Annotated in this window: 54 protein-coding genes and 3 riboswitches (2 of these 57 only partly in view); of the genes, 31 read left to right on the forward strand and 23 right to left on the reverse strand. The window is 63.7% G+C overall.

The genetic code is table 11. The features are described 5' to 3' along the window. Positions 1-277, forward strand: the 3' portion of a protein-coding gene (locus tag HF916_RS19110; protein ID WP_168790421.1) for an AI-2E family transporter. Its footprint begins 1,754 nt before the window's first position; 277 of the gene's 2,031 nt are visible here — the last part of the coding sequence; the start codon falls outside the window, past its left edge; the stop codon is at positions 275-277. A gap of 157 nt (positions 278-434) precedes the next feature. On the opposite strand, the gene HF916_RS19115 is transcribed toward HF916_RS19110, so the two are convergent. Continuing rightward, positions 435-617: a hypothetical protein gene (locus HF916_RS19115; protein ID WP_168790422.1), complete on the reverse strand. Its 183-nt coding sequence runs from the start codon at positions 615-617 to the stop codon at positions 435-437. Positions 618-648: 31 nt separating this feature from the next. Then, entirely contained in the window at positions 649-2,214 is a 1,566-nt protein-coding gene (locus tag HF916_RS19120; RefSeq protein WP_168790423.1) for an FAD-dependent oxidoreductase, read from the reverse strand. A gap of 280 nt (positions 2,215-2,494) precedes the next feature. Here HF916_RS19120 and HF916_RS19125 point away from each other — a divergent pair, with 280 nt between their 5' ends. From HF916_RS19125 to HF916_RS19135, 3 genes are all read left to right on the forward strand, one after another. After that, positions 2,495-4,663 carry a hybrid sensor histidine kinase/response regulator gene (locus HF916_RS19125; RefSeq protein ID WP_168790424.1) on the forward strand — a complete coding sequence of 723 codons (2,169 nt, stop codon included), beginning with the start codon at positions 2,495-2,497 and terminating at the stop codon, positions 4,661-4,663. 143 nt (positions 4,664-4,806) lie between these two features. Beyond that, complete coding sequence (locus HF916_RS19130) at positions 4,807-5,103, forward strand: hypothetical protein (RefSeq protein ID WP_168790425.1); 297 nt, start codon at positions 4,807-4,809, stop codon at positions 5,101-5,103. A gap of 135 nt (positions 5,104-5,238) precedes the next feature. Then, positions 5,239-6,261: an alpha/beta hydrolase gene (locus HF916_RS19135; protein ID WP_168790426.1), complete on the forward strand. Its 1,023-nt coding sequence runs from the start codon at positions 5,239-5,241 to the stop codon at positions 6,259-6,261. A gap of 55 nt (positions 6,262-6,316) precedes the next feature. Here the strand turns inward: HF916_RS19135 and HF916_RS19140 are convergent, their stop codons facing one another. Continuing rightward, entirely contained in the window at positions 6,317-6,736 is a 420-nt protein-coding gene (locus HF916_RS19140) for a secondary thiamine-phosphate synthase enzyme YjbQ (protein WP_168790427.1), read from the reverse strand. A 57-nt stretch (positions 6,737-6,793) separates the two neighbouring features. Further along, entirely contained in the window at positions 6,794-7,114 is a 321-nt protein-coding gene (locus HF916_RS19145) for a thioredoxin family protein (RefSeq protein ID WP_168790428.1), read from the reverse strand. A 253-nt stretch (positions 7,115-7,367) separates the two neighbouring features. Between HF916_RS19145 and HF916_RS19150 the strand changes: the two genes are divergently transcribed. The 5 genes from HF916_RS19150 to HF916_RS19170 all read left to right on the forward strand — a co-directional run bounded on the left by HF916_RS19150 (position 7,368) and on the right by HF916_RS19170 (position 11,936). Beyond that, positions 7,368-7,664 (forward strand): DUF2628 domain-containing protein, encoded by a 297-nt coding sequence (locus HF916_RS19150; protein ID WP_168790429.1) that lies wholly within the window; start codon positions 7,368-7,370, stop codon positions 7,662-7,664. Positions 7,665-7,801: 137 nt separating this feature from the next. After that, positions 7,802-8,314 carry a hypothetical protein gene (locus HF916_RS19155; RefSeq protein ID WP_168790430.1) on the forward strand — a complete coding sequence of 171 codons (513 nt, stop codon included), beginning with the start codon at positions 7,802-7,804 and terminating at the stop codon, positions 8,312-8,314. 173 nt (positions 8,315-8,487) lie between these two features. Next, positions 8,488-9,816: a sugar efflux transporter gene (locus HF916_RS19160; protein ID WP_168790431.1), complete on the forward strand. Its 1,329-nt coding sequence runs from the start codon at positions 8,488-8,490 to the stop codon at positions 9,814-9,816. 374 nt (positions 9,817-10,190) lie between these two features. Then, positions 10,191-11,228, forward strand: a complete 1,038-nt coding sequence (gene gnd / locus HF916_RS19165) for a phosphogluconate dehydrogenase (NAD(+)-dependent, decarboxylating) (RefSeq protein ID WP_168790432.1) — start codon at positions 10,191-10,193, stop codon at positions 11,226-11,228. A gap of 15 nt (positions 11,229-11,243) precedes the next feature. Next, complete coding sequence (locus tag HF916_RS19170) at positions 11,244-11,936, forward strand: HAD family hydrolase (protein WP_168790433.1); 693 nt, start codon at positions 11,244-11,246, stop codon at positions 11,934-11,936. A gap of 82 nt (positions 11,937-12,018) precedes the next feature. On the opposite strand, the gene HF916_RS19175 is transcribed toward HF916_RS19170, so the two are convergent. Then, positions 12,019-12,555, reverse strand: a complete 537-nt coding sequence (locus HF916_RS19175; protein WP_168790434.1) for an ankyrin repeat domain-containing protein — start codon at positions 12,553-12,555, stop codon at positions 12,019-12,021. Positions 12,556-12,679: 124 nt separating this feature from the next. Further along, positions 12,680-12,805, reverse strand: a complete 126-nt coding sequence (locus HF916_RS51520) for a hypothetical protein (protein WP_277352290.1) — start codon at positions 12,803-12,805, stop codon at positions 12,680-12,682. 397 nt (positions 12,806-13,202) lie between these two features. Here HF916_RS51520 and HF916_RS19180 point away from each other — a divergent pair, with 397 nt between their 5' ends. Together HF916_RS19180 and HF916_RS19185 are read left to right on the forward strand one after the other, a co-directional pair. Further along, complete coding sequence (locus tag HF916_RS19180; RefSeq protein WP_168790435.1) at positions 13,203-15,596, forward strand: phosphoketolase family protein; 2,394 nt, start codon at positions 13,203-13,205, stop codon at positions 15,594-15,596. A 13-nt stretch (positions 15,597-15,609) separates the two neighbouring features. After that, positions 15,610-16,770 carry an acetate/propionate family kinase gene (locus tag HF916_RS19185; protein WP_168792069.1) on the forward strand — a complete coding sequence of 387 codons (1,161 nt, stop codon included), beginning with the start codon at positions 15,610-15,612 and terminating at the stop codon, positions 16,768-16,770. A gap of 3 nt (positions 16,771-16,773) precedes the next feature. Here the strand turns inward: HF916_RS19185 and HF916_RS19190 are convergent, their stop codons facing one another. Continuing rightward, the gene (locus HF916_RS19190) at positions 16,774-17,034 is read right to left on the reverse strand and encodes a BON domain-containing protein (RefSeq protein ID WP_168790436.1); all 261 of its coding nucleotides are present in this window, start codon (positions 17,032-17,034) and stop codon (positions 16,774-16,776) included. Between the two features lie 121 nt (positions 17,035-17,155). Next, the gene (locus tag HF916_RS19195; RefSeq protein ID WP_168790437.1) at positions 17,156-18,367 is read right to left on the reverse strand and encodes a D-amino acid dehydrogenase; all 1,212 of its coding nucleotides are present in this window, start codon (positions 18,365-18,367) and stop codon (positions 17,156-17,158) included. A 185-nt stretch (positions 18,368-18,552) separates the two neighbouring features. Beyond that, positions 18,553-18,646: riboswitch (glycine riboswitch) on the reverse strand. A 220-nt stretch (positions 18,647-18,866) separates the two neighbouring features. On the opposite strand from HF916_RS19195, the gene HF916_RS19200 reads away from it, so the two are divergent. Both HF916_RS19200 and HF916_RS19205 read left to right on the forward strand, forming a co-directional pair. Continuing rightward, entirely contained in the window at positions 18,867-19,499 is a 633-nt protein-coding gene (locus tag HF916_RS19200; protein WP_168790438.1) for a LysE family translocator, read from the forward strand. 144 nt (positions 19,500-19,643) lie between these two features. After that, positions 19,644-20,039 (forward strand): PaaI family thioesterase, encoded by a 396-nt coding sequence (locus HF916_RS19205; protein ID WP_168790439.1) that lies wholly within the window; start codon positions 19,644-19,646, stop codon positions 20,037-20,039. Between the two features lie 26 nt (positions 20,040-20,065). On the opposite strand, the gene HF916_RS19210 is transcribed toward HF916_RS19205, so the two are convergent. Both HF916_RS19210 and HF916_RS19215 read right to left on the reverse strand, forming a co-directional pair. Beyond that, positions 20,066-20,593: a GNAT family N-acetyltransferase gene (locus HF916_RS19210; RefSeq protein ID WP_168790440.1), complete on the reverse strand. Its 528-nt coding sequence runs from the start codon at positions 20,591-20,593 to the stop codon at positions 20,066-20,068. Positions 20,594-20,601: 8 nt separating this feature from the next. After that, entirely contained in the window at positions 20,602-21,174 is a 573-nt protein-coding gene (locus tag HF916_RS19215) for a helix-turn-helix domain-containing protein (protein ID WP_168790441.1), read from the reverse strand. Between the two features lie 382 nt (positions 21,175-21,556). Here HF916_RS19215 and HF916_RS19220 point away from each other — a divergent pair, with 382 nt between their 5' ends. Then, complete coding sequence (locus HF916_RS19220) at positions 21,557-22,261, forward strand: YceH family protein (protein WP_168790442.1); 705 nt, start codon at positions 21,557-21,559, stop codon at positions 22,259-22,261. A 57-nt stretch (positions 22,262-22,318) separates the two neighbouring features. Here the strand turns inward: HF916_RS19220 and HF916_RS19225 are convergent, their stop codons facing one another. The 9 genes from HF916_RS19225 to HF916_RS19265 all read right to left on the reverse strand — a co-directional run bounded on the left by HF916_RS19225 (position 22,319) and on the right by HF916_RS19265 (position 31,628). Then, positions 22,319-23,149: a MipA/OmpV family protein gene (locus tag HF916_RS19225; RefSeq protein ID WP_206001913.1), complete on the reverse strand. Its 831-nt coding sequence runs from the start codon at positions 23,147-23,149 to the stop codon at positions 22,319-22,321. Beyond that, entirely contained in the window at positions 23,146-24,045 is a 900-nt protein-coding gene (locus tag HF916_RS19230; RefSeq protein ID WP_168790443.1) for an alpha/beta hydrolase, read from the reverse strand. The genes HF916_RS19225 and HF916_RS19230 overlap by 4 nt, the downstream gene beginning before the upstream one ends. A gap of 3 nt (positions 24,046-24,048) precedes the next feature. Then, positions 24,049-24,819: a DUF4118 domain-containing protein gene (locus HF916_RS19235; protein ID WP_168790444.1), complete on the reverse strand. Its 771-nt coding sequence runs from the start codon at positions 24,817-24,819 to the stop codon at positions 24,049-24,051. A gap of 428 nt (positions 24,820-25,247) precedes the next feature. Further along, positions 25,248-25,766 carry an SLATT domain-containing protein gene (locus tag HF916_RS19240; RefSeq protein ID WP_168790445.1) on the reverse strand — a complete coding sequence of 173 codons (519 nt, stop codon included), beginning with the start codon at positions 25,764-25,766 and terminating at the stop codon, positions 25,248-25,250. Between the two features lie 93 nt (positions 25,767-25,859). Then, complete coding sequence (locus HF916_RS19245) at positions 25,860-27,137, reverse strand: acyl-CoA dehydrogenase family protein (protein ID WP_168790446.1); 1,278 nt, start codon at positions 27,135-27,137, stop codon at positions 25,860-25,862. A 140-nt stretch (positions 27,138-27,277) separates the two neighbouring features. Continuing rightward, on the reverse strand, positions 27,278-28,183 hold the full coding sequence (locus tag HF916_RS19250) for an ABC transporter permease (RefSeq protein ID WP_168790447.1): 906 nt from the start codon (positions 28,181-28,183) through the stop codon (positions 27,278-27,280). Positions 28,184-28,185: 2 nt separating this feature from the next. Further along, positions 28,186-29,100 (reverse strand): ABC transporter permease, encoded by a 915-nt coding sequence (locus HF916_RS19255; RefSeq protein WP_168790448.1) that lies wholly within the window; start codon positions 29,098-29,100, stop codon positions 28,186-28,188. 94 nt (positions 29,101-29,194) lie between these two features. Continuing rightward, positions 29,195-30,490, reverse strand: coding sequence for an ABC transporter substrate-binding protein (locus HF916_RS19260; protein ID WP_168790449.1), 1,296 nt, complete (start codon positions 30,488-30,490; stop codon positions 29,195-29,197). A gap of 79 nt (positions 30,491-30,569) precedes the next feature. Next, positions 30,570-31,628 (reverse strand): ABC transporter ATP-binding protein, encoded by a 1,059-nt coding sequence (locus HF916_RS19265; protein WP_168790450.1) that lies wholly within the window; start codon positions 31,626-31,628, stop codon positions 30,570-30,572. Between the two features lie 317 nt (positions 31,629-31,945). On the opposite strand from HF916_RS19265, the gene HF916_RS19270 reads away from it, so the two are divergent. The 3 genes from HF916_RS19270 to HF916_RS19280 are packed head-to-tail and all read left to right on the forward strand — an operon-like array spanning position 31,946 to position 34,241. Further along, complete coding sequence (locus tag HF916_RS19270) at positions 31,946-32,911, forward strand: polysaccharide deacetylase family protein (protein ID WP_168790451.1); 966 nt, start codon at positions 31,946-31,948, stop codon at positions 32,909-32,911. Next, positions 32,908-33,699 (forward strand): GntR family transcriptional regulator, encoded by a 792-nt coding sequence (locus tag HF916_RS19275; protein ID WP_168790452.1) that lies wholly within the window; start codon positions 32,908-32,910, stop codon positions 33,697-33,699. Before HF916_RS19270 ends, HF916_RS19275 begins: the two co-directional genes overlap by 4 nt. Further along, complete coding sequence (locus tag HF916_RS19280) at positions 33,651-34,241, forward strand: flavin reductase family protein (protein WP_168790453.1); 591 nt, start codon at positions 33,651-33,653, stop codon at positions 34,239-34,241. Before HF916_RS19275 ends, HF916_RS19280 begins: the two co-directional genes overlap by 49 nt. A 29-nt stretch (positions 34,242-34,270) precedes the next feature. Here HF916_RS19280 and HF916_RS19285 read toward each other — a convergent pair whose 3' ends face one another. Continuing rightward, entirely contained in the window at positions 34,271-35,857 is a 1,587-nt protein-coding gene (locus HF916_RS19285; RefSeq protein WP_168790454.1) for a gamma-glutamyltransferase family protein, read from the reverse strand. 550 nt (positions 35,858-36,407) lie between these two features. On the opposite strand from HF916_RS19285, the gene atzF reads away from it, so the two are divergent. The 9 genes from atzF (at position 36,408) to HF916_RS19330 (ending at position 45,697) form a co-directional block, all read left to right on the forward strand. Further along, complete coding sequence (gene atzF / locus HF916_RS19290; RefSeq protein ID WP_168792071.1) at positions 36,408-38,255, forward strand: allophanate hydrolase; 1,848 nt, start codon at positions 36,408-36,410, stop codon at positions 38,253-38,255. 23 nt (positions 38,256-38,278) lie between these two features. Further along, positions 38,279-39,376, forward strand: coding sequence for a BMP family ABC transporter substrate-binding protein (locus HF916_RS19295; protein WP_168790455.1), 1,098 nt, complete (start codon positions 38,279-38,281; stop codon positions 39,374-39,376). Positions 39,377-39,450: 74 nt separating this feature from the next. Beyond that, the gene (locus HF916_RS19300) at positions 39,451-40,566 is read left to right on the forward strand and encodes an ABC transporter permease (RefSeq protein WP_168790456.1); all 1,116 of its coding nucleotides are present in this window, start codon (positions 39,451-39,453) and stop codon (positions 40,564-40,566) included. Then, on the forward strand, positions 40,559-41,485 hold the full coding sequence (locus tag HF916_RS19305) for an ABC transporter permease (RefSeq protein WP_168790457.1): 927 nt from the start codon (positions 40,559-40,561) through the stop codon (positions 41,483-41,485). Before HF916_RS19300 ends, HF916_RS19305 begins: the two co-directional genes overlap by 8 nt. 61 nt (positions 41,486-41,546) lie before the next feature. Next, positions 41,547-42,239, forward strand: a complete 693-nt coding sequence (gene biuH / locus HF916_RS19310; RefSeq protein WP_168790458.1) for a biuret amidohydrolase — start codon at positions 41,547-41,549, stop codon at positions 42,237-42,239. A 2-nt stretch (positions 42,240-42,241) separates the two neighbouring features. Then, the gene (locus tag HF916_RS19315) at positions 42,242-43,852 is read left to right on the forward strand and encodes an ABC transporter ATP-binding protein (RefSeq protein WP_206001914.1); all 1,611 of its coding nucleotides are present in this window, start codon (positions 42,242-42,244) and stop codon (positions 43,850-43,852) included. After that, a complete protein-coding gene (locus HF916_RS19320) occupies positions 43,849-44,544 on the forward strand; it encodes a cysteine hydrolase family protein (protein WP_168790459.1) in 696 nt (231 codons plus the stop codon). The genes HF916_RS19315 and HF916_RS19320 overlap by 4 nt, the downstream gene beginning before the upstream one ends. Continuing rightward, positions 44,535-44,930 carry an oxalurate catabolism protein HpxZ gene (hpxZ, locus tag HF916_RS19325; protein WP_168790460.1) on the forward strand — a complete coding sequence of 132 codons (396 nt, stop codon included), beginning with the start codon at positions 44,535-44,537 and terminating at the stop codon, positions 44,928-44,930. Before HF916_RS19320 ends, hpxZ begins: the two co-directional genes overlap by 10 nt. Before the next feature lie 35 nt (positions 44,931-44,965). Next, on the forward strand, positions 44,966-45,697 hold the full coding sequence (locus HF916_RS19330; RefSeq protein ID WP_168790461.1) for a GntR family transcriptional regulator: 732 nt from the start codon (positions 44,966-44,968) through the stop codon (positions 45,695-45,697). Positions 45,698-45,727: 30 nt separating this feature from the next. Here HF916_RS19330 and HF916_RS19335 read toward each other — a convergent pair whose 3' ends face one another. The 3 genes from HF916_RS19335 to HF916_RS19345 all read right to left on the reverse strand — a co-directional run bounded on the left by HF916_RS19335 (position 45,728) and on the right by HF916_RS19345 (position 48,773). Beyond that, a complete protein-coding gene (locus HF916_RS19335) occupies positions 45,728-46,771 on the reverse strand; it encodes a rod shape-determining protein (protein ID WP_168790462.1) in 1,044 nt (347 codons plus the stop codon). A gap of 157 nt (positions 46,772-46,928) precedes the next feature. Beyond that, entirely contained in the window at positions 46,929-47,996 is a 1,068-nt protein-coding gene (locus tag HF916_RS19340) for an ABC transporter substrate-binding protein (protein WP_168790463.1), read from the reverse strand. Positions 47,997-48,159: 163 nt separating this feature from the next. After that, positions 48,160-48,297: riboswitch (guanidine-I (ykkC/yxkD leader) on the reverse strand. A 107-nt stretch (positions 48,298-48,404) separates the two neighbouring features. Further along, positions 48,405-48,773 carry a MarR family transcriptional regulator gene (locus HF916_RS19345; RefSeq protein ID WP_168790464.1) on the reverse strand — a complete coding sequence of 123 codons (369 nt, stop codon included), beginning with the start codon at positions 48,771-48,773 and terminating at the stop codon, positions 48,405-48,407. 156 nt (positions 48,774-48,929) lie between these two features. Between HF916_RS19345 and HF916_RS19350 the strand changes: the two genes are divergently transcribed. From HF916_RS19350 to uca, 5 genes are all read left to right on the forward strand, one after another. After that, entirely contained in the window at positions 48,930-49,850 is a 921-nt protein-coding gene (locus tag HF916_RS19350; protein ID WP_168790465.1) for a sugar phosphate isomerase/epimerase family protein, read from the forward strand. Between the two features lie 9 nt (positions 49,851-49,859). Next, complete coding sequence (locus HF916_RS19355) at positions 49,860-50,903, forward strand: isopenicillin N synthase family dioxygenase (protein ID WP_168790466.1); 1,044 nt, start codon at positions 49,860-49,862, stop codon at positions 50,901-50,903. Positions 50,904-51,376: 473 nt separating this feature from the next. Beyond that, a riboswitch (guanidine-I (ykkC/yxkD leader) is annotated at positions 51,377-51,509 on the forward strand. A gap of 57 nt (positions 51,510-51,566) precedes the next feature. Then, positions 51,567-52,322, forward strand: coding sequence for an urea amidolyase associated protein UAAP1 (locus tag HF916_RS19360; protein WP_168790467.1), 756 nt, complete (start codon positions 51,567-51,569; stop codon positions 52,320-52,322). 11 nt (positions 52,323-52,333) lie between these two features. Further along, on the forward strand, positions 52,334-52,990 hold the full coding sequence (locus tag HF916_RS19365) for an urea amidolyase associated protein UAAP2 (RefSeq protein ID WP_168790468.1): 657 nt from the start codon (positions 52,334-52,336) through the stop codon (positions 52,988-52,990). Beyond that, positions 52,987-56,278, forward strand: partial view of an urea carboxylase gene (gene uca / locus HF916_RS19370; protein ID WP_168790469.1) — the 5' portion only. 305 nt of this gene lie beyond the right edge of the window; only the first 3,292 of its 3,597 coding nucleotides appear in the window; its start codon is at positions 52,987-52,989; its stop codon lies off the right edge, out of view. The genes HF916_RS19365 and uca overlap by 4 nt, the downstream gene beginning before the upstream one ends.

A 56,278-nucleotide genomic window follows, 5' to 3' on the forward strand; every position in this document is an offset into this window, starting at 1 on the left:
TGTCGGCATTGTCTGTATTCTCTACTTGCAGATCGACGGCATTCCGTCGCATTTGCGCTATCTGGTCAGGCGCATTCGTGCACGATTGCCGAAGGTGTCGATCGTGGTCGGCTTGTGGGCGGCGGAGGATACGGAGAAGTGGAGTGCGGATCTGCAAAGCGCGATGGGGGCGGAGTGCTATGCGAGCACGCTGCAGGAAATTCTCGCAGCTTGCCGGCGTGTCGAGACGGCGAGAACCGAGACCGTGGAAGAACTACCCATCTTGGTCAACGGTTAAGTCGCCGCGTTTCCACTGAAAGTCGTCCTCTTTGTTCGGCGACGCCTTTGCGCCGCAAATACCAGCGCGCCTGATCGGTGCGATACATCACGAGAAAACAGTAGAAAAACCGCCCGCCGGCAGCGCGGCCGGGCGGTTTACCTCCACTTAGCGCGGCCTAGTGCCCAGCGGGTTTTTTGGCGGCCGACTTGTCTTTCGAAGCGGCATCCTTGTCGGGGACGATCTTCGTGGTGCCGCCCGTCGAAGGCGGATCGCTCGCGGGAAAGCTGTCTTCGACCTGCTTGTCGATCTGCTTTTCGCTCTTGTTCGAGTGCGGGTGCTTTTCCTTGTGTTCTGTCATGGCGTTTTCTCCTTCAGGGGTTACGAGGTGTTCATTGGGTGACGCACGATGCGCCGCCGATGATTGCCATTGCATCCGCACGCGACATGCCACATCTCATCGCATCGATCAACCGCGCGGTCTGCGCTTCGCGTTCGCAGGCGAGCACAGCGACCACCTTGTCGTTCTTCACGTACAGCGAGACAAATTGCTGGCGATCGAGGTCGCCATCGGTCACGATCTCGTCCCACTCGCTGGCATGGCCGAGATATTCGAAGTTCTTGCCGAAGTGATAGGTCCAGAAATAGGGCACGCCGACGTAGCGATGACGCGCGCCGCACATGTTTTGCGCGGCAATGCGCGCATGCTGCTGCGCGACGCGCCAATGTTCGATGCGCACCGGTTCCTGATCTTCATGCAACGGAAACACGGCGATATCGCCTGCCGCGTAGAGACCGCACGCAGCCTGCATGCCCGCGTTGACGAGCACGCCGCCGTCTTTTTGCAGCGGCAGGCCTTCGATAAAACCCGTGGCAGGCGTAACGCCCGTGCCTAACAGCACGATGTCGGCGGAGACATGCTCGCCGTTTTCGAGCATCACCTGATGCACGTTGCCTTCTTCGCCTTCGAGCGAAGTGACCTTCGCTTCAAGCCGGAACACCACGCCATTGCTCTCGTGAAGCGCGCGGAACATTGCGCCCGCGCGCTCGCCGAACTGCCTGGCGAACGGCACTTTCTCCGGCGAAATGACGGTCACTTGCGTGCCGCGTTTGCGCAGCGCGGAAGCCGTTTCCAGTCCGATGAAGCTGCTGCCGAGAATGGCGACCTGGATCTGCCTGACGTCGTCACCGATGGCGTCGACGAGCGCGGCGGCATCGTCGAGACTGCGCAGCACGTGTACGCCGCCAAGTTCCACGCCGGGAATGGGGGGCAACTTCGGCACACTGCCGGTGGCGAGCAAGGCGGTGTCGTAAGTCAGTTCGCCACCGCTTTCGAAATGAATCGTGCGGCTGGGCACATCGAGCCGCGCAACCTTCCCGACAATCCGTTCGACGTCGTGCCGCTCGAGCCAGTCCGGCGCGAGTAGCGGCGGTACGTCGCCGGGTGCCATTTCGCCGGACGGGACGAATTTACTCAGCGACGTGCGATCGTAGGGCGCATGCGGTTCATCGCCGATGAGCGTGATACGGCCGCCAAAGTCACACTCGCGCAGGGCCGCGCAAGCGGCTGCGCCTGCCGCGCCCGCGCCGATCACTACGTAGTGCGGTTCCTTCGCGCTGGCATTGCGCGCCGGCTGGGGGATTTTTTCTGGCGTGACCATGACGTCGTCGCCGGTCACGACCACGGGATAGCGATCGAGCGCGACCAGCGCGGGCGGTTCGATCACGTTGCCGGTGGCGACGTCGAACGTCCCCTTGTGCCACGGGCAGATGATCCGGCCGTGGCAGAGCGCGCCTTCTTCGAGTGGCGCGCCAGCGTGCGGGCAATCGGCGGAATAGGCGCGCACGGTATCGCCGTCGCGCACCAGCAGAATCTTTTCGTCGTTCACCACGACACGTTCAGCGCGGTCGGTTCGCAGTTGCGAGAGCTGAGCGACGCATCGGGCAGTCGTGGGCATGGCCGGTTCCTCGCGGACGGTTGAATGAGCAAATAGCGGCGCAGGCGGCGCGACGCGACGCGCATCATCACGCCGCGCTGCAGCACGCCTTTCAGTTCGCCGAACTACAATCATTCAGCAATCCATGTGCCCACGCGCGTACACCGGTACAAGCGCGGATTCCTCGCCCGTCGCACTATGGAGAACGGTGGAAGTGCGGTAAATTCCGGAAAAGGAAATAGCGCACGAACATGCGACGAGCATGCCGTGCCAGCGCGTTCCTGACCTGTGTTGACCTTTCATGGAGATCCTGACCGTGCAGCGTGCAGAACGTGCCGCAGTCGATTTCCCCATGCCGACGCGCAACTTCGCGGCGACACGGCGCATGCTTCTGATCGTCCTCGCCGTGTCGATTGTGTTTCCTCTGATCTGCCTCGCGGGCTACGGCTACTTCGATTACCAGCGCCGGATCGCCGATTCGAACGACATGATCGACCGGCTCGCGCGCGTCGCCGAGGAACAGGCGGTCAAGGTGCTGGACCTGAACCAGCAGATGTCCTCGCGCATCGTGGAACTGCTCGGCAATGACGACGACGCGCAGATCCGCGCGCGCGAAGCGATGTTGCACGATCGTCTGCGTGGAATCGGCGGCGACTTTCCGCAGGTCGTGTCCATCTATCTGCTCGGCGCGAAAGGCGACCTGCTGGTGTCGAGCCGCACTTTTCCGGCGCCCGTCATGTCGATCGCCCAGCGCGAAGACTTCACGGGCGCGAGAGCGATGCGCCCGCAACCGTATTTTTCGCTACCGATGTTCGGCCCAGTCTCGCAAACCGATGTGTTCACTACCGCGACGGGCCGATCGGGTGCCGACGGTCAGTTCCTCGGCGTGGTCTCGGTGGCGCTGCGCAACGAGTACTTCTCGCGCTTCTATCGTGAGCTGACCCACGGCGATGCGTCGCTGGCGCTGGGTCTGTATCGCCAGGACGGCAACCTGCTGGTGCGCTATCCGCCGTGGCCGGCGGGCTCGAAGCCCAGCCCGCGAAGCAAATTCACGCAGGCCTTGCGCGACAAACAACTGTCCGGCCACGTCCGTCTAAATTCGACGGTGGATGGCGTGGAGCGTCTGCTGGCGTTTCGCCGCGTCGGCGACTATCCGCTCTATGTGATGAGCGCCTACGCGACTTCGTCGATCGGTGAAGCATGGCGGCAGCACTTCATCATGATCGCGGCGCTGACGGCGGTGCCCTGCATCGCCATCTGGCTGCTGGTGTTCTACTCGCTGCGTCAACTGGAAGGCGAGCGCCGCGCGTGGGAACGCTGGCAGGGCGAAGTGGCGATGCGTCTGTCAGCCGAAGCGTCGAGCCGGCAACTGCAGCGCATGGGCGCACTCGGCAATCTCGTCGCCAACGTCGCGCATGATTTCAACAATCTGCTGATGGTGGTTTCCGCCAACACGGAGCTCGCGCGGCTCAAGCGCTTCAACAACGTCGAGAAAGAAGTGCTCGCGGTGGAGCGCGCCACCGCTAGCGCCGAATCGCTCACGCGCCGCCTTCTGAGCGTGGCGCGCAAGCAGCCGCTCAAACAGCAGCCGCTCGAGCTTGCCACGTGGCTGCCCGCCGCCGCGCCACTGATCGACGCCACGCTCGGCGACACCGTCGAACTCGCGTTGAACATGGTCGATAACGTCTGGCAGGTGTTGACCGATCCGACCGACCTCGAATTCGCGATCATGAACCTGGCCGTCAACGCGCGCGACGCGATGCCGCGCGGCGGACGCTTTGTGATTCGCTGCCAGAACAACCGGCTGGTCGCCAGCGATACCTTGCTGCCCGATGGCGAATACGTGCTGATTGCCTGTTCCGACGATGGCGAGGGCATGCCCGAAGCCGTCGTGCGGCGTGCCTTCGAGCCGCTTTTCACCACCAAGCTGCGCGGTTCGGGCACCGGCCTCGGCCTTGCACAGGTGCTCTCGATGTGCGAACAGGCGGGCGGCACGGCGAAGATCGACAGCGTGCCGGGCAGCGGTACGACGGTGAGGCTGTATCTGCCGCGATATCGCGAACGGCGGAAGACGTCGGCGGTGCAAGCCGAGACAGTGCAAGCGCCGGTTCCTGCGCCGAGCGGGGTCGTGCTACTGGTCGAGGACAACGAAGATGTCGCAGCGGGCGTGGCGGCAGTGCTGGAAACTTTCGGCTGCGAGGTGCGCCACGAGTCAACCGCCGACCAGGCGCTCGACGTCCTCACGGGCGGCGCGCGCTTCGAACTCGTGCTGTCCGACATCCAGATGCCGGGCAAGCTCAACGGCATCGACCTCGCGGAGAAGGTGCGCAGCGCGTGGCCGTCGCAGAAGATCGCCTTGATGACCGGCTACGCCGACGAACTCGAACGCGCGCGTCGGCTGGGCGTGGCGATCCTCGCCAAGCCGTTCAATATCGACGAGTTGCACGCTCTGGTGGTATGCGAGCCGTAAAGCTGGCCCAGTGCGGCACACGGTCTTGCATGTTCGAAGTATTTCATGACTCGCGGCACACCCCTTGCTGAAACAAGGGCGAGGTAGGCGTATCTGGCTGAACCGGCTGGCGCAACCCGCTTCTTTTCGCACAGGAGAAAGTCATGAACTTCAGAAACAAGACTCGCAGTGCAGTCCTCATCTCGGCCTTGCTCGCCGCTTCCTCGATCGCGATGGCGCAAGGCAGCGGGGGCGGCGGGGGCGGTCCGGCCGGCAACGATCCGAATGGCGGCACCGATGCCGGCGCGACCCGCGAGGGCGGCGACATGCAGGCATCCGGTGCGATGGCGCATTCGAAGTCAACGAAAAAGCATCACATGAAGTCGTCGAAGACGAAGCCGGCAGCCGATTCGACCAATATGCCGGGCGCCGATGCGAGCAGCGGTACGAAGGGGCAGTGACGCAGCCGTCGCCCGCATTGCATGCCATTCACAGGTATAGCGCTTGCTGAAATTGACCGCATGCACGGTTGTCGAGCGCCAATCATGAAAGCCTCCGATGAGCCCGTGCCCCTCATTATCTGCAGGAGCATGGACATGACACTCGGCGATACGATCAAAGGCATGGTCGGCATGGATCCAACGGGACATGCCGATCCCGACATGAAAGCGGTGCTCGACGCACTCAAGAGTCTCGACTCGAAGCCCATCGAAGATTGCACAGTGGAGGAGGCGAGGCAGCAGCCCACGCCCGCCGACGCCGTCAGAAAACTGATGCAGGACCCGGCGTTTAGCGCGCGGCCTGCGCTGGAACTGGAGGCGGTGCGCACGCAAGACATCATGATTCCGGGCGCGGCCGGCAGCAATCCGGCGCGGGTCTACACGCCGCAAGGCGAGGGGCCGTTCCCGCTGATTCTGTATTTCCACGGCGGCGGCTGGGTGATCGCCGATCTCGATACCTACGATGCCACACCGCGCTCAATGGCCGCGCAGAGCCGGGCGATCGTGGTGTCCGCGCACTACCGGCAGGCGCCGGAGCACCGATTGCCGGCCGCGCATGACGACGCGTTCGCCGCATGGGGCTGGCTGATCGGGAACGCGGCGAGTCTCGGCGGCGACCCGAACAAGATCGCGATCATGGGCGAGAGCGCCGGCGCCAATCTGGCGATCAACGTATCGATCCGCGCGCGCAATACGGGCATCCGCATGCCGATGCACCAGGCGCTCATCTATCCGGTGGCGAGCAACAACATCGTGTCGATCTCTTATGAAGAGAACCGCAACGCCAAACCCTTGAACAAGCCGATGATGCTGTGGTTCGTGCATAACGTTATCAACAGCGAGAGCGATCTCACCAGTCCGTTGATCGACGTGGTGAGCGTGGATCTGTCACGCTTGCCACCGGCGGTGGTGGTGACGGCGGGCATCGATCCGCTGCGCTCGGACGGTGAGAAGCTCGCACAGAAGCTGCACAGCGCGGGCGTGCCCGTCGAGCATCGCAACTATCGGGGCGCGACGCACGAGTTCTTCGGCATGGCAGCGGTGCTGCAGGCGGCGCGCGATGCGCAGGCCTTCGTGTCGCTCGCGCAGCGCCAGGCATTCGGCGGGGCGCCGCTTTGATGCGGTGAGCGGTCCGTTGTCCTCGATCGATCTTCGGGGGCAATGGACCGCGCCGTCATTCGCCGATCAGATGCAGCACGATGTCCCGATGCTGCGTGTGGCGGCGATGCTCGAACAGATACAAGCCCTGCCACGTGCCGAGCACCATCTGCCCGTGTTCGACCGGTACCGACAATTGCACTTGCGTGAGCGCGGTGCGCAAATGCGCCGGCATGTCGTCCAGGCCCTCGGCGTCGTGCTCGTAGCGCTCGGCGTCTTCGGGCGCGAGGCTCGCGAAGTAGCGCTCCAGATCGCGCTGCACCGAAGGGTCGGCATTCTCCTGAATCAGCAATGAAGCGGACGTATGCCGGCAAAACAGCGTCAGCAGGCCAGTATCGATGGCCTGCGCGACGACGAAGCGGCGCGCTTCGTCGGTGAATTCGACGAGGCCGCGACTCCGGGCCTTGACGCTCAGGTGATGGATGGCTTGTCGCATGATCAGTGTCGGGTTGAGATGGCGCGGCGCATAGAACGTGGCGTGCGCTGCTCGACCTCAGAGCGACGTGAGAACGTCCGCGATTGCCGCGGCGTTGGCCGGGCGGACCACGCGCGCGACTTCCGTGCCGTCGCGCATCAGGATCAGCGTGGGCCAGTGTTTGACCTTGAACGAGCGGCCGAGCGGCCGGCCCGGGCCGTCTTCGATCTTCAGATGCCTGAGGCCGTCGTGCGGTTCGAGGGCCTGGGCAATCGACGCTCGCGCGCCCTGGCAGTAGCCGCACCAGTCCGTGCCGAATTCGACGAGGGTGGCGCCCGGCAGGGCGTCGAGTTGGGCTCGCGAGGGGGCTTTGGAAGAATAGGCTGTCTGGGTTGCCATGCGTGCTCCGGAGCGGTTTAACCTGTGCAGGGAGGGGTATGCGCCGTCGTGGCGTCCCCTGCGGGTGGATTTGCCAAGAGTAGCAGCTATCCCCGGAATCGTCAGTGAGCGTGGCCTCGCCGTAATGCGCGGCGCGGCTTGGTGCGCGGCGGTGTGAATTTCACGCAAACTCATATTCTTGCCGGCATGGCGTGTTAAACATCGTCCGGTGTCGCCGGAAGGCGGCGAATCATCGAGGTCGGAAAGGAAAGAAATGGGCGAAAGGATTTATCTGCGGTATCCCGGCAAGGACGAAACCGTCGCGGTGGCCACCGGTTTCAGTTGGGGCGCGTGTCTGCTGGGCTTCGTGTGGGCGTTGTCGAAGAAAATGTGGTTTGCCGCTTTCGTCATGCTGGCGATCAATCTTTTGCTGTTCTGCTCGGGCCTGTGGGGCGAAACGGCCGACCTGATCGGACTGGTGCTCTCGGTGCTGTTCGGCATCGCTTGCGGGATGTATGGCAATCAGTGGCATCGGTGGACATTGGAGAAGCGCGGCTACGTCGTGCTGTAGCACGGCCTGTAATGCGCCGCCGAAGATCGCTGCGCGGGAGCAGATATTGCTGGCCACACGCCGCGCCTACGCGCATCAAAACAACCAAAACGAAACGCATCGTCGAACCTGTTCCCAATGCGTCATGGAGGCATCCCATGCCCAATGCAGTTGCTGCACGCCGTTCCGCCGTGTTGTCCAACCCGCTGCGCCGCAGCCTGGCTGGCGTGGCGCTGGCCGTGTCGCTCGGTATCGCGCCGCTTGCGCATGGCGCCGACCCGAGCGCAGCGCCGGGCGCGGGGATGACCAGCGCACCCGGCGCTTCGAGCGCCACCGCACCTGCAACATCCGCCGCGTCAGCGCCCGACGACACCTTCCTGCTCACCATCTTCCTGCGTCACGACGAGTCTAAACCGCTGCCGAAGATCAACGACCAGTTGCGCGCACAAGGATTCTTCAAGACCTTTCCGCCGCCCGGCATCGAAGTGGTGTCGTGGTACGTAATGATGGGCATCGGCCAGGTGGTCACGCTACGCGTGCCGGCGAGCCGTCTGCGCGAAGTCAACCGGGCGATCGAAACGACCGCGTGGGGCGGCTATCGCACCGAGTTTTATCCGACCTACGACTACAAGGCGCAAGCGCAGCAAATGCGCGCAACGGACGGCAAGTAGCGTGCTCCACGCCGTCAGTTGTGCGGCAACGGTGCGGTCTGCAATTTTGGGATGCGGTGGTGCGGGTTTACGCGCCCGCGAGCTAGGCCGATAATGCCCCGGTCGTTCCGGCCACGAAGTGTGCGGCGTGCATTGCGCGTCGCAAGCTCGCTTTCCCTGACTCACCGCCCCTCGTGTTAAAAACCTCACGTTTTTTCGATCTACTGCGCATTCCCGGCTTCAAGCCGCTCGCCGCCGCGACGCTCATGCTCGGTGTGGCGATGTCGTTCACCGCTCCCTATCTCTCCCTGTTCGGCGTCGAGCGCGCCGGCATGACGCCGTTCAGGCTCGGCATCTTCATGACGCTGATCGCGGCGAGCGGGGTGCTCGCCAGCACCTTCGCGGGCCGCTGGAGCGACGCGAGCGGACGGCACCGGCCCTTGCTGCTGGCCGCGCTGATCGCGGCGGCGCTCGGTTATCTGTGTTTATGCGTCGTGCGTGACTACCGGCTGCTGCTGGTGGTCGGGATCGTCTTTATCGGCGCGGGCGGCTCGGCCATTTCGATGGTGTTCTCGTTCAGCCGCGCGGCCTTGCCCGTATCGGACCCGGAGGAACGCGTTTTCGCCAGTGCGACCTTGCGGACCATTCTGTCGGCGGCATGGGTGTTCGGGCCGTCGGTGGGCGCGCTGGTGCTCGCCGCCAGCAGCTTTTACGGGCTCTTCCTGTTCGCCGCCGCCAGTTTCGGCGCCTGCGCGACGATCGTCTGGCGCATGCGCGAGCCGCAAGGCCATCTCGGCGATCACACGGTGGAAGACACCGCGTCGGAGCCGTCGGCGTCGATCACCGTGCCGCCGCTGACCACGCCCGGCGAAGAGGCGCACGAAGATTTGCCGGGCGTCGCCTCGGCCAACGACATCGGCCGCGCGGTCGCCGCGCTCACCTTGCTCGGCCTCGCCGCGAACGCGACCATGATCGTGCTGCCGCTTTACATCGTGCACGGGCTGAACGGCACGCATCTGGACGTGTCGGTGATGCTCGGCCTCGGCGCCTTGATGGAGATCCCGATGATGCTCGCGCTCGGCGCGAAGTCGTCGGCGCTGCACAAGCCCAACTGGCTGGCCGCCTGCGCCGCCGTGCACGCGGTGTATTTCGTCGGCATGTCGCTGGCGGGGACTGTCCACGTGCTGATCCCGATGCAAATGCTCAACGCCTTCGTGGTCGCCGTGACCTCGTGCCTCGGCATGACCTATGTGCAGGACCTGATGCCGCACGCGCCCGGCCGCGCCACCGCGCTCTTCTTCAACGCGGCGCGCGTCGGCTCGATTCTCTCGGGCGTGTTGTCGGGTTTGCTGGTGCAGGCGTTCAGTTATCGTGGCACGTTTCTGTTCTGCGGCTTGCTGGCGCTGTGCGCGCTGGTGCTATTCGCCGTGCCGGGCGATCGCTATCCGTTGATGTGGAATGCCGTAAAGCGTTTTGCGCGTTCGCAATATGGCAAGCTCCAGGCACGGCAGCGACAGCGCTAGACGCGCCGCCGCCAACGGCAAAACGAACTGTAAGAAGGCAGTCAGCGGAATCGAAGCCTGTGCGAGCCATGCCTGGCAACCCAGCCCACCCCCAACCCCAACCGCCAGGAACTTTACGCCGCGCAAAACCTCTGCAAAAGGGCGTATCGTCTTTCGATGCATGCGGCGATGCCCGCTTCGCTGCAAGAGCGATTCAGGGCTGCTACCGTGTGCCCGGCGCACGCGAAAAAACATCACTACAGTAAGCGTAGCCACATGCGATCCTTGGCGCCGCGACTGAAGCGCTCAGCGAAAACGCAGCATAGCCGCAGTAGAACGAAGCAAATCACCGAAGCACATCCAGCAGCGCAACGAGGCACTTTCCGGAGCGAGATATGCAGCTAGGCATGATTGGATTGGGGCGCATGGGCGCCGACATGGTGCGGCGCCTGACGAAGGGCGGTCAGCACTGTATCGCCTACGACGTGCAGCCGGCGGCGGTCGAGAAGCTGAAACAGGACGGCGTGGCGGGCGCGGCATCGCTGGAAGACCTCGTCGCGCAACTCGACAAGCCGCGCGCCGTGTGGCTGATGGTGCCGGCCGCCGTGGTCGACATGACGTTGGAGAAACTCGTGCCCTTGCTGGAGCCGGGCGATATCGTGATCGACGGCGGCAACTCCTACTATCACGACGACATCCGCCGCGGCACTGAGCTGGCCGGGCGCAAGCTTCACTATGTGGACGTCGGCACCAGCGGCGGCGTGGCGGGCCGCGAGCGCGGCTACTGTCTGATGATCGGTGGCGAGCCGGAGATCGTGAAGCGGCTCGAACCGATTTTCGCGACGCTCGCGCCGGGTGCAGGCTCAGAGCCGGCCACACCCGGCCGTACCGCCGGAGCGAGCACCGCGGAGCAGGGCTTCCTGCATTGCGGGCCGCAGGGCGCGGGGCACTTCGTCAAGATGGTCCACAACGGCATCGAGTACGGCATGATGGCCGCGTATGCCGAGGGCTTGAACATCCTGCATCACGCGGACGCCGGCAAGCATGCGCGCGAAGTCGATGCGGAAACTTCTCCGCTGCGCCGTCCCGAGCTGTATCAATACGATCTGAATCTCGCCGACGTCACCGAGGTCTGGCGGCGCGGCAGCGTGATCAGTTCCTGGTTGCTCGATCTGATCGCCGGGTCGCTCGTCAGCGACGTCGATCTGAAGAACTACGCAGGACGCGTATCCGATTCGGGCGAGGGGCGCTGGACCGTGGCGGCCGCCATCGACGAGGGCGTGCCTACGCCGGTGCTGAGCGCGGCGCTGTTTGCGCGTTTTAGTTCGCGCGGCGAGGCGGATTTCGCGAACCGGGTGCTCTCGGCCATGCGGAATGATTTCGGTGGCCACGCCGAGAAATCGGCCACACCGTCCGATACGCCGAAAAGCTGATTCCAGGGAGCCGCGATGCCAGCCACTACCTCTACGCCGCACGACGTCGTGTTTCTGTTCGACTGCGATAACACCTTGCTCGACAACGACCACGTGCTGTCGGATCTGCGCGCTCACATGACGCGCGAGTTCGGCGCGGAGAACAGCGCGCGGTACTGGGAAATCTTCGAGAACCTGCGCGCCGAGCTTGGCTACGCCGACTATCTGGGCGCGCTGCAGCGGTATCGCTCGGAGCGTCCACGGGACACGCGGCTGCTGTTGATGTCGTCGTTCCTGATCGAGTATCCGTTTGCGAACCGCCTGTATCCGGGCGCGCTGGATGCGCTCCGGCATGTGGGCGAGCGCGGCCCCACGGTGATCCTCTCCGACGGCGACGTGGTGTTCCAGCCGCGCAAGATCGCCCGCTCGGGGCTATGGGACGAGGTCGGAGGGCGCGTGCTGATCTACATCCACAAAGAGTTGATGCTCGATCAGGTGATGGAGTGTTATCCCGCGCGCCACTATGTGATGGTCGACGACAAGCTGCGCATTCTCACGGCCATGAAAAAGGCGTGGGGCGCCAAACTGACGACGGTGTTTCCCCGCCAGGGGCACTATGCATTCGATCCGAAAGAGATCGCCAGTAATCCGCCGGCGGATGTGACGGTGGAGCGGATCGGGGAGTTGGCGGAGATCGACGTGGAGTCTTTGTTGGCTGAGAAAGGCTAGCGGTTCGCGGCGCTTTGCGCGTCCCCATGTACGTGTCATGCACAGGGAGAGCGAGAGCGCCGCGGGCCAATGACGGTTCGCTTTATGAACCGAGTTCCTTCAGGCGCGCTTGCGCATCGCCGGCGCCCATGCGGCCGGCTGCATCCATTGCCGTCACGCCGTTCGCATCGCGGGCCTTCGGGTCCGCGCCATGCGCAATCAGCAACTCCATGATCGCCGTGCGATTGAACATCGCGGCAATCATCAACGCGGTGCGTCCGTCCGGCGACGCGCCTTCCACATCCGCGCCATGCGCGAGCAAGGTTTCGACGACCTTGTCGAAGCCCTTGAATGCCGCGCCCGCAATCGGCGTTTGTCCGTTGTCGTTACGCAGATTCGGATCGGCGCCGCGTTCGAGCAGCGTGCGCACGGCATCCACGTGACCGTGGTAGCTGGCGAGCATGATGAGGCTGTCACCTTTGTCGTTGCGCAGATTCGGTGGAACGCCTTTTTCGATCACCGCCGCGAGCATGGCGGCGTCGCCGCTCCGCGCGAGGTCGAAAACTTGATGCGCCAGTTCGAGCAACTCCGGATCGATCGGCTGGCCGGACGGCGGGGAAGTATCAGCGTGGTCCGTCAATGGAATCTCCTTGCAATGAAGCCAGGCGCCCCAGGTCTCGGGAAAGCAGGAGACCCTGCGTGAAGGCGCCGGGAAGATTGCTCAGGATACACATTTTGCGCCGGCGACGCCCACGCGGCGGCGCTCAGGCGTGACCGAACAGCTTGACCAGCAAACCGAACACGCCGATCAGAATGGCGACACCCGCAAACAGGAACACGAATGTCAGAACGAGGATCAACGGCGCTTTGAGGCGGCTGGGTGTCGGCATGATTGAGCGTTCAGGTAAGGGGCGAGCAAAGCGGGATGCGCCAGATGCGGTCCGCCGTCGCGCATGCGGCATCAGGAGCTTAAAGGCATTCACTTAAATGCGCTTGAAGTCTAGCGCATGCGGCGTGAGGCCGACGGTTGCCGCTGTCGCGAAGTCGCGGTTGGATCAAGCTTTGGACGATTGTGTCGAACCATGCGGCGCGCTTCCTGTCACACTGACGATCATCCGGCAAGGCTGCTAGAGCCCGCTGTCACGGGCCTTTGTCCGTACGCTTTCGTTATGTCATCCGCATGACAGGATGGCCGGTCTCGCGGATTTCTTTCGCGCCGGCCACCTCGTGAACCATCGTTGCCGCATTCGCCAACCTGCCTGACAGTCCTTTTCAAGGAGTGACGCCATGGCCGAAGCAACCTCTCATCCCACGCCGCCGCAAACGCTGGACGCCGACACATTACGCAACATGGATCGCTACTGGCGGGCCTGCAACTACCTCTCGGGCGGCATGATCTATCTGCGCGACAATCCGCTGCTGCGCGAACCGCTGAAGCCCGAACACATCAAGAACCGCCTGCTGGGCCACTGGGGCTCGGACCCGGGGCAAAGTTTCCTGCTCGTGCATCTGAACCGGCTGATCAAAAAGCTCGATCTGAATGTGATCTACGTGGCCGGTCCCGGTCATGGCGCACCGGCCACGCTGGCCAATTGTTATCTGGAAGGGCACTACTCGGAAATCTATCCCGACCGCAGCCAGGACTTAGCCGGCATGCAGCGCTTCTTCCGGCAGTTCTCGTTTCCCGGCGGCATCGGTTCGCATTGCACACCGGAGACGCCCGGCTCGATCCACGAAGGCGGCGAACTCGGCTATAGCCTCTCGCATGGCTACGGCGCCGCGTTCGACAATCCCGATCTGATCGTCGCCGTTATGATCGGCGATGGCGAAGCGGAAACCGGTCCGCTCGCCACTTCGTGGCATTCGAACAAATTCCTCAATCCGATCCGCGACGGCGCGGTGTTGCCGGTGCTGCATCTGAACGGCTACAAAATTGCTAATCCGACCATTCTCGCGCGCATTCCCCGCGAGGAACTCGAAGCGCTGCTAACCGGCTACGGCCACAAACCGTATTTCGTCGAAGGCGACGATCCCGCCGTCATGCATCAGCAGATGGCCGCGACGCTCGAACAATGCGTCGGCGAAATCCGCGCGATCCAGCAGCATGCGCGTGAGAGCAACGACGCCTCACGACCGCGCTGGCCGATGATCGTGCTGCGTTCGCCCAAAGGCTGGACCGGTCCGAAGGAAGTCGACGGACACAAGGTGGAAGGCTCGTGGCGCGCGCATCAGGTGCCCGTGCCCGATCCGGTGACCAACAGCAAAAGCCTGAAGCTGGTCGAGAGTTGGCTGCGCAGCTACGAGCCCGAAACGCTGTTCGACGAAGCAGGGCGCCTCGTGAAAGAACTGCGCGAACTCGCGCCCGAAGGCGCGCGCCGCATCAGCGCCAATCCGCATGCGAACGGCGGTCTGCTCTGCAAGACGCTTGACATGCCGCCGTTTCGCGATTACGCAGTGGTGGTGAAAAAGCCAGGCGGCTCGTACATATCGCCGACCGAGGTGCTCGGCAAGTTCCTGCGCGACGTGATGCGCAACAACATGACGAACTTCCGCGTGTTCGGCCCCGACGAGACTTCGAGCAACAAGCTGACCGCGATCTATGAAGCGTCGGAAAAAACCTGGCTCGCGCAAACCGAGCCGAGCGACGCGGACGGCGGCGAACTCGCGGTGGACGGCCGCGTGATGGAAATGCTCAGCGAACACACGCTCGAAGGCTGGTTCGAAGGCTACGTGCTGACCGGCCGCCACGGTCTGTTCGCCACCTACGAGGCGTTCGTCCACGTGATCGATTCGATGTTCAACCAGCACGCCAAGTGGCTGGAGAAAGCCAAGCGCGATCTCGGCTGGCGTCAGCCGGTGCCGTCGATCAACCTGCTGATCACGTCGCTCGTCTGGCGTCAGGATCACAACGGCTTCACGCACCAGGACCCCGGCTTTCTGGATGTCGTCACGAATAAAAGCCCGGACGTGGTGCGCATTTATCTGCCGCCGGACGCGAACTGCCTGTTGAGCGTCGGTGATCATTGCTTGCGTTCGCGCGATTACGTCAACGTGATCGTCGCCGACAAGCAGCCGCATCTGCAGTATCTCGACATGGACGCGGCGGTCACGCATTGCACCAAGGGCATCGGCATCTGGGACTGGGCGTCGACGGACCAGGGCGTCGAGCCCGACGTGGTGATGGCCTGCGCGGGCGACATCGCGACCATGGAGGCGCTCGCCGCCGTGCAGATTCTGAAGGAGCAGTTCGCCGACCTGAAGATCCGCTTTGTCAACGTGGTCGACCTGTTCCGGCTGATGCCCGAGCATGCGCATCCGCACGGCCTGTCCAACCGCGATTTCGATTCATTGTTTACCGCGACCAAGCCGGTGATTTTCAACTTCCACTCGTATGCGTCGCTGGTGCACAAGCTGACCTATAGCCGCACGAACCACGACAACCTGCATGTGCACGGCTACCACGAGAAGGGCAACATCAACACGCCGCTCGAACTCGCGATCATCAACCAGGTCGATCGTTTTTCGCTGGCGATCGACGTGATCGATCGCGTGCCGAAGCTGCGCGGTGTCGGTGACCATGCGAAGGAATGGCTGCGTGGCCAGATCATCGAGCATCTGGCTTATGCGCATGCCGAGGGCATCGATAAGGAAGAAATCCGCAACTGGACGTGGAAAGGCTGAGCGAGGCATGACCATGCACACTCAAGACTCCACGCAGGATCAAACGATTCTGGTGTTGAACAGCGGTTCGTCGTCGCTGAAGTTCGGGCTGTTCCGGCATGCGGGCGATGACGAATCCCTATTGCTGGAAGGCAGCGCGGAAGGCATCGGGCGCGACGACGGCAGTTTGCGGATCAAGGCGCCCGATGGCCGCGTGCTGGTGCAGCAGGAGCGCGTGCTCGAATCGCAGATCGACGCGTTGCAAAAGCTCGCGCAGGTGCTCACGGAACAGCACCATGCGCGGCCTTCGGCGGTGGGGCATCGGGTGGTGCATGGCGGACCGCATTTGCGCACGCATCAGCGCATTACCGCCGACGTGCGCCGTCAATTGCATGATGCCGTGCACTTCGCGCCGCTGCATATTCCGCCGGCGCTTGCGTTAATCGACGAGGCGGAGAAGATTTTCGGCGACGCGCCGCATTTCGCCTGTTTCGACACGGCGTTTCACGCCACGCTGCCGCCGCGCGCGGCGCACCTTGCGTTGCCGCGCCGTTATGCGGAAGCCGGTGTGATGCGCTACGGTTTTCACGGGCTGTCGTACGAATCGCTGGTGACGCGGCTCGGCGCCGACTTGCCGGCGCGCGCGGTGTTCGCGCATCTCGGCAACGGTTCGAGTGTGTGCGCGTTGCGCGACGGCCAATCGATCGATACGTCGATGGGTTTGACGCCGACCGGCGGCGTGCCGATGGGCACGCGCAGCGGCGATCTCGACCCGGGCGTGCTGCTGTATCTGATGCGCGTGGAGAAGCTCGATGCCGGCGCATTGGAGACGCTGCTGAATCGCCAGAGCGGCCTCGCCGGTTACGCGGACGGCGAAAGCGATATGCAGGCGCTGGAAAAACGCGCCGCCGCGGGCGATGCGAATGCGTCGCTGGCGCTCGACGCGTTTGCGACCGCTGTGCGCAAGACGATCGGCGGCTATGCGGCGCTGCTGGGCGGAATCGATATGCTGGTGTTTACCGGCGGCATCGGCGAACACAGCCAGGAGATTCGCAAGCGCGTCTGCGACGGGCTCGCTTTCATGGGGCTGACGGAAAGCGATCCGGCAGGCAAGGTGAGAGCGATTCACACCGAAGAGGAAAAGCAGATTGCGCGGCATTGCCGCACGCTGTTGCGGCAAACGCAGGCAGACTGACCTTCATTTAGCCTTGACGACGGTGTGATCCGATACGCCAGTTACACCGAACAGGCGCGTCACGTCTTCGAGCGCCGCAGTGCGTTGCTGATCGCGTTGCAACTCGCCACGCAGCGTAATGCGGCCGCGCGAGACGTGGACTTTCACGGCGTGTTCGGGGACCGCGGCGTCCCAGGCGAGACGCCGCGTCGCCTCCGCGGCGATCTGCGCATCGCTCAGACGTGCGCTGTCTGCCTTGTGTTTCTCTGCTCGGGCGTGAGGCATGGGTTTCTCCGCTGCGCTGATACGTATGGGGAGAACACTAGCAGAAGTGGCGAATTTTGCATTCGGCGGCGGCTGCCGTGACCTCGGGCTACCGCCGCCCGCAGAACGCTGTCAGCAAGCGCTACTGAATCGCCCCCGCCAGCACCTGCGCCGTCGCGGCCGACAACGTCCAACCGAGATGTCCATGCCCGGTGTTGTAGAACACACCGCGCCGTTTGCCACGGCCCACCTTGGGCAACATGCTCGGCAGCATCGGCCGCAAGCCCGCCCACGGAATCACGCGCGAGGTCGACACCTCGGGGAAATGACGCCGCGTCCAGTCCACCAGCGGCGCGATCCGGTCCGAACGGATATCGCGGTTGAAGCCGTTGATCTCCGCCGTGCCGGCCACGCGAAAGCGATCCACGCCGAGGCGGCTCGTGACGATCTTCGCGCTGTCGTCAAGCAGGCTCACCCACGGCGCGCGCTGCTGGCTGAGTTCGTCGTCGAGACAGACCGTGATCGAATAACCTTTGACGGGGTAAATGTTCACGTGGTCGCCCAGCATCGACGCGAAATCCCTGCTCTTCACGCCCGCGCACACGACGATCCGCTCGAACGCGAACCGCTGCGACTCGCCTTCGAGATCGACCGTCAACGTAAAGCGGCCCTCGGCAGGCTGCTCGATCGACGTGATCTGCGCGTCGTAATGAAACTCGACGTCGTGCCGCACGCACGCCTCAGCGAGCCCGCGCGTGAACTTGTGAATATCGCCGGTCGAATCGGACGGCGTGAAGAAGCCGCCGTAAAAATCGCCGTGCAGCGTGGGCTCGATGCCATGCAGTTCGCTCGTCGTGACCGGATTGCGGTCGAGCCCGCCTTCGCGCAGCAGTTCGTTCACCTTGCTCGCGGCATCGAATTCCTTGCGGGACTTGTAGATGTGCAGAATGCCGCGCCGCTCCAGATCAAAGTCGATGCCCTCGGTCTCGGCGATCGAAAACAGATGCTCGCGCGCGGTGATCGCGAGCCGCACGGTTTCGACGGTGTTCGCCCGGTAGTGCGGAATCTGGCGCAGGAATTCGCCCATCCACGAGTACTTGTGCCAGTTCGGTGTGGGATTGAGCAGCAGCGGGGCGTCGCGTGTGAGCATCCAGCGCAGGCCTTTCATGACGGTGGCCGCGCTGTTCCAGACTTCGGCATTGCTGGCGGACAACTGGCCGCCGTTGGCGAACGAGGTCTCCATCGCCGCATAGCGATGGCGCTCGAAGACGGTGACGTGGTGGCCGCGCAGAGCGAGGGCGTGAGCGGTCGTGACGCCGGTAATGCCGGCGCCGATGATGGCGATTCGTGACATGACATGGTCCAGAGTAGTTGAGCATCACCGGTGTCGATTTCGTGTCGAAACCGGCGTCGATGCCCCATCTGTCCATGTACCTGAGAGTTTCTTCCCCACGCCAGCCGGGCCCGATGCGAGCCGTGTGCGGGGAATCCCCTTCGGTGGGCGCATAGGCATTCGCCAATGCGCCGCTCTCCAGATGTTCCTGCTGCGCGGTCCTTTTGCCTGAGAGTTTCCGGGGCGGTTGCTCCGTCGGCGTCGTCACGAACGTCTGACGATCTCTCCCGCGCTGCATTGCAGAACGGCTCGACAATACCGTTCAAAAAATTCCGCCGCAAGTCTTTCCTGCGATGCACTGCGCAAGCGGCGGTCAGACACTGCGCGCCCGCGGATGAATGCGGCTCATGCTTCGATGCGGATTTTTCAAGCCCGGCTGCAAGGCTGAAATCGCTCGCATCGGCTATATTGTGCGGCACTGCCCGACTTCCAAGACTTCCAGTTCAAAGAGGAGAATGACGTGCCCGCCTTCACAACACTGCTCGCCTTCGGTCTGATCTCGCTCGGCATGGTGCTCACGCCGGGGCCGAACATGATCTATCTGATCTCGCGATCGCTCTGTCAGGGGCGGCGCGCGGGTCTCATATCGCTCGGCGGCGTCGCGCTCGGCTTCGTGTTCTACATGTTCTGCGCCGCGTTCGGCATTACCGCGCTGCTGTTGACGGTGCCGTACGCGTACGACGCGTTGCGCTTCGGGGGCGCGCTCTATCTGCTGTATCTGGCGTGGCAGGCGGTCAAGCCGGGTGGCCGTTCGCCGTTCCAGTTGCGCGATCTGCCGCACGACAGCCGCCGCAAGCTCTTCACGATGGGCCTCGTCACCAACCTCGCGAATCCGAAGATCGCGGTGATGTACCTGTCGCTGCTGCCGCAGTTCATTTCGCCGGGGCACGGCAGTGTGCTCTCGCAGTCCGTCGCGCTTGGCTGCGTGCAGATCGTCATTAGCGTGACGGTCAATGCGCTGATCGCGAGCATGGCGGGTTCGATCGCCGTGTTTCTCGGCGGCCGGCCGGTGTGGCTGCTGGTGCAACGCTGGCTGATGGGCACGGTGCTCGCCGGACTCGCGGTACGCATCGCGCTCGATTCGCGTCGCTGAGCTGTCTCGATGCGCGCTATCCGTTGCGCGACCTGAACACCCAGCCGTTGAACAGCGCCCCGCAGAGCATCAACGCGCTGCTCATGATCGGCCGTGCACTACCCGCGCCCGCGCATCTCTTATCTCGAACACAAAGGCCCGCCCATGTCCGACTTTCCCATCGACAACCCGTTTCTCGAATCGCTCGGCGTTCGTCTCACGCAATGGCGCGATGGCTACGCCGAACTGCTCATGCCGATCGATGCCAGCAAGCTCAATCGCCAGGGCGTGCTGCAAGGCGGCGCCATCGCGACGCTGCTCGATGCGGCGGCGGGCTATGCGGGACTCTTCGCAGCAAGCGGCGCCCCGGCGCGGCATGCTTTCACGCTCTCGCTGACCACCAACTATCTCGACAAGGGACTCGGCGAGTCCGTCACCGCGAAGGGTTTTCTGGAGCGCGCGGGCCGTTCGATTTTCTTCTCGCGCGGCGAGGCCTGGGTGGACGGCAAGCTGCTGATCGCCAGCGGGCAGGGCACGTTCAAGTATTCACGGCCGGCTTGAGGCGTAGCGACCGATTTGCAGGCTCGTCACTGCGCCTTGTACATGATCGTGGTCGCGTCGAACTCGTGGCTATGCGTGCCACGAGCGTAGCCGGGGATCACGCCGGCTGTCCGATAACCCAGTCCGGTATAAAGCGGCTCCGCGTGGTCGCCAGTGCGGGTGTCGAGCGTGAGGAGGCTGCGCTGCAATCCATGCGCATGGCGTTCGAGTTCCGTCATCAGCAACCGCGCGATGCCCCGGCGGCGGAAGCCTGGATGAACCAGCAGCTTGCGCACCTCGGCGCGATGCCGCTGATTCGGCATCGTGTCGTAGGCCAGTTGCACGGTGCCGGCGATCGTCTCGCCTTGACGCGCGACCAGCAACACCAAGCCACCGGCACGCAGCGACGACAGCACGTTGCCGCGCCAGAACGATTCACTCTCGTCGACGCCACAGGGCATGACAAACCCGACGCTGGCGCCGTCATGCACGCAGGCACGCAGCAGTGCGCCGAGTTCGGGAACATGACGCACGAGGTCGTCGGCGGTGAACGTGGTGATGGTGGTCTTGCTCATGCTCTGGCTCACACGATGAAGAGAAGGTAGCGGGCGCCGCTATGCGCGGGCGTCACGAAAGCGCTGGGGCCGAACAGCTGATAGCGCAGGCAGTCGCCCGGTTGCAGGTCGTGACGCTGGCCGTCGACGGTGATGCGCAGTTGTCCGTCGAGCAGGATCAGATGATGTTCGAGCCCAGGCCGCGGCGACGCGTCGTAGGTGATGCACACGCCCGCGTCGAGTTGGCACTCCAGCACCTCGCCGCTCAGCGCCTGCGCGGGCGGCGACACGGAGCGCCGCCGGAAGCCGACGCTGGCGTCGGTCCAGAGCGGCTGGGCGCCGCGTGGCACGAGCGGCGCGAAGTCTTCCTCGACCATGTGCATCAGGCGTGACATCGGCAGACCGTACGCGACGCAGAGCTTGCCGAGCACGCTCGCCGTCGGGCTCACGGCGGCGTTTTCGAGGCGTGACAAGGTCGCGCGGCTGACGCCGCTGAGTTTGGCGAGATCGTCGAGCGACCAGTTGCGCTCGGCGCGCAACGCCCGCAGCCGCTGGGCGATGCGGCGGTCGATGGCGTTGTCGTCGGGGAGAGTGTTTTCCATATCAGGGAAATTATCTCGAATATGGAAAACAGTCAACAGCGAAAAAAATGCGCCGGATGTCCAGCCGCCCAAGCAACACCGCTTGCCAGTGCCGGGTCATGCGCCGCATCGACGTGTCGCAACCGGGCGGGCTGACATGCTCGATCAGAGCTTCTATCACGCTTGCGCCGAGTGTGGCGTCACGCTCGAGAGAATCCACAGACAGCGCCCGCTCGGCTCTTGCCACGCGGCCTCACGCCTGTCGCGCAGTAGCGGAGATTCGTACACCTGCGCGGCCTGGGCCGTTTATCATAGTGCCCACAAACCAGAAAGCGCCGCCCGGCTGTGCAGCGGTCAAGCACATCATCCACGAGACCCGGCGGCTCATGCCGCGACATCATTTATGAACTCCACTCCCGACGCTTCTTCCCGTCCTTCGATCCGTGCGTTGACCCTGCTTGAAGGACGCGTGCTCAGCGTGCTCGTCGAGAAGCAGCACACGGTGCCGGACAGCTATCCGCTCTCGCTGAACGCGCTGACCTTGGGCTGCAACCAGAAAACCGGCCGCGCGCCGGTGATGAACGCCACCGAAGCCGAGGTGCTGACCGCCATCGACGGATTGAAGCGGCTGAGCCTCGTGATGGAAGGCAGCAGCAGCCGCGTGCCACGTTTCGAGCACAACATGAATCGGGTGCTGGGGTTGCCGAGCCAGTCGGCGGCGTTGCTCACCACCTTGCTGCTGCGTGGTCCGCAAACCGCGGCCGAGTTGCGCCTGAACAGCGCGCGTCTGCATGGCTTCGCGGATATCTCGTCGGTCGAGGCATTTCTCGACGAACTCGCGGCCAACGATCCGCCGCGGGTCGTAAAACTCGCCCGCGTGCCAGGCGAGCGCGAGAACCGCTGGACGCATCTGCTATGCGGTGAAGTGAGCGCGAGCGAATTGGCGCAGCCGGGCGATGAAGACGACTCGGTGCCGCTGTCCGCGTTCGAAGCGGTCAAGGCCGAACAGAAGCGTCTCGCCGACGAAGTGAGCCGGCTGCAGATCGTGGTGCGTCGCATGGCGGAGGAACTGGGCATCGATGCCGCCGATCTCACAGCAGGCGAATGACGTTCGCATGGCCTGTTGCGCGTGACGTTACGCGTAACAGGCGAGAAAGCGGCCAGCCTAGAACTTGTAGTTCACGGAAGCGAGCGTATTGAGTTCGAAGCGCTTTTCGGTAATCGGGCTGTTCGCCGCATCGTGTTGAAGACGCCCGAAGGTCGCGGCGACCGAACCATTCCAGTGCCGCGAAAAATCAACCGTCACCATCGCGTTCATATGAATGTCCCGCACGCCTGCGCTCGTGCTGTAGGCGGGCAATCCCGACGCGGCGCTTTGCTGGTCCGACACGCCGAAGAAGGTCCGCGTATACGTGCCGTTCGCCCACGTGAAACCCGGACCCACTGAAAACAGCCAGCCGCCCACCGGCGCCGACGCCAGCAAGTCGGTGGTGACCGTCGTCCCTTGATGATGTCCGGCAATATCCTGATACAACGCGACCGAGCCGGTGAACGCCCACCACGTGTAGTCGGCGAACAGTTTCAGCTTGGGGCCGCCGTCCACGTCGCCGAGACCGTGCAGGCGCGGATCGTCCGACTCCTTGCGCGACTGGAAATCGAAACTCAGCGCGGCGCCCAGGTGATACTCGGGACCGCGCAGCACATTCACGCCGAGCACGTCCGGGCCTTGTGAGAAGAACCGGTCGTTGTAAGAGATATCGAGCGCCGGGAAGGGGATGTAGCTCAACTGCCGCGAGCCCGGATATTTCGGCGTTATCACGACGCCGGGGCCGACGCCGATCTTCCATTTGCTGTCGGCGGCGGTGCTCGTGCTGGCATCGGCATTCGCGGTCGAAGCGGCGTCGTCCGCGCGAGCGGTTTGTGCCGCCGAAAGACCCAGCGCCGCGGCGAGCAGCAACGATACCGGCGTTGGCCTCACAGGCTTGCGCGCCGTCATACGCGCTCCTTGCCGAGCGCTGCGAGTTGCCTCAGGCGACGCGCCAGCGCCTTCGAAACGACCGGTTGTTTGCCGCCTTCGTCGCCGCTGTGAGCGGCTTCGCTTTCGCGCAAAAACAGCGCGGTTTCGCGCGCGACGATCTCGCGTTCGTTGTCGGACGTAATCATGTGATACGAATCGTCCAGCCAGATCGTGCGCAAGAAGGCCGCGCCGATATGTCTGGCGACGAAGCGGGCATTGCGCGGGCTCGACGTTTCATCGTCGATGGCATGGACGATCAGGCAATCGGTCTTGATGTCGCGCACCAGCGTGCGCACATTCGACGCGAGGCGGCTCGCTTCGTGCAACGCGGGCAAGGAGATCGTCGACGGCCCGACTTCGCTGAAGTCGCTGCGCTGCATGGCGCGGGCGATCTTCGCCCGGAGCGCTTCGTTGCGCAGCCCGAACGGCGCGGCTTCGCGGTAACGCCAGCGCTTGCGCAGCGGCGTGTAGTACGCCCAGTTGAGCAGGAAGCGATACCACGGGATGGCCCAGCCGTCGTACGAGAGCGTGAGCGAAAGCAGCACGAGCGACTGCGCCTGCGGGCGGCGCTGCGCCAGCGCGAGCGCCAACGCCGCGCCGATCGATAAGCCGCAGATCGACACGCGCGCGAAACGCGCGGTCAGCGCATCATACTCACGCACGGCGGCCTCGATCCACGTTTCCATCGCGGCTTCGTTGGAACCGGCGCTATAGCCGGGCAACAGCGGCGCGCAGGTGGTGAAGCCTTCGGCGTTGAGAAAGCGCGCGAGGAACCGCAGTTCGAGCGGCGAACTTGAGAGGCCGTGCAACATCAGCACGGCGTGGTCGTCGCCGGGGAAGAACAGCGCGCTCGGCTGGGTGGTCGGGTGGCTCATGGTTCAGGCTCCGATCCGCAGCACGAGGAAGTCGCCGGCGTGCGTCGTGAAGCGCTCGCATACGCATTCGGTCAGCTTCGCGGCGCCGTCGCCGCTTTTCATACGCACGCGATGGCTGCCCGGCCACATCCCCTTGCTGAGCCGCTGAATGTCGTCGGGATCAGCATCGGCAAAGCGCGGGCCCGGCGCGATTTGATTGGGCAAACGCGGCAGTGCGCCTTGCGGCTTGACGTCGTCCACCGGTTGCAATGCATTGCGCTCGAGCGCCTGAATGAAAATAAAGGTCTTGTGATGATGCGACAGATGCCGCAGCAGCCGATGTGTTTCGTCGGCGGCGCGCCGTGCCAGCATGCGTTCGTTATCGTGACGCAGCAGCATTTCATAACGCGACTGCGCGACCGAGGCAATGAGCTCCGCGCGAAACTGCGAGCGCCGCAAACGCTCGATCAGAACGATCACCAGCAGCGTGACGAGCGGATAGGAAATCAGCAGCGCCAGGTCTGCTCGATCGAATACGGTAATGTCCGCGTAAGGCGGCACGAACAGATAGTCGGCAATACACAAGCCGAGCAGCATGACCGTCAATGCCGGCGCCAGCCCGAAAAAATACTCGACTAGCGATGCCGCAATACAAAAGGCGGAGCCCGGCAGAAATGGGCCGATGAACGGATGGAGCAACAGACGCACACCGCTGGCAATCGCCAATGCGGCAGCGGCGGCAAGCCAGGCGCGCGTTCCCCGTGGTGCCCAGCGTCGGGCGTTTTGAACTTCCATGATATTTATTTCTAGGGAGCGGTGACGCTTCCCGATTGAGTGTGGCGTGCGCATTCAAGCGCAGGCCGGACAATACCATAAGCGCGCAGACTCAAAATCGGGTAAATGTAAAAATTCGAAATGTTCACGTGCAAATGTCGCATTTCGATTGGCTGACAAAAATAGGCGCCGGTGAAGCGGGCTATTTTCAGCGTGATGAATGATGGGGCATTTGAGCTTAAGCGATGCTTAAGCTCGATTGGGCGGTCTTTGGGATACCTTCGGCAATGGGCTTAAAATCGTCCAAACCGCTTTCGCATCAACGCGCAAGAACAGAGACACAAGCCGGCACGTTCGGCATTCGTAATGTACTTGTATCCGATGTGTGCCCATTCCAGTTAAGGCTATTTACACATGATACAAAACATTGACGACGATCCGATCACGCATTAGTCGTCGCGGTTGCGCTGCGGACCCGCGGACAGCGTCCGCTGCGTGCGGTAGAAAACGCGCGGCGGCACGTTGGGCGAATCTTCGGCGAGCCGGTCGAGTTCGTCGCGGATTGCGGTGAGGTAGTGGCCGTCGCGCGCATCGGCATCGCCCGCGAAGATCGCTTCGAGCCTGCGGCGCACCGCGCCATAGCGCGCGCCGGCCGCGCGATGCTTTTCCGCGCGCTCGGCGTAGCGCAGGAAGGTCTGCAGTGCGGCGGAGACCGCGGCCGTCACGCTCACGAGGCCGACGAAAATCCTGAGTCCCGGCGAAACCGCGGACGAATTCAGCGATGCAAACACCGCCGTGCCCACGAAAGCGGTCAAGGCGGTCACCAGCCAGCCGACCTGGCGGTCGCGCGCCGACAGCAGATCGGCCATGTCGTAATGGCTCATCTGGGATTCGCGCGCGCGCCGGATCCATTTCAACAGAAGCTGGTTCTCGTCGACCGGCGGCTCGTAGGCAGGCAAGTTCTTCATGTCGCTCGTCAGGGCTGTTCGGTTGCGCAAGCTTAGCGCATGCATCTGACGATACTGTGCCACATGAAGCCGGCGACCCGCGCGGCAGCGGTCTTATGCCGTTGCCGTTGCTGCTTCGGTCACTGACACTGCTTCCCGCGCCACACCAAAGCGCTCGTTATGCGCGTTGCCGTTCAGGTAAAAATCACCAATCGCGGCCTCGCGAATGATCGCGGGATTGTGCGACGCCAGCACGCGGGCATTGCGCCAATAGCGATCGAAACGGTGCGTCTCGCTGGTCGCCGATGCGCCGCCCACTTCGAATAGCAGCGTCGCCGCCTGCAACGTCTGCTCGATGACGATCTGTTGCGCCTGGAAGGTCTGGATGTCGAGGTTGATGTAAGTCTGTTCGTTGGTGCGGCCTTCCTGTCGCGCGACCGAGACGTCGTCGATGGCACGCGCGAGCGACGCGCTGATGCTCTGCGTCGAGTAAGCCAGGCTCGCGAGCCGCCCGACCACGCGATGCACGAGCGGATTGTCACGCGGACTCGATTCGCCCGGAACACCGAACGTGCGAGTTTTGGCTTGCGTGAACGCGACCGCGTCGCGCAACGCCGCACGGCTTATGCCCGCGAGGTTCGCGACATGCAGCGCCTGGTAGTAAGCCGTCAGCAAACTATTGCGACGCGGCTCGGAGGCGTGATAGCGCCGGTAGAGGTTGTCGAGCGAAACCGGCACGTGGGTGAAGCGCGCCGTGCCGCTGCCCGTGAGCCGTTGCCCGAAACCATCCCAATCGTCGATGCGTTCGAGGCCCGGCGTGTCGGCTTTGACTAGCACGCGCACATCGCTCTGGCCGTCGTGCGCGGTGACGTCGACCCAGTCCGCGTAGAGCGTGCCGGTGGTGTAGTACTTCTCGCCATCCAGATGCCATGCGCCGTCCGTTGTCGTGAGTCGCACGCTGTTGTTGGTGACGCCGGTGCGCTCGGACACCGCGCCACCGACGATCTGACCTTGCGCAACACGCGTGAGCCAACGGTCGCGCAACGATTCGTCGCCTTGTTCCAGCAGCGATTCGATAAAACCACCATGCACGCGCAGGATTTGCGGCAGATTCGAATCCGCTTCGCCGAGGCGTGTAACCAGCGCGAAGAACTGCGCGAGCGAGATGCCTTCGCCGCCGTATTGTTTGGGTACACGCAGTTTAGTGTAGCCCGCTTCGCGCAGCCACTCCACCGGCGCATAAGCGAGTTCGCGATGCTGCTCGCGCTCGACCGCGCCCTCGGCGATACGCGCGAAAACCGGCGCGAAGCGGCGGGTCAGCGGGTCGTCGCCGAAGAGTTGCGCGGCGTCGGCGATGCTGTGATCGGGATTCGTTGATTGAACTGCGGACATGGGTTCTCCGAAACGGGGTGCGCGCGAGGCGCAATCAGAGAACGGTAAGGGACGCGACTGGGTGCTAGCAACGAAGTATTTGGCCGATTCTTAGCAGCAGGAGTGAAATGGTTTGAGGCGCGCCGCGATAAACGCGCGGCTTATTTCAGTCCCGCCGCCGCACGCCTGCGCGCCAGCAATCGCACGGCGAGCAGACACACGCCCATCACGGTCAGCGACAACACCGTCGTCATGGTGCCCAGCGCGTAGATCACCGGTGTGGTCACCGACGTGGTGAGCCCCTGAAGCTCCAGCGGCAAGGTGTTCTGATCGCCGATCGCCTGCGACGTGCGGGCAATTTCGTCCCATGAGAGCGTGAAGCCGAACATGGCGACGCCCACCACCGACGGACCGATGATCGGCAGCACCACGTGCCGGAAGCTCTGCCATGGCGTCGCGCCCAGATCGCGCGAGGCTTCTTCGTAAGCGGGATTGAAGCGGTTGAACACCGCGAACATGACGAGCAAACCGAACGGCAGCGTCCACGTCAGATGCGCACCGAGTGCCGAGGTGAACAAGCCCATCGACGTGGTATAGCTGTCGGCAAAAGACTGATAACCCCACGCGGTGGCGAAGTACTTCACGCCGTTATCCAGCAGACGGAACGTCAAGCCGATGCCGAGCGAAACGATAATCGACGGCATGATCAGACTGGCCACGGAGACATAAAACACCGCTGTATCGCCGCGAAATTTTCTGCGAAACGCGAGACCCGCCGCGACGGAAAACAGCACAGTCAGCACCGTGACCGCCAACGCGAGCCGCACGGACCGCCCGAACGCGGCCCAGATATCGACATCGCCGACGCCATCGCGCAGCACGGCGAACCAGTGTAGCGACACACCGCGCATCGGAAACGTGAGGCCGCCCTCGGGACCCTGGAACGACAGAATGAAAATCGTGATCACGGGTCCATAGAGAAACAGCACGAACAGGCCGAACAGCAGCGCGAGCCAATAGAAACTCGCCGGACGGCGTTCCCGATGTTTAAGACGAATGGCCTGCATCTTCACAGCTCCTTGCGGATGTCGACGACCCGCGTCAAGCCCCACACGATCATCAGCACCACGGCCAGCAGCATGATCGCATTGGCCGCCGCGGCGGGAAATTGCAGGTAGCCGGTTTGCACCTGAATGATCTTGCCCACCGACGCGATCTGCTGGCCGCCCATCACGCCGACGGTCAGGAAATCGCCCATCACGATCGTGATGACGAAGATCGAGCCGATCACGATGCCGGTTTTCGACAGCGGCAGAACCACGTCGCGCACCACTTGCCAGCCGCTTGCGCCGGCGTCGCGCGCGGCTTCGAGGAGAGAGCGGTCGATCCGCATCATCGCGTTGAAGATCGGCACGATCATGAAGAACGTGTAGAGATGAACGAAGGCGAGCACCACCGAAAAGTTCGAATACAGCAGCCATTCCAGCGGCTGGTCAATCAGATGCGCGCCGAGCAAAGCCTGATTCACGAGACCGTTGCGCCCGAGCAGCGGCATCCACGAAATCATGCGGATCACGTTCGAGGTCCAGAACGGAATCGTGCAGACGAGGAACAGCACGGTCTGCATGCTCGTGGTACGCACATGGAACGCGAGGAAGTAGGCGATCGAAAACCCCAGCAGTAGGGTCACCGCCCACACGATCGCGCAGAACTTGAGCGTCGACCAGTACGTCTTGAAGGTGACGCAAACGTCCGTCAGCGACGAACACCCGTTGAAGATCGCCGCGTAGTTCTTCAGCGTGAATGCGGGAATGATCTGGTATTCGTTGAAGTCCCAGAAACTGACGATCAGCGTGATGACCAGCGGCACGATGAAAAACAGCAGGAACGTCAGCGAGAGCGGTGTCGCCTGCAACCAGGCCGGCGCGCGGCGGTGTTTGACAGGCTCGTCCTGCGCGTGCGAGGGAAGGTCGATCGTTGCCATGGGCGTATTTCTAAGGAATGACTATTCGTTCATTCGGACAGGTGGTGACAGCCGGCGTGTTGCGTGCCGTCTGTCATATCGAACCGCGCGCCAATCAGGCCGCGATGAACTCGTTCCACTTCTGGACCATGTAGATGTTCTCGTCCATCACCGCGTTCCAGCAGGCAATCGCGCCCATGCGCTGGTTGTACGAGCCGCCGTCGCGCACGGTGCCGGTTTTTTCGAGCAACTGGCCGTCCGGCGCCTTGATATCCTGCGCGGCCGGCTTGCCTTCGATCCAGTAGTCCCACTCGTACGGCTGCATGTGCGTTTTCGCGGTCTCCAGCACGCCCGAGTAATAGCCCTGGCGCATCAGATAGGCACCCGCCCAGCCGTCCTGGAACCAGTTGACGAACTCATAGGCGGCGTCGAGCTTCTTGCCTTGCAGCGAACGCGGGAAACCGAAGCCGGATGCCCACGAGCGATAACCTTCCTTGAGTGGCTGGAACTTGCAGGCGACACCCATGGTGCGGACTTTCGTGACCGCTGGCGACCACATCGACTGGATCACCACTTCGCCCGACGCCATCAGGTTGACGCTCTCGTTGAAGTCCTTCCAGAACGCGCGGAACTGGCCGGCACGCTTTGCTTCGATCAGGATCTTGATGGTTTGATCGATCTCGGCCTTGGTCATGTTGCCTTTGTCGCCGTATTTCATGTGACCCATCGCCTCGATCGCCATGGCCGAGTCCATGATGCCGATCGCGGGAATGTTCAACAGCGCCGCCTTGCCCTTGAACTGCGGATTGAGCAGTTCCGCCCAACTGTCGATGGGCCGTTTGATCAGGTCAGGGCGAATGCCGAGCGTATCCGCGTTGTAGGTGGTTGGAATGAGCGTCATCCACTCGGTGGGTGTCGCAGAGAATTCCGTGGAGCGCGGGCCGGTGAGGAACATCACTTTCTTCGGCGCGGTGCCTTGATCGCCGATCTTCTTGCCGTTGACTTCGCCGCGCGTCAGCACCGGCGTGATCTTGTCAGCGAGCTTGATGCGCTTCGCGTCCATGCCGGCCAGCGTGCCGGCCGGAATCAGTTTCTTGAGCGCGAAATATTCCGTGTCGACGATATCGAACGAGTTTGGCTGGGTGATGATGCGTTTGGCGACGTCGTCGGTGGTCACCGGCACGTATTGAATCTCGATGCCGGTGTCTTCCTTGAATTTCTTGGCGATGTCGGCGCTCTGATTGACCGCCGTGCCGAGGTAGCGCAACGTGATTTTTTCCTGCGCGTGCACGTACGGAAAACCGGCAATGCCGGCCGCCGCCACGGCGCCCTTGATGAACGTGCGGCGCGACAGGCCTTTTTCCTTCACATCGGTTGCGGCCGCTGCCGGGCTTTCGTTCGCTTCACTCATTGCTTTCTCCTCAGTTGACGTTCGATTGACGTTCGATATACGTTCCGTTCGCGCTTGTTCGATGCGCGAGGCTCGACGCTCAGGCTGCGAGCGGATGCGCGTCCTGCTCCTCCCACCAGACCACCACGCGTGCCTCGGGACCGAGCCGCGCCGGGTCGTAATCGTTATCGCTGACGAGCGAGACGAGTTCGGGCGACCCGTCGAGCGGATCGAGCGTCACGCGCAGATGCGTGCCTTGATATTCGGCTTCACGCACCGTGCAGGGCACGCCGCCGATGCGCGTCATGCCGTTGTCGCCGCTCGCGTTCTGCACGGGCGTAATGCCATGCGGCACGACGCGCAGATGATCGGCGCGCACGGTAAACGACCGGCCATTGGTATTGAAGACGTTGTGACCGCCGAGAAAGCGCGCGACGAATTCAGTGCGCGGACGGTTGAAGACTTCATGCGGCGTGCCGCTCTGCTCGATACGTCCATGGCTCATCACCACGACGAGATCGGCCAGCGCCATCGCTTCTTCCTGCGAATGCGTGACGTGCACGAAAGTGATGCCGAGTTCTTTCTGCCAGCGCTTGAGTTCCGCGCGCATCTGCACACGCAGGAACGGGTCGAGCGCGGACAACGGTTCGTCGAGCAACAGGCAGCCCGGCTGATTCAGTAACGCGCGGGCGAGCGCGACACGTTGCTGCTGGCCGCCGGATAGCTGAGCCGGTTTGCGTTCCGCGTACGCCGACATGGCGACCAGGTCGAGCAGCTCGGCGGCGCGCTTGCGCCGTACGTCTCTGGCGATGCCGCGCATCTTCAGGCTGAAGGCGACGTTGTCGAGCGCACTCAGATGCGGAAACAGCGCGTAGTTCTGGAACACCATGGCCGTGCCGCGAGCAGCGGGTTCGGCGCGCGTGACGTTGCGGCCGGCAATCAGAATGTCACCGTCGGTGACCGATTCATGCCCGGCGATCATGCGCAAGGTCGAGGTCTTGCCGCATCCCGACGGCCCGAGCAGGCAGCAGTACTGGCCGCCGGCGATGCGCAGATCGATCGCGTCGACGGCAAGCGAGTCGCCATATTGCTTCGACACGTGCACCAGTTCGATGTCGGCGGCTTTGGTTTCGAGCACCGTTGAAGCAGGCTGAATCATGAAGGGGTGTCCTCGTGAACGACGAAAAAGCGGGGCGCACGAAAACCAACGCGGCGCCTGAACGAGACCAGGCAAATGCAAGACATGTGCCATCGTTTGCATCGCGATGCCCGATTGATTGCCGACGCGCCGGTGTGCTTAACGTCTACGAGTTGGCTCGCATATTGCAAACGATCCGCAGCGTCGATCGTTAGCGATTCCAACGATTCTTTTGCGCGATCGCGGTGCGTGCCGGGTCCGTCGCGGGGCATGAACTGGCCATTCCGGTTCATGCGCTCACGCGGCCCGGCGCTTTCTCTCACCCACGGCTTTTTCAAATGAACGACATACGGAACATGCCCGCCGCAGAGAATCGCGCGCGTCAATTGCTTGCCACGCATGGCCGCTTCGCGTACCGCCCGATCACCGACAGCGACGCGTACCGCTGGCCCGGCGGCAGCGGGCTCGCGGTCTATCTGGGTTTCAACATCGAACACTTTGCCTTTGGTGAAGGGCTCGGCGCCGCGCTCGGTCCGATCTCGCCGCAACCGGATGTGCTGAACCATAGCTGGCGCGAGTACGGCAATCGCGTCGGTGCATGGCGCTGCATCGAACTGTTCGATCAACTCGCGTTGCCCGCGGGCACGCTCATCAACACCGCGCTCTACGATCATTGCCCGGAGTTGATCGCGGCCTGCGTGGCGCGCGGTGACGAACTGATCGGCCACGGCCATACGAACGCGCACCGTCAGAGCGACCTCGACGAAACCGGCGAACGTGAACTGCTTCTGCATTGCCGGGAAAGGATCGCTGAAGTGTCCGGCGTAGCGCCGCACGGCTGGCTGTCGCCGTGGATTTCCGAGTCCCATCTCACGCCCGACTTACTCGCCGAGACCGGCTATCGCTACACGCTGAACTGGTGTCACGACGACCGTCCCGTGCGAATGGCCACACGCGGCGCGCCGCTCTGGTCGATTCCCTATCCGCAGGAACTCAACGATCTGCCGATGATGGTGGGCCGCCAGATGGATGGCCACGCCTTCGCCGATATGATCGTCGACCAGTTCGACGAGATGCTCGAACAGGCCAATCGCGGCGCGCAGCCGCAGGCGCTCGTGATGGGCATCGCCTTGCATCCGTATCTGGTGGGGCAGCCGTATCGCTTGCGGCATCTGCGCCGCGCACTCGAGCACATCGCCGCGGCGCGCGCCCGAGGCGACGTATGGTTCACCACGCCGGGCGCCATTGCAAATCATATGGACGTGCTGGAGCGGGACGGCATCGTGCGCCCGGCCATCGCATGAACGCGAAAGCCGGCGCGGCCACCGCGAAAAAGCCCCTGAAAGACGACACGGATCTCGACGCACGCATCTATCAGTCGATTTTCGACGGCGTGCTGAATCATCGTCTGACGCCGGGCACGAAGCTGCCGGAGCCCGAGTTGTGCCAGTTGTTCGGCGTGGGCCGCGCGGTGGTGCGGCGCGTGCTGGAAAAGCTCGCGTATGACGGCATCGTCGTGTTGCGGCCGAACAAGGGCGCGGTGATCGCCGAACCCACGCCCGAGGAAACGCGCGAGATCTTCGAAGCGCGCCGCTCCGTCGAACGGATGCTGGTCGAACTCGCCGTGCAGCGCGCGAACGCCAAGGACATCAAGGCGTTGCGTCAACAGCTCGCGAGCGAACATGAAGCGATGCATCGCTTCGACCAGCCTTCGTGGGCGACGCTCGCCAGCGGCTTTCATATGCGCATCGCTGCGCTGGCCGGCAATTCGATCCTGCAAAACTATCTGAAGGAACTGGTCTCGCGCTGCTCGCTGATCGTCGGCGTGTACGAGCCGCCAGGGCACGCGCCGTGCGAACACGCGGAGCACGCGGCGATCGTCGATTGCATCGAGGCGCGCGATGCGGCAGGCGCGATGGCGCATATGGAAGCGCATCTGCGCGACCTCGAAGAACGGATCGAAATCTCGCGGATGCGCGGCGAAAAGAGCCTCGGCCAGTTGCTCGGCATCACCGTATCAGTCACTCCCAACCAGGCGTCGACATGGAAATCAATTTCGAAGCGATCACCGAATACCAGCGTTACAAGCTGATGGCGAGCCTGATCGTGCCGCGTCCGATCGCGCTCGTCACCACGCTCGGCGCCGACGGCACGATCAACGCGGCGCCGTTCTCGATGTTCAACATGCTCGGCGAAGAGCCGCCGATCGTGATGATCAGCGTCAACCGCGTGGCCGACGGTACGCTCAAGGATACGGCGGTGAACATCGTGCGCACCGGCGAGTTCGTGGTGCATCTCGCGGACGAAGCCATCGCGGACAAAATGCATCGCTGCGGAGCAAGACTGCCGCCGAACGTGAGCGAACTCGCCGAAGTCGGCTTGACGCCGGTGCCGAGTTCGCACGTCAAGCCGCCGCGCATCGCCGAAGCGCCGGTCGCGTTCGAGTGCACGACATGGGAGACGTTGGAGACGACGAGCCGGCAGATTTTCATCGGACGCGTGCATCGGCTGCACGCGCGGGACGAGTTGATCGACACGGAAACGTGGCGTGTTCGGCTACAGCATTATTTCCCGGTGGGCCGCTTCGGCGCGAGCGACTATGTGACGACGCGGGACCGCTTCAACCTCGGCTGACATCCGGCAAACATGTGGCGCACATCGCGTCACACCGCGAGCGCCCGGCCGTCGCTGCGAGGATCGTGCGCGCCCGAGGCCGATCCGTCCGCCTCGATGCGAATCACGCCCGGATGTCCGGCCAACGGACTCTGCGCCGCGATCGCGCTGACTTCATGTCCGCGCGCGGCGAGCGCCGCGAACACGTCGGCGCCGGCGTCGGCTTCGAGCTTCAACGCGTCGCGCGTGTCGGAGAAAGTCTTGCCGAGCAGAAAACGCGGACGGGCGAGGGCGGTCAGCGGATCCATGCCGTAGTCGATCAGCCGCGTGAGAATCGCGGCGAGCGTTTGCGGCTGACCGTCCGCGCCTTGCGTGCCGAACAGCAGCTGCGGGCGGCCGTCCTTCACATACATGCCAGGATTGAGCGTATGGAACGGCCGCTTGCCCGGCTGCACGGCATTGTGATGCGCGGGGTTCGTGCTGAACGACGCGCCGCGGTTGTGCCACAGGATGCCGGTGTCGCCCGCTACCACGCCGCTGCCCCAATCGAAGTAGACCGTTTGCAGCACGCTCACGCTGCGGCCTTCGCGATCCGTCGCGCCAATGAACACCGTATCCCCCGGACGAAACACGTGCGGCCACGCGCGCGCTTTACGCAGATGGATCGAGCGGGCGTGGGCATCGAGCGTGGCGGGCGAGAGCATCTCATCAACCGGCACGCTGTTGAACTCCGGGTCAGAGACAAGGCGGTCACGATCCACGAACGCGCATTTGACCGCTTCCACGAGCAGGTGATAGTAATCGGCGCTGCCTTCCGGAATCGATCCGAGGTCGAAACGCTCCAGCATGCCCATGATCTGCAAGGTCGTCACGCCTTGCGTGGGCGGCTGCAAGCTCACCAGTTCGCCGCCGCGATAAGCGACCCGCAGCGGTGCTTCGTTGCGCGCATGCGTGCGGGCGAGGTCGCTTGCACTGAGTGGCGAACCGGCTTGCCGGAGACCATCCGCGATCCGCTCAGCCAGGTCGCCTTCGTAGAACTCACGCGCGCCGAAACGCGCAATACGGTCGAGGCTCTTTGCCAACGCCGGCTGAACGAAGCGCTCGTCGATCGCGGGAATAGGGCCGTGCGGCGCAAAGGTCGCCGCGAAGCCGGGCAACGCCTGCAATTCGTCGGCGCGCAGGGTTTGCCAGAAATGCTGCGACGGCGTGACAGGAAAGCCGTCGGCGGCAAACTCGAGCGCACGGTCGAACAGCGACGACCACGACTGCATGCCGCCCCAAACGCTTTGACTGATCTCGTAAGCCTGATGCCATGTATCAACGGTCGCGGCGGTGGTGATGGCAGAAGCCGGACCGCGCAATGGAATCGCACCGTTGAACTCCGGCAGTTGCGCCGCGGCCTGGCCGATGCCCGATAACGTGCGCAACGTCCCTTCACGGTCGCCGATCACCCAGAAGGCGTCGCCGCCGAGGCCCGTGAAATGCGGGTACGTCACGCACAGCGCGGCGCCGATCGCGATGGCGGCTTCAATGGCATTGCCGCCCGCGCGCAGGACATCGCGGCCGGCCTCGCTAGCTAACGCATGCGGACTGGTGACCATGCCGCCATGAGTGCCGGCGGGTTTCAGATTGTGCATCGAGGCTCCGCTACTGAGGGTTCGCCGGAAGGTGCCGGGAGTATAGATCGCCAATTTTTGGGTGATCAGCCGTCGAGTAGCACGTAGGCCAGCGCGCTTCGCTAACGTCGAACATATCGCGCGATGTCTGCGCGGCGGGCGATTCGGCCCGCGCGGCGAACCGCGTTGCGTTGTCGGGTTCGTTGCGCTCGCGTGCCGCGAATGTTTCGGTCATACGCGTGAGCGGCAAGATCACAAAACGAGGCGCACAAGATGGCGCGCGCGTTCGTGGTGGCCGGTGCATCGCAGCCCGCGTTGCCGATGCGCGCGTCGGCGCGAATCCAGGGCGCGTGAGCCCCGAGTTGGTGAGCGCTGCACCATCGGCGGTTCGGGCGGGGTGTTTTCAGCAGCGCTTCGCGCGCGGCCGATCGGATGGAAGAGCCCCGCCCGGCAAGGGTTTGAAGCAGTTTATCGCGGCTAAACAAGCACTTGGCATAGCTCCTGCTAAGTTGAGTCCAAACTTGTATTCAAGATTGAACTCAAGGAAAAACAGGTGCCTATTTCTTCACCCATGACGGTCAAAGGTCTGCTCGCGGCATACGCTGCAGGGAGCCTGACGCCGACCGAAGCCGTGTCGTCGGCGCTGGCGCGAATCGACAAGATCGAGCGGCCGGAAGTCTGGATTCTGCGCGTGCCGGCAGCCGACGTGCAGGCACGCGCGCAAGCGCTCGCAGCGTTATACGACGCGCAGGGTAGCGCCGTATTCGAACAGATGCCGCTCTTCGGCGTGCCGTTCGCCGTCAAGGACAATATCGACGTCGCCGGCTTGCCGACTACGGCCGCTTGCGACTCCTTCGCTTACACGCCGGACACGTCGGCGTTCGCCGTGCAGCGGCTCATCGATGCCGGCGCCATCCTGATCGGCAAGACCAATCTCGATCAGTTCGCCACCGGCCTCGTCGGTACACGTTCGCCGTTTGGCGCCGTGCGGCACAGCGAGTCGCCGCTGCGCGTGTCGGGTGGTTCGAGTTCGGGCTCGGCGGTCGCGGTGGCGACGGGTTGCGTGGCGTTTTCGCTCGGCACCGACACCGCGGGTTCCGGCCGTGTGCCGGCCGGATTCAATGGGCTGGCCGGTCTGAAACCTTCGCTGGGACTGGTCAGCAAACGTGGCGTGGTGCCCGCGTGCCGAAGCCTCGATACGATCTCGGTGTTCGCCCACGACGTCGACGATGCCTGGCGCGTGCTCAGCGAAATCGCCTGCTTCGACTCGCTCGACGGCTACTCGCGCAAGGTGCCGAGCCTTGGCCTGCTGCGTTCGGCTCCGCGCATCGGCGTGCCGGAGCGATTGGAGTTTTACGGCGACGCTATCGCGAGCCTGGCGTTTTCAACCGCATTCGACACGCTCACGACGCAGATCCATCTGCCAACGCAAGCGATCGACTTCGAGCCGCTCAAAGCGGTCTCCGCCTTGCTCTACGACGGCCCCTGGGTCGCGGAGCGGCGCGCGGCGCTCGGCACGTTCTTCGAAACCCATCACGAAGCGATCGATGCGGTCGTGGCCAAAGTGATCGGCAAGGCCGAGCAGTTCAGCGCCGCCGATGCCTTCAACGGCCAGTACGCGCTAGCCGATCTGAAGCGGCACGCCGAAGCGCTGTTCGAAACCATCGACATCCTGATCGTGCCCACCACGCCGACGCATCCGCTGATCGCCGACGTGCAGGCCAATCCCGTCGAATTGAACAGCCAGCTTGGCTATTACACCAACTTCGTCAACCTGCTCGATCTCTGCGCGCTGGCCGTGCCGTGTCAGCGGCGCAGCGACGGTTTGCCCGCCGGCGTCACGCTGATCGCACCGAGCGGCGCCGACCGCCGTCTCGCCGAACTGGGCGCGCGGATTCAGGCGTTGTTCGCGGACACCACCGAAATCGTCGAGGCATCAACAACAACGGCCACGCTCATCCAGCCGCTGCCGTTCCAGGAGCCCACCGTCACCCTCGCGGTGGTTGGCGCGCATCTGCGTGGCCAGCCGTTGAACTGGCAACTCCAGGAAGCCGGCGCGCGTTTCGTGAAAGCGACGCACACGGCACCCGGCTACCAGCTCTACGCGCTCGCCAACACCCAGCCGCCGAAGCCCGGCCTCGTGCGTTCAACGCAACAGCAAGGCCAGCCGATCGCCATCGAACTCTGGGAAGTGCCGCTGCGCAGCTTCGGCCAATTCGTCGCCGACGTGCCCGCGCCGCTCGGCATCGGCACGTTGCAACTCGCCGACGGCCACAGCGTGAAGGGCTTCATCTGCGAGCCGTCGGCGGTAAGCGAGGACAGCGGCGCGCTCGACATCACGTCGTTCGGCGGCTGGCTCGCGTATCTCGCCAGCCTCAAGGCCAACCCGCAAGCCGATACCCAGGCCAACGCTCTTTAACCTTCGATCAGGAATTGGACACCATGACCAGCCGCCGCAATTTCATCAAGAGCGCCAGCCTGTTGACGCTCGGCAATATTCTGCCCATCCAGTCGGTGTTCGCCGCGCCGAAGACCACCGTCGGCGTGATCTACGTCGGCGCGCGCGGCGACTACGGCTACAACCAGGCGCAGGCACAAGCCGCCGCGGTGATCAAGAAAATGCCCGACGTGAAAGTAGTGGAAGAAGAGAACGTGCCCGAAACCATCGCCGTGCAGAAGACCATGGAAGCGATGATCGAACAGGACGGCGCGACGCTCATCTTCGCGACCTCGTTCGGCTACTTCGACCCGCACGTGCTGAAGATGGCGGCGAAGTATCCGAAGGTGCGATTCGCCCATTGCGGTGGCTTGTGGAAGCAGGGCAACCCGTCGAACATCACCAGCTATTTCGGCTATATCGACGAATGCCAGTACCTGAACGGCGTGGTCGCCGGCCATATGACGAAGAGCAAGAAACTCGGCTTCGTCGCGGCCAAGCCCATTCCGCAGGTGCTGCGCAACATCAATTCGTTCACGCTCGGCGCGCAGTCGGTCGATCCGTCGATCACCACGCAGGTGATTTTCACCGGCGACTGGTCGATGCCGGTGAAGGAAGCCGAAGCCACCAACAGCCTCGTCGATCAAGGGTGCGACGTGCTGACCTGTCACGTCGACGGTCCGAAGGTCGTGGTCGAGACAGCGGAAAAACGCGGCGCGATGAGTTGCGGCTATCACGCGAGCCAGGCCGCGCTCGCGCCCAAGGGTTATCTGACCGGCGCGGAATGGGATTGGGCGACGCCGTACAAGCAACTGGTGACGGGCGCGCAAGCCGGCACGCCGCAACCCAACGTGCTGCGCGGCGGCCTGAAAGAAGGCTTCGTGAAGATGTCGCCGTACGGCGCGAAGGTCACGGCCGCCGCGAAGCAGAACGCCGACTCGATCAGAAGCAGCATGGTGGCCGGCAACTTCGTGATCTTCAAAGGCCCGATGAAGGACAACAAGGGCGGCACGGCGATCGCCTCGGGCGCGAGCCACAACCAGACCGACTACACGCTCGAAAGCATGAACTATCTGGTCGCGGGCGTCGTCGGCCAGATCTGATGACGGCGATGTTGGCTTGACGATGTTTGTGTGGCGAGTTTGCGTGACGAATTTGCGTGGATCAAGGAGCCGTGATGCGCCCCAATGCCTCTGCCGCGAGAGTGATGCTCTCGCTCCTGCCCGCGCTGCCGACCGTGCTGGCGGTGCTCGGCACCTTGCTGCTGTTCTCGCTGTTTCTGCTGGTGCAGGGACAACCGGCGCCCGACGCGATCGCGCTGATTTTCCAGGGCGCGTTCGGCTCGTCGTTCGCCTGGCAAAGCACCTTACTGCGCGCCGCGCCGCTGATGCTCACAGCCTTGTGTGTGGCATTGCCAGCACAGGTCGGGTTGATCGTGATCGGCGGCGAGGGCGCGCTTGCGCTGGGCGGCATGTGCGCCGCCATCGTCCCGCAGATGTTGCCGCATAACACGCCCTGGCTTATCGCCACACCGTTGATGGCGCTCGCCGGCATGCTCGCCGGTGGCGTCTGGATCGGCGCGGTCGGCGCGTTGCGGCAATGGCGTGGCGTCAACGAGACCATCAGCAGCCTGTTGATGTCGTATATCGCGATCGCCGTGTTCAAGCATCTGGTAGAAGGGCCGCTGCGCGATCCCGCGAGCTTGAACAAACCGTCGACGCTGCCAATACCCGACGCAATGATGATCGGCTCGATCCCCGGCCTCGACACGCATTGGGGATTGGTCTGGGGCGTCGTCGCGTGCATCGCGGCATGGGTGTTCGTGAAGTTCAGCACCAAGGGCTTTGCCATGCGCGTAGTGGGCGGCAGCAATCGCGCCGCGCGTCTGGTCGGCTTGCCGGTCAATGCGCTTGCGCTGACCGCCTGCGTGCTGGGCGGCGCCGCGGCCGGCCTCGGCGGCATGTTCGAAGTTGCGGCGGTGCAGGGCAGCGCGAACGCGTCGCTGCTCGCGGGCTACGGTTACGCGGGCATTCTCGTTGCCTTCGCCGCGCGCCAGAATCCGCTCGCGATCATCGCGTGCGCGCTGATGATCGGCGGCATCGAGGCGAGCGGCAGTCTGCTGCAACGGCGCCTCGATCTGCCCGACGCCACCACGCTCGTCCTGCAAGGGCTGCTGTTCGCCAACCTGCTCGCCTGGGAAGCGCTCGGCGGCCGCATCGCCGCATGGCGCGTGAAATTGCAGGCCGCCGCGCAGACCGATCTCCCCGTGCAACTGGAGCAGACCCATGCCTGATATGCACTCGCCCATCGTCATTTTGTTGCTGTCGCTGTTCGCCGGAGCGATCCGCGTCAGCACGCCTTATCTGTTCGTCAGTCTCGGCGAGTGTCTGACCGAGAAGGGCGGACGCGTGAATCTCGGGCTGGAAGGCATTCTCGTGTCCGGCGCGATGAGCGGTTATGCGGGCGCCTTTTTGAGCGGCTCGCCGTGGATCGGCTTGCTCGCCGCCGGCGCGGTCGGCTTGCTGCTCGGCTGTCTGCACGGTCTTGTGTGCTCGTTGCCACGCGTGTCGGACATCGCCTTCGGCATTGCGTTGATGCTGCTCGGCACCGGACTCGCGTTCTATCTCGGCAAACCTTTTATCGAACCGCAAGCGCCGATGCTGCCGTTCATCGACCTCGGCGCATGGACTTCGTCGCCGCAACTGCATAACGCGCTGCATCTGAATCTGCTGTTCGTGATCGGCGTGGCGCTCGCCTTCGTTTTGCAATGGGGCTTGCGCAATACGCGCTGGGGCATGGTGCTGCGGCTCGTCGGCGATCACGCGGAAACGGCGCGTGCGATGGGCTATCCGCTCACGCGCGTTCGCATCGCCGCGACGGCAGTGGGCGGCGTGTTCGCGGGCGTCGGCGGCGCGTATCTGTCGCTGGTGTATCCGGGAAGCTGGAACGAAGGGCTTTCCAGCGGCCAGGGGCTGATGGCGGTCGCGCTGGTGATCTTCGCGCGCTGGCAGCCGTTGCGCTGTTTGTGGGCCGCGTTGCTGTTCGGCGCTGCAGGCGCGCTCGGTCCGGCGTTGCAGGCGATCGGCGTGACGAGCGGCTACTACCTCTACAACGCCGCGCCGTATGTGCTGACGCTCGTGATCATGATCATCAATTGCCGTCCGGATCGCACGCTGGCGGGCGCGCCAGGCGAGCTGAGCCTGACTCGCTGAGATGTTCGCGCCCATCCAGACTCTGCTGATTTTCATGAACCCAACCCAGGATATTCCGACCATGACCCGATTCATCGAAGCGAGACCCTACCCGTGGCCCTACGACGGCGACCTGCGCCCGGACAACACCGCGCTCGTGATCATCGACATGCAGACGGATTTCTGCGGCCACGGCGGCTATGTCGACAAGATGGGCTACGACCTCTCGCTCACGCGCGCGCCGATCGAGCCGATCCGACACGTGCTGAAAACGATGCGCGAGCAGGGCTTCACGATCATTCACACGCGCGAAGGCCATCGTCCGGATCTCTCCGATCTGCCCGCCAACAAGCGCTGGCGCAGCCGTCGCGCGGGCACCAACGGTGTAGGTATCGGCGACGACGGCCCGTGCGGCAAGATCCTCGTGCGGGGCGAACCGGGCTGGGACATCATCGACGAACTGAAGCCGCTCGCGGGCGAGATCGTCATCGACAAGCCGGGTAAAGGCTCGTTCTGCGCGACCGATCTTGAACTGATTCTGCGCACTCGCGGCATTGAGAATCTGATTCTGACCGGCATCACGACCGATGTCTGCGTGCACACGACCCTACGCGAAGCCAACGACCGCGGTTTCGAATGCACGGTGCTGGCCGACTGCTGCGGCGCCACCGACAAAACCAATCACGACGCCGCCTTGCACATGATCACGATGCAAGGCGGCGTGTTCGGCGCGGTGTCGGACTCCGGCGCGCTGTTGCAAACGCTAGGTGGATGATCATGTCGACCGTACGGCAAGCTCTCGGTGTTGAAGTGCTGAATGCGAGCAAGTCGTTTGGCGCGTTTCGCGCGCTGGACGGCGTCTCGATCAAGGTCAAGGCCGGCACGATTCACGCGTTGCTCGGCGAGAACGGCGCGGGCAAGAGTACGCTCGTGAAGGGCCTGGTCGGCTACGGCGTGCTCGACGACGGACAGATCGCCGCCGACGGCCGCGAAGTGCTCATCCACTCGCCGCGCGACGCGCAGGCGCTCGGCATCGGCATGGTGTATCAGCATTTCACGCTGGCCTCGGGCCTCTCCGTCGAAGAAAACCTGCTGCTCGCGCGCGGGCAGATGCCGTGGAAAATCGACTGGAAAGCGGAGCGCGCCGCGCTCATCGCATTCATGCAGCGCATGCCGTTCCGCTTGTCGCTCGATGCGCCGGTTGCGTCGCTCGCCGCGGGTGAAAAGCAGAAGCTCGAAATCCTCAAGCAGCTTTATCTGCAGCAGCGTTTCCTGATCCTCGACGAACCAACGTCCGTGCTGACGCCGCAGGAAGCCGACGAAGTACTCGGCCTGATGCGCGACCTGACCACGCGCGGCGAACTGACCGTGCTGATGATCACGCACAAGTTCCGCGAAGTGATGGCCTACGCGGACGACGTCACCGTGTTGCGCAAGGGACGCCAGGTCGGCACCAGTGCGGTGGCGAACACCAGCCGCGACGAACTCGCCGCGTGGATGATGGGCACGGTGGCAACGAAGGACACACCTGTCATGGCTGCCGTGACGGAAGCGCGTGTTCAGCGCAAACCGCTCGACGAATCAGCTCAAGTGCGTCTCGCGCTGCACGACGTATCCGTGGAAGACGATCGCGGCCACACAGCAGTGAAGCACGCGACGCTGTCCGTGCGCGCGGGCGAAATTCTCGGGCTCGCGGGCGTTTCCGGCAACGGCCAGAAGGAACTGGTGGAAGCGCTGGTCGGCCAGCGCCGCGTGAAGACCGGCGACATGCAGGTGGCCGGCAAGCCATACCACGCGACGCGCGAGCAGATGACGCAACGGCGGGTCTTCGCGATCCCCGAAGAGCCGCTGAAAAACGCCTGCGTCGGCGCCATGAGCGTGGCGCAGAATCTCGCGCTGCGCGACTTCGATCGCGAGCCGTTGCGGCGCGGCGGCTGGTGGCTCGATCGCCGCGCCATGCGCGAGCGCGCCGCGCAGTTGATCGGCGAATTCAATGTGCGGCCGCCGGTACCCGAACGCGCGATCGGCACGCTGTCGGGCGGCAATGTGCAACGCGCCGTGCTCGCGCGCGAACTCGGGCAGCCGGTGGATGTGTTGATCGTCGCCAATCCCGTGTTCGGGCTCGACTTCGCGTCGGTGGCCGATATCCATGCGCGTCTGATGGCCGCGCGCGACGCGGGCGCGGCGGTGCTGCTGGTCAGCGAAGACCTCGACGAACTGCTCGAACTCGCGGACCGGATCATGGTGATCGCCGAGGGCGAACTGGTGTTCGAAACACCGGCGGCTCGCGCGGATCGCACCGTGCTCGGCCAGCATATGGCCGGCCACGGCGACACGCCGATGCAACCCGCCGCGCCGGCCGAAAAACTCAGGGAAGCCATCGGATGACATCGACCCACATACAGACCATCGACGCCCAGCCTGGCCCATTCAGCTTCGACTCCGCAAAGACCGCCTTGGTCGTGATCGACATGCAGCGCGATTTCATCGAGCCGGGCGGCTTCGGCGAATCGCTCGGCAACGACGTCTCGCTGCTCGCGGACATCGTGCCGACGGTAGCCGCGTTGCTGGCCTTCGCGCGCAAGCACCACTGGTTCGTCGTGCATACGCGTGAATCGCACGCGGCGGATCTGTCCGACTGCCCGCCGGCCAAACGCCTGCGCGGTGCGCCGAATGCGCGCATCGGCGACGCCGGGCCGATGGGCCGCATCCTGGTTCGCGGCGAGCCCGGCAATGCGATCATCGAACCGCTCGCGCCGCTGGCCGGCGAACTCGTGATCGACAAACCCGGCAAAGGCGCGTTCTATGCGACCCGTCTCGGCGAGGAACTCGCGATACGTGGCGTCACGCATCTGGTGTTTGCCGGCGTGACCACCGAAGTGTGCGTGCAAACCTCGATGCGCGAAGCCAACGACCGCGGCTATGACAGCCTGCTGATCGAGGATGCCACCGCGAGCTATTTCCCCGCGTTCAAACAGGCCACGCTCGACATGGTGCGCTCGCAAGGCGGCATTGTCGGCTGGACCGCGCCACTTTCTTCGTTGATCGAAATCGACGAGACGACCCAAGCATGGAAGTAAATCAGCCCGAAATCGTGGCACAGGTCCACGCGGCGTTCATCGAATACGAGCGCGCGCTGGTCGACAACGACGTCGCGGCAATGAACGCGCTGTTCTGGCACACGACGGAAACGGTGCGCTACGGCATCGCCGAAATCCAGCATGGTGGCGAGGCGATCCGCGCGTGGCGCGAACGCTGCGAGCCGGTGCCGAAATCGCGCAAGCTGCATCGAACCGTGGTGACGACGTTCGGCACCGACTTCGCCACCGTCAGCACCGAATTCACCAGCGACGCCACGCCCTTGCTCGGCCGGCAGATGCAAACGTGGGCGCGGCTCAGTCCCGACGATGGCTGGAAAATCGTCGCTGCGCACGTGAGCCTGATCAATTCTCCGGCCAGCCCATGAAACGCCGATAATAAGAAAAAAGGGACCTTGGCATCATGAACGACGACCCGACGAATCTGCTGGAGACGCCTGCCGCGCCGGCTGCGGCCAACCCGCTTGCCGAGCAGGTGTATCAGCAACTCAAGACCGATATCTTCAGTTTTCGCCTGTTTCCCGGTGACCGTTTTTCGGAGAACGGCATTGCGCAACACTATGGCGTGTCACGCACGCCGATGCGCGACGGCCTGTTTCGTCTGCAACGCGAAGGCTACCTGGAAGTCGGATTCCGGCGCGGCTGGAAAGTGTCGCCGATCAACTTCGACCAGCTCGATCAGCTCTACGATTTGCGCATCGTGCTGGAAGTCGCGGCGGTGGAGCGGGTCGGCGCGGGCGGCGATACCGCGCATGCGGCCGTCGAGGCATTGAAGGCGATCTGGTGCGTCGCGCCCGAGTTGCGCGAGAGCGATCCGGTGAAAATGTTCGGCATGGACGAAAACTTTCACCGGCAACTCGTCGCCGCCACCGGCAACGCGGAAATGCTGCGCGTGCATAACGAAGTGACCGAGCGCATCCGCATCGTGCGGCGGCTCGATTTTCTGAAGCCGCACCGCACCAGCGCGACTTACGACGAGCATTCCACCATGCTCAACCTGATCGAACGCAACCGCCTGACCGAAGCGATCATTCTGCTGCGCGCGCATATCACGCAGAGCAAGCTGGAAGTGCGCAAGATCACGCTGTCGATGCTCGCCGCCGCGCGCGATAGCAAACTGCCGTTCGTGTCGTAAGCGGTTTAAGCGTACCGACGCGTAACAAGCTCACTCGTAAGAAAACGCTCCGCCGAACTTGTCGATGCGTTCGAGCGCCATACCCGAGCCACGCACCACGCAAGTGAGCGGCGCTTCGGCGACGAACACCGGCAAGCCGGTTTCCTCGGCGAGCAGGCGGTCCAGATCGCGTAGTAATGCGCCACCGCCCGCGAGCATGATGCCGCGCTCGGCGATGTCCGCGCCCAGTTCCGGCGGCGTCTGTTCCAGCGCGATCTTTACGGCCGAGACGATCTGGTTCAGCGGATCGGTCAGCGCTTCGAGAATTTCGTTGCTGGACACCGTGAAACTGCGCGGAATGCCTTCGGACATATTGCGGCCCTTGACTTCCATCTCCTTGACCTCGGAGCCCGGAAACGCGGAGCCGATTTCCTTCTTGATCGCTTCGGCCGTTTGCTCGCCGATCAGCATGCCGTAGTTGCGGCGAATGTAGTTGACGATCGCGTCGTCGAACTTGTCGCCGCCCACGCGCACCGAGCCTTTATAGACGATGCCGCCGAGCGAGATCACGCCCACTTCCGTGGTGCCGCCGCCGATATCGACCACCATCGAACCGGTCGGGTCCGAGACCGGCAGGCCCGCGCCAGTGGCCGCGGCCATCGGCTCCTCGATCAGATAGACCTGCGAGGCGCCCGCACTGTGCGCGGCCTCCTTGATCGCGCGCCGCTCCACCTGAGTGGACCCGCACGGCACGCAGATGATGATGCGCGGCGACGGCGCGAACATACGCGACTCGTGCGCCATCTGGATGAAGCGCTTGATCATCTGCTGGGTGATGTTGAAGTCGGCGATCACGCCGTCCTTCATCGGGCGGATCGCCTCGATGTTGCCCGGCACCTTGCCGAGCATCTGTTTTGCTTCCTTGCCGACGGCCAGAATGATCTTCTTGCCGTTCGGACCGCCTTCCTGGCGAATCGAGACCACCGAGGGTTCGTCCAGCACGATGCCCTTGCCGCGCATGTAAATCAGGGTGTTCGACGTGCCGAGGTCGATGGCCAGGTCGTTGGAAAAATAGCCGCGCAGAAAACCGAACATGCAAATTCCTGTCTCTCGGAAGTCGGGCGCAAAGCGCCGCTTGGAGTGCCGCCCGAAGGCGGCAGGCGACCAGTTGACGGTCGGGAGAGACGCAAGAATAACAGTTTCGGGTCCGCGGGCTGTTTAGCGGTTGCGATTACGGCGCCTTGCGGGCCGCTTACTGCGCGTTGGCAAGCGCCGGATCGATATAGGCGCTCACGTTCTGCGACTGTTTGTACACGGCGTTGCGCACGTTGAACTTGTCGGCGTTCACGCTCGAACCGTACACGGAGTCCAGTCCGTCACCCTTGGTGAAGGCCTTTTTCGCGGCCGCGGCGTCGAGCAGGTGCGTGCCTTTCAGCAAGGGCAGGTACTGCGCCGGCGTGAGACCGACCCGCGCCGACATGATCTTGACGGCGTCCGGCTGCGTCTTCGGATCGTTGATATAGGCCACGCAGCGATACCAGACCTTGATCACCTTGGCCCAATCGGCCTTGCGCGATTGCAGGCTGACGGGATTGACCGTGATCGCGTCGTAGATCAGACCGGGGGCGTCGGCGGAGGTGAAGATCGGCCGCGAGCCCGGCACGCGCTTGAGCGCTTCGCCCGCGTTTGGTTGCCAGGCGCCGACCGCGGCGACGTCGCCGGACGAGGCGAGCACCTGCGGCAACTCGTTGGTCTTCGCATTGACGAGCGTGAGGTCCGATTCCTTCAGCGCATGTTTTTCGAGCGCCGTGTCGAGCAGCAGGTGATCGACGAGGCCCATTTCGACGCCGACCTTCTTGCCCTTCAATCCTTCCACCGTGCGTACCGGCGGCTTGGCGACGATCATGTCGTTGCCGCTGGAGTAGTCGGTGAGCAGGATCATCACGTTCTTCGCGCCGCTTGCGCCCGTCACGAGCGCGTCGCCGTTGGTCGCGCCGACCGCGTCGAGTTTGCCGGCGGAAAACGCATCGAGCGACGCGGAGTAGTCGAACCATTGGAAGTTGACGTCCACGCCGGCTTCCTTGAACCAGCCCTTCTCGATGGCGATCTGGAAAGCGACGAAGCCGGGCCAGTCGCTATAGCCGATGGCGAGCGGCGCGGCCGCAGCCTGCGCCGGGCTGGCGGCAGGACCCGCGGCAAGACCGATTGTAAGGACGGCGGCTGCCGCCGCGAGCGCGCCGCGCACGCGCAGGGACGAGGCGAGGCGGGCAGGCGAGGTAAGGAAAGCAGGGGACCTACGAACGGATGCGAAACGTTTCATCGTTTTCTCCAGGAGACCGGTCAATTGCGATTGTTGAGTTGGATCGCGCGGCGACTGCGCGATGAAACAACATGACCGGTACCCGCGAGAGAACCACAACGCGCGGAAACTGCGGGAGACAAACACCGGCCACGGAGAGGCACGATAGACATTGCTATCGCCAATCTCCCGGGCTTTTGTCCCGCCGTGTAGTGGGCTGGCGGTTCGTGCTTGCGATGAAACTCACAATCGAACCGGCCGGCGCACCGGGCTGCTCTCGGACCAGACATTCTCGCGAACCGGAACCCTAGCATCCCTAAGATGCGACGCTGCCGCACCTCTCGGCAAGTTATCTAGCGAGAAATATGCCAGCGGGTTTCACTGCTCATGCCATACGGACGCTTCGACGCGAGCGCCGCGTAGTCGCCGTCAATCCAGCGCCGCGAACCGTTGATGCACATAGGCAAGAAACTGCTCCAGACGCTCCTCGATCGACGCTGCGAGGCTCACCTGCTTGATGCGGCGATCCTCGGCGGAACTCGTCTCCAGCAGCCAGCCGCTGTCGATCAACTCCTGTACGTACCGCACGGCGGTGCGGCGGCTCACGCCCGGCATGAATTCGTAGAGCGCGGTCTTGGCGAAGTAGTCGTCCTGATCCACCCACATGCGGCAGAACAGATCGCTGTAGTTCAGGTCGTTCAGGCCGAGATCGCCGAAATGCGCGGACCACTGCCAGTCCATGTCGAGAATGGCGCGCGCGACGGCTTGCCCCTTGGTACGCGCAATTTTCTTCTTCATCGATTCACCACGAGGAGGAGGGCTGCACAGTTTAAGTGCTAATTGAGCCGAAAATCGGGCGCGCAAAAATAACGCGCGACCCCGTATGGATAGTTTATTGACTCGTGCTTTTACTGTGTAATATTGCATGCAATTTTGCATGTAAATGGAGAGGCAATGAAATTCGAATTGTTCAAGACGTTCTGGGGCTTCGACGGCGGTCCTCGCGATGCGGCGCCACTCGTGCGGGCGGCCGGCTTCGATGGCATCGAAGCGCCGGTGCCGGCCGGCGGCGCGGCGCGCGACGCGTTTGCGCAGGCCATTGCCGACGAAGGCCTGGGTTTCATCGCGGAGATCACGACGGCCGGCAGCTATGTGCCGGAGCGCTCGGCGACGCCGGCCGATCATCTGCGGGACTTCGAGGAGAAGATCGTCTGGGGCAAGCCGCTCGAACCGCGCTTCTTCAACGTGATGGCCGGCTGCGACGCGTGGCCGGCCGCGACCCAGGTGGACTTCTTCGCGCGCGCGGTGGAGATCGCCGCGAAGCACGACGTGATCTGCAGCTTCGAAACCCATCGCGGGCGCTCGTTCTACAACCCGTGGATCACTCGCGACGTCGCGCGCGCCGTGCCCGCGCTCAAGCTGACCTGCGACTTCAGCCATTGGGTGTCGGTGTGCGAGCGGCTGCTCGACAGCGAGTGGGACACGATCCTCGAACTGGCGCCGCATGCGCATCATCTGCATGGACGTGTCGGCTATCCGCAAGGTCCGCAGGTGCCGCATCCGGCCGCGCCCGAGTACGCGGACTGCCTCGCCTCGCATCAGCGGATCTGGGAGGCGCTGTGGACCGCGCAGATCGAGCAGGGCTACACCGTCACGACAATGACGCCGGAGTTCGGCCCCGACGGCTATCTTCACACGCTGCCGTTTACGAACGCGCCGGTGGCCGATCTGTGGGAGATCAATACGTGGATGGGGCGCGAGGAACGGCGCCATCTGGCGGCGTTTCTTGCCGACCGCGAAGGTCGCGGCGGGCGACAAGAGCAAATGCAAACGCAAACGCAAACGCAATCGCAGACCATCGCGCAGCTTGTCTAGGCACCTCTCATGAACCAAACCCATACGAGCTTTCAGCAACTACCCATCGTCGACGTCAGCGGCCTGTTCAGCGATGACGGCGCCCAGCGCCTCGCAACCGCGCGCGAACTCGATCGCGCGGCACGCGAGGCCGGCTTCTTCTATGTCACCGGCCACCAGGTGTCGCGCGCGCAGCAAAGCGCATTGATCGAGCAAGCCAAACGCTTCTTCGCAGCCGAACACGAATGGAAGATGCGCTACTACATCGGCAAGTCGATGGCGCATCGCGGCTATGTGCCCGAAGGCGAGGAAGTTTTCGCGGGCGGCAAGCGCGACAGGAAGGAAGCCTTCGACACCGGCCGCGAACTGCCCGCCGACGACCCCGAGGTGAGCGCCGGCACGCCGATGCTCGGCCCGAATAGCTGGCCGGAACAAGCGGGCTTTCGCGAAGCGGTGGGCGGGTACTACGAAGCGGCGTTCGAACTCGGCCGCGCCTTGTTTCGCGGCTTCTCACTCGCGCTCGGCCTGCCTGAACAGCACTTCGACCCGTATCTGCGCAAGCCGCCGAGCCAATTGCGCCTGATCCACTATCCGCTCGATCCGTCGGCGGAAGACCGGCCTGGCATCGGCGCGCATACCGACTACGAGTGCTTCACGATCCTGCTGCCGACCGCGCCCGGACTCGAAGTGATGAACGGCGAGGGCGAGTGGATCGATGCGCCACCGGTCGAGAACGCGTTCGTCGTGAACATCGGCGACATGCTGGAAGTGTGGACGGGCGGAACCTACGTCGCGACGTCGCATCGCGTGCGCAAGGTGAGGGAGGAGCGCTACTCGTTTCCGCTCTTTTTCGCCTGCGACTATCACACGGTCGTCGCACCGCTGCCGCAGTTCGCGACGCCCGAGGCGGTGGCGAAATACCCGCCCGTGTCGGCGGGCGACCATCTGTTCGCGCAGACGGCGCAGAGCTTCACTTACCTGAAGGAACGTCTCGAACGAGGAGAACTACTGTTGCCCGATGGTTCGAAAGCGTTGGCAAGCTTCGGTCAACAGGCGCGCTATGCGAGCACGTAACTGGATGCCCAAGCCTGAGAGAGAACGCGTTGAGGCCGCATAGCAGAGCTTCGACGCGCAGCCTCACGACAACAACGCCGCTCTGACTACGAGCGGCGCTGTTGCTTTTGCAACTCGATGAAACGTGCCGACATCAAGGTGTAAAGCGCGCGTCGAATAGCGGCAAGCGTCGGCATGGTCGTGTGATAAAGGGAGTGGACGTGGCGCATTGATACGCACACACCATGCCATCGCTCGGAGCCCTATCTGGCGTCACGCGGACGCGCGTCGAGCCCAATCGTGGTGCCCGGCGCATCCAACTGGTGCGGATTCACCAACGGCGCTGGTGCGTGAACGATCGGCCCACACATACCTACCGGCCACGCGCATCGCATCCAATCCCTTGCCACACCGCACTCGCCGCATCCTTATCACAACGCTGGCACACAACTCGCTTAGCTACGCAGCGAGAGGTGCGAAGTAATTTGCATCATCTTCAGGATCGCTAGGGTTCCGGTCGTACGCTTTCATGCGCACGATGCCTGGTCCGAGAGCAATCCGGTCTTGCCGCCCACCTTCTTTCAAGGCGCCGGCGAGGCTCCACGGAGGGATAAAAGCCCGGGAGGTCGCGATGTCGGTCAATCGCCCTCTCATGCTTATTCCCAACCGATACCTGGAGCCTCCATGTCGACGCAATCCTCTGTCGATCTCGCACCGATCCCGCATGTGGCGTGGGAAACGGTGATTCCCGCCGGTACGCACTGGTCCGGCGTGCTGCGCCGTGGCATGGCGTTGCGCGTCGTCGATAGTGAAGGCGGCGCGAATCTGGCCGCCGTGTTCTACCGGCACGACGAACCGCTCGAACGCTACAACATGGCCGATACGCTGAAGGCGCAGCACACCGCGCATCTGACGCGCGGCCACGTGCTCTACTCGGACATGGGCCGCGTGCTGGCCTCGATCACCGCCGACACGCTCGGCTGGCATGATCCGCTCGGCGGCGTCGGCGACGCGGAACTGTTCGCGGCGAAATACGGCGTGGCCCGCTATCAACAGCATCGCAATTCGATGATCCGCAACGGCCGCGACAGCCTGCTGCTCGAACTGGCGAAGCACGGTCTCGGCACACGCGACCTCGTCGCCAACCTCAACTTCTTCAGCAAACTCGCGATCGGCGACGACGGCGCGCTCGACTTCGTGGCAGGCCATTCGCCGGCCGGCGCCGCGTTCGATCTGCGCTTCGAAATGGACACGCTCGCCGTGTTTTCGAGCGCGCCGCATCCGCTCGACCCTTCCTCCGAATACGAACCGAAGCCCGTCAAGCTGATCGCGTACCGCGCGTATGCGGCCGACGCCTGCGTACCGGCCGACGATCCCTGCCGCTCGGCGTGCCCGGAGAACGGGCGCGGCTTCGTCAACACCGACCGTCTGTTCGTTTAAGGAGACCCGCGATGCCTATCATCGAAAGCAAACTCGATCACCGTCATGCGGTCTACGACCTCACGCTGCCATCCGGCGAACCGTGGCTGCATGAAGTCAAACGCGGCCAGGTGTTCCGCATTCTCGACCTCGAAGGTAATCAGGCCGTCGACACGCTGTTCTACAACAGCGCCGATCCGCTCGAACGCTATAGCGCGCAGGACACGATCCGCGCGCAACGCAATCTCTACCTGTCCGCCGGCAGCGTGTTGATGTCGAACCTCGGCAAGCCGATGCTGAGCATCGTCGCCGACACTTGCGGCCGCCACGACACGCTCGGCGGTGCTTGCGCCGCCGAGAGCAATACGGTGCGTTACGCGCTCGACAAGCGTCATATGCATAGCTGCCGCGACAGCTTCCTGCATGCGATCACGCATTGCACGTGCGGCGTGGGCACGCAGCTCGGCAAGCGCGACATCGTCAGCAACATCAACTTCTTCATGAACGTGCCGGTGACGGCGCTCGGCCAACTGACTTTCGAGGACGGCATCTCCGCGCCGGGCAAATACGTCGAGATGCGCGCCGAGATGGATGTCACGGTGCTGATTTCGAATTGCCCGCAGTTGAACAATCCGTGCAACGGCTACAACCCGACGCCCGTGCGACTGACGATATGGGACGCCCAATGAGATTCCAAAAAGTCCTCATTGCCAATCGCGGCGAGATTGCTTGCCGTGTGATTCGCACGCTCAAGCGGCTCGGCATTGCGTCGGTCGCGGTGTATTCCGAAGCCGATCGCCACGCCATGCATGTGATGCTCGCCGACGAAGCCGTGTGCATCGGCCCGGCGCTCGCGGCACAGAGCTATCTGAACAGCGCGGCGATTCTCGAAGCGGCGCGCGCGTGCGGCGCCGACGCCGTGCATCCCGGCTACGGTTTTTTGTCCGAAAACGCGGCCTTCGCGCAGGCTTGCGACGACGCCGGAATTCGCTTCATCGGCCCGACGCCGCTACAGATGCGCGAGTTCGGCCTGAAGCATACGGCGCGCGAACTCGCGCAAGCCAACGACGTCGCCTTGCTGCCCGGCACCGGCTTGTTGCCTGACGTAAGCGCGGCACTGCGCGAGGCGGCGTCGATCGGCTATCCCGTGATGCTAAAAAGCACGGCGGGCGGCGGCGGGATCGGCATGTCGCTGTGCCGCGACGCCGCGCAACTGGAAAGCGTGTTTGCGTCGGTCGCACGGCTCGGCGAGGCGAACTTTGCCAACGCGGGTGTGTACGTCGAAAAGTTCGTCGAAAACGCGCGCCATATCGAAGTGCAGATTTTCGGCGATGGCAAAGGCGGCGTGATATCGCTCGGCGAACGCGATTGCTCGGTGCAGCGGCGCAACCAGAAGGTGATCGAGGAGACGCCCGCGCCTGGGCTTACGAACGCGGAACGCAGCGCGCTGCATGCGAGCGCCGTGCGTCTCGCCCAGGCGGTGAAGTACAAATCCGCGGGTACGGTAGAGTTCGTTTTCGATGCCGACACGCGCCGTTTCTATTTCCTCGAAGTGAACACGCGATTGCAGGTCGAGCATTGCGTGACGGAAGAAGTCACGGGTATCGATCTGGTCGAGTGGATGGTCCGCGAGGCCGAAGGCGAACTCGCGCCGCTCGATACGCTGGCGCCCGTGCCGCAAGGCGCGAGCATCCAGGTGCGGCTGTACGCGGAAGACCCGCACAAGCAGTTTCAGCCGAGTGCGGGCCTGCTGACGCATGTCGCGTTCGCCGCCGACGCGCGGGTCGAGACGTGGGTCGATTCCGGCACGGAAGTCAGCGCGTTCTACGATCCGTTGCTCGCCAAGCTGATCGTCAAAGGCGCGACGCGCGAGGCCGCGCTCGCTGCGCTGCGTGCCGCACTGGAACAAACGCAGTTGTACGGCATCGAGACCAACCTCGACTATCTGCGCGCCATTGCCGGGTCGGCGACGTTTGCGCGCGCTGAGCAGACCACCGCGTTCCTCGGGCGCTTCATGTTCGCGCCGCATACCATCGACGTGCTTGACGGCGGCGTGCAGACCACCGTGCAGCAGACGCCAGGGCGCACGGGCTACTGGGACATCGGCGTGCCGCCGTCGGGCCCGATGGACGATCTGTCGTTCCGACTCGCCAACGAACTGCTCGGCAATCCCGCCGACGCCGCGGGCCTCGAATGCGCGATGGTCGGCGCCACGCTGCGCTTCAACACCGCGACGCTTTTCGTGCTGGGCGGCGCGCCGCTCGCCGCCACGCTCGACGGCGCACCGCTCACGTTGTGGCAAGTCACGCGCGCGCCGGCGGGTTCGGTGCTCAAGCTCTGCGGCGTGACGGGCGCCGGCATGCGCGCGTGTCTCGCGTTGAAGGGCGGCTTGCAAGTGCCGGACTATCTGGGCAGCAAGGCGACCTTCACGCTCGGCCAGTTCGGCGGCCACGCGGGGCGCGCATTGCGCAAGGGCGACGTGCTGCATCTCGCCGACGGCGCGGGCTCGGGCGAAGCGGGGGCGCAACTGGACGCGGCGCGTGTGCCGGTCCTGACGCACGACTGGGCGCTCGGCGTGCTCGACGGCCCGCACGGCGCGCCCGATTTCTTCACGCCCGACGACATCGCGATGCTCTACGGCACGCGCTGGACCGTGCACTACAACTCCAGCCGCACGGGCGTGCGGCTGATCGGCCCGAAGCCGCAATGGGCGCGCACGGACGGCGGCGAGGCGGGGCTGCATCCGTCGAACATTCACGACAACGCGTACGCGGTCGGTGCAGTGGATTTCACCGGCGATATGCCCGTAATTCTCGGCCCTGACGGTCCGAGCCTCGGCGGTTTCGTGTGTCCGGTCACGGTGGTGGGCGAAGAGTTATGGAAGCTCGGCCAACTGCGTCCGGGCGATACGGTGCGCTTCGAACGGGTGCCGGTCAAAGCGGTGCAACGCTCGCCGCTCGCCAGCGAAGCGGCCCACGATTGCATCCTCTATCGCGACCCGACAGCAGGCGAGGGCACCGGCGTGGTCTATCGCCGTTCCGGCGATCAGAACGTGCTGATCGAATACGGTCCGCTCGTGCTCGACCTGAACCTGCGCTTTCGCGTGCATGCATTGATGCACTGGCTCGACGCGCACCGGTTGCCGGGCATCATCGATCTGACGCCGGGCATCCGTTCATTGCAGGTGCATTTCGATCACCGCATGCTGTCGCACGACACCTTGCTCGCCCATCTGCAGCAAGCCGAGCGCGAACTGCCCGCCGTGGACGCGATGCGCGTGCCGAACCGCATCGTGCATCTGCCGCTCTCGTGGGACGACCCGTCGACGCGAATCGCGATCGAGCGCTACATGCAATCCGTGCGTCCCGACGCGCCGTGGTGCCCGAGCAATATCGAGTTCATTCGCCGCATCAACGGGCTGAATAGCATCGACGACGTGAAGCGCATCGTGTTCGACGCGCGCTACCTCGTCATGGGTCTCGGCGACGTCTATCTCGGCGCGCCGGTCGCGACGCCGCTCGATCCGCGTCACCGGCTCGTCACCACCAAGTACAACCCGGCGCGCACGTGGACGCCGGAGAACGCGGTAGGCATCGGCGGCGCGTATCTGTGCGTGTACGGCATGGAGGGGCCGGGCGGCTATCAGTTCGTCGGCCGTACCGTGCAGATGTGGAACCGCTATCGCACGACGCGCGAGTTCGAGGCGGGCAAGCCCTGGCTGCTGCGCTTCTTCGATGAGATCCGTTTCTACGAAGTCAGCGAGGCCGAGCTGGCCGAACTGCGCACGGATTTCATCGCGGGCCGCGCGAGTCTGAAGATCGAGGAGTCCGTGTTCGACCTGGGTGCGTATAACCGCTTCCTGAAGGACGAAGCCGACTCGATCGCCACCTTCAAAAGTACGCAGCAAGCTGCTTTCGACGCGGAACGCGAGCGCTGGGATGCGGCTGGACATGCTGAATACGTCGGCGAAACGGATG

It is taken from the genome of Paraburkholderia aromaticivorans (genome assembly GCF_012689525.1).
Taxonomy (GTDB): Bacteria; Pseudomonadota; Gammaproteobacteria; order Burkholderiales; family Burkholderiaceae; genus Paraburkholderia; species Paraburkholderia aromaticivorans_A.

Excerpts from the sequence above, each read along its gene's own strand:
- HF916_RS19335 (WP_168790462.1), bottom strand. The coding sequence starts at position 46,771 with ATGTTCGGTTTTCTGCGCGGCTATTTTTCCAACGACCTGGCCATCGAC.
- HF916_RS19245 (WP_168790446.1), bottom strand. The coding sequence starts at position 27,137 with ATGTCCGCAGTTCAATCAACGAATCCCGATCACAGCATCGCCGACGCC.
- HF916_RS19350 (WP_168790465.1), top strand. The coding sequence starts at position 48,930 with ATGAAATTCGAATTGTTCAAGACGTTCTGGGGCTTCGACGGCGGTCCT.
- HF916_RS19365 (WP_168790468.1), top strand. The coding sequence starts at position 52,334 with ATGCCTATCATCGAAAGCAAACTCGATCACCGTCATGCGGTCTACGAC.
- HF916_RS19190 (WP_168790436.1), bottom strand. The coding sequence starts at position 17,034 with ATGCCTCACGCCCGAGCAGAGAAACACAAGGCAGACAGCGCACGTCTG.
- HF916_RS19115 (WP_168790422.1), bottom strand. The coding sequence starts at position 617 with ATGACAGAACACAAGGAAAAGCACCCGCACTCGAACAAGAGCGAAAAG.
- HF916_RS19260 (WP_168790449.1), bottom strand. The coding sequence starts at position 30,490 with ATGAGTGAAGCGAACGAAAGCCCGGCAGCGGCCGCAACCGATGTGAAG.
- HF916_RS19185 (WP_168792069.1), top strand. The coding sequence starts at position 15,610 with ATGCACACTCAAGACTCCACGCAGGATCAAACGATTCTGGTGTTGAAC.
- biuH (WP_168790458.1), top strand. The coding sequence starts at position 41,547 with ATGACCCGATTCATCGAAGCGAGACCCTACCCGTGGCCCTACGACGGC.
- HF916_RS19300 (WP_168790456.1), top strand. The coding sequence starts at position 39,451 with ATGCGCCCCAATGCCTCTGCCGCGAGAGTGATGCTCTCGCTCCTGCCC.
- hpxZ (WP_168790460.1), top strand. The coding sequence starts at position 44,535 with ATGGAAGTAAATCAGCCCGAAATCGTGGCACAGGTCCACGCGGCGTTC.
- HF916_RS19315 (WP_206001914.1), top strand. The coding sequence starts at position 42,242 with ATGTCGACCGTACGGCAAGCTCTCGGTGTTGAAGTGCTGAATGCGAGC.
- HF916_RS19320 (WP_168790459.1), top strand. The coding sequence starts at position 43,849 with ATGACATCGACCCACATACAGACCATCGACGCCCAGCCTGGCCCATTC.
- HF916_RS19330 (WP_168790461.1), top strand. The coding sequence starts at position 44,966 with ATGAACGACGACCCGACGAATCTGCTGGAGACGCCTGCCGCGCCGGCT.
- HF916_RS19130 (WP_168790425.1), top strand. The coding sequence starts at position 4,807 with ATGAACTTCAGAAACAAGACTCGCAGTGCAGTCCTCATCTCGGCCTTG.
- HF916_RS19150 (WP_168790429.1), top strand. The coding sequence starts at position 7,368 with ATGGGCGAAAGGATTTATCTGCGGTATCCCGGCAAGGACGAAACCGTC.
- HF916_RS19220 (WP_168790442.1), top strand. The coding sequence starts at position 21,557 with ATGAACTCCACTCCCGACGCTTCTTCCCGTCCTTCGATCCGTGCGTTG.
- HF916_RS19140 (WP_168790427.1), bottom strand. The coding sequence starts at position 6,736 with ATGCGACAAGCCATCCATCACCTGAGCGTCAAGGCCCGGAGTCGCGGC.
- HF916_RS19145 (WP_168790428.1), bottom strand. The coding sequence starts at position 7,114 with ATGGCAACCCAGACAGCCTATTCTTCCAAAGCCCCCTCGCGAGCCCAA.
- HF916_RS19225 (WP_206001913.1), bottom strand. The coding sequence starts at position 23,149 with ATGACGGCGCGCAAGCCTGTGAGGCCAACGCCGGTATCGTTGCTGCTC.
- HF916_RS19125 (WP_168790424.1), top strand. The coding sequence starts at position 2,495 with ATGGAGATCCTGACCGTGCAGCGTGCAGAACGTGCCGCAGTCGATTTC.
- HF916_RS19180 (WP_168790435.1), top strand. The coding sequence starts at position 13,203 with ATGGCCGAAGCAACCTCTCATCCCACGCCGCCGCAAACGCTGGACGCC.
- HF916_RS19155 (WP_168790430.1), top strand. The coding sequence starts at position 7,802 with ATGCCCAATGCAGTTGCTGCACGCCGTTCCGCCGTGTTGTCCAACCCG.
- HF916_RS19215 (WP_168790441.1), bottom strand. The coding sequence starts at position 21,174 with ATGGAAAACACTCTCCCCGACGACAACGCCATCGACCGCCGCATCGCC.
- HF916_RS19230 (WP_168790443.1), bottom strand. The coding sequence starts at position 24,045 with ATGAGCCACCCGACCACCCAGCCGAGCGCGCTGTTCTTCCCCGGCGAC.
- HF916_RS19265 (WP_168790450.1), bottom strand. The coding sequence starts at position 31,628 with ATGATTCAGCCTGCTTCAACGGTGCTCGAAACCAAAGCCGCCGACATC.
- atzF (WP_168792071.1), top strand. The coding sequence starts at position 36,408 with ATGACGGTCAAAGGTCTGCTCGCGGCATACGCTGCAGGGAGCCTGACG.
- HF916_RS19170 (WP_168790433.1), top strand. The coding sequence starts at position 11,244 with ATGCCAGCCACTACCTCTACGCCGCACGACGTCGTGTTTCTGTTCGAC.
- HF916_RS51520 (WP_277352290.1), bottom strand. The coding sequence starts at position 12,805 with ATGCCGACACCCAGCCGCCTCAAAGCGCCGTTGATCCTCGTTCTGACA.
- HF916_RS19340 (WP_168790463.1), bottom strand. The coding sequence starts at position 47,996 with ATGAAACGTTTCGCATCCGTTCGTAGGTCCCCTGCTTTCCTTACCTCG.
- HF916_RS19275 (WP_168790452.1), top strand. The coding sequence starts at position 32,908 with ATGAACGCGAAAGCCGGCGCGGCCACCGCGAAAAAGCCCCTGAAAGAC.
- HF916_RS19210 (WP_168790440.1), bottom strand. The coding sequence starts at position 20,593 with ATGAGCAAGACCACCATCACCACGTTCACCGCCGACGACCTCGTGCGT.
- HF916_RS19355 (WP_168790466.1), top strand. The coding sequence starts at position 49,860 with ATGAACCAAACCCATACGAGCTTTCAGCAACTACCCATCGTCGACGTC.
- HF916_RS19255 (WP_168790448.1), bottom strand. The coding sequence starts at position 29,100 with ATGGCAACGATCGACCTTCCCTCGCACGCGCAGGACGAGCCTGTCAAA.
- HF916_RS19240 (WP_168790445.1), bottom strand. The coding sequence starts at position 25,766 with ATGAAGAACTTGCCTGCCTACGAGCCGCCGGTCGACGAGAACCAGCTT.
- HF916_RS19270 (WP_168790451.1), top strand. The coding sequence starts at position 31,946 with ATGAACGACATACGGAACATGCCCGCCGCAGAGAATCGCGCGCGTCAA.
- HF916_RS19195 (WP_168790437.1), bottom strand. The coding sequence starts at position 18,367 with ATGTCACGAATCGCCATCATCGGCGCCGGCATTACCGGCGTCACGACC.
- gnd (WP_168790432.1), top strand. The coding sequence starts at position 10,191 with ATGCAGCTAGGCATGATTGGATTGGGGCGCATGGGCGCCGACATGGTG.
- HF916_RS19295 (WP_168790455.1), top strand. The coding sequence starts at position 38,279 with ATGACCAGCCGCCGCAATTTCATCAAGAGCGCCAGCCTGTTGACGCTC.
- HF916_RS19305 (WP_168790457.1), top strand. The coding sequence starts at position 40,559 with ATGCCTGATATGCACTCGCCCATCGTCATTTTGTTGCTGTCGCTGTTC.
- HF916_RS19205 (WP_168790439.1), top strand. The coding sequence starts at position 19,644 with ATGTCCGACTTTCCCATCGACAACCCGTTTCTCGAATCGCTCGGCGTT.
- HF916_RS19235 (WP_168790444.1), bottom strand. The coding sequence starts at position 24,819 with ATGGAAGTTCAAAACGCCCGACGCTGGGCACCACGGGGAACGCGCGCC.
- HF916_RS19135 (WP_168790426.1), top strand. The coding sequence starts at position 5,239 with ATGACACTCGGCGATACGATCAAAGGCATGGTCGGCATGGATCCAACG.
- HF916_RS19280 (WP_168790453.1), top strand. The coding sequence starts at position 33,651 with ATGGAAATCAATTTCGAAGCGATCACCGAATACCAGCGTTACAAGCTG.
- HF916_RS19120 (WP_168790423.1), bottom strand. The coding sequence starts at position 2,214 with ATGCCCACGACTGCCCGATGCGTCGCTCAGCTCTCGCAACTGCGAACC.
- HF916_RS19285 (WP_168790454.1), bottom strand. The coding sequence starts at position 35,857 with ATGCACAATCTGAAACCCGCCGGCACTCATGGCGGCATGGTCACCAGT.
- HF916_RS19250 (WP_168790447.1), bottom strand. The coding sequence starts at position 28,183 with ATGCAGGCCATTCGTCTTAAACATCGGGAACGCCGTCCGGCGAGTTTC.
- HF916_RS19360 (WP_168790467.1), top strand. The coding sequence starts at position 51,567 with ATGTCGACGCAATCCTCTGTCGATCTCGCACCGATCCCGCATGTGGCG.
- HF916_RS19345 (WP_168790464.1), bottom strand. The coding sequence starts at position 48,773 with ATGAAGAAGAAAATTGCGCGTACCAAGGGGCAAGCCGTCGCGCGCGCC.